The 55,749-nt window shown below is 60.6% G+C and carries 55 protein-coding genes, 1 tRNA gene, 1 pseudogene and 1 riboswitch (1 of these 58 only partly in view); of the genes and pseudogenes, 25 read left to right on the forward strand and 32 right to left on the reverse strand.

What is annotated here, in order from left to right; all coding sequences use genetic code 11:
- Positions 1-1,202 precede the first annotated feature (1,202 nt).
- Positions 1,203-1,559 carry a DUF6124 family protein gene (locus HU762_RS21565; RefSeq protein ID WP_186640460.1) on the forward strand — a complete coding sequence of 119 codons (357 nt, stop codon included), beginning with the start codon at positions 1,203-1,205 and terminating at the stop codon, positions 1,557-1,559.
- A 241-nt stretch (positions 1,560-1,800) separates the two neighbouring features.
- Here HU762_RS21565 and adeC read toward each other — a convergent pair whose 3' ends face one another.
- Genes adeC through HU762_RS21580 form a run of 3 tightly spaced genes read right to left on the reverse strand, consistent with a single transcriptional unit; the run spans position 1,801 to position 7,580 of the window.
- Entirely contained in the window at positions 1,801-3,258 is a 1,458-nt protein-coding gene (gene adeC / locus HU762_RS21570; RefSeq protein ID WP_186640462.1) for an AdeC/AdeK/OprM family multidrug efflux complex outer membrane factor, read from the reverse strand.
- Positions 3,255-6,419, reverse strand: a complete 3,165-nt coding sequence (gene emhB, locus HU762_RS21575) for an efflux RND transporter permease subunit EmhB (RefSeq protein WP_186640464.1) — start codon at positions 6,417-6,419, stop codon at positions 3,255-3,257. Before emhB ends, adeC begins: the two co-directional genes overlap by 4 nt.
- A gap of 3 nt (positions 6,420-6,422) precedes the next feature.
- Positions 6,423-7,580: an efflux RND transporter periplasmic adaptor subunit gene (locus tag HU762_RS21580; RefSeq protein WP_186640466.1), complete on the reverse strand. Its 1,158-nt coding sequence runs from the start codon at positions 7,578-7,580 to the stop codon at positions 6,423-6,425.
- A 265-nt stretch (positions 7,581-7,845) separates the two neighbouring features.
- Here HU762_RS21580 and HU762_RS21585 point away from each other — a divergent pair, with 265 nt between their 5' ends.
- Entirely contained in the window at positions 7,846-8,478 is a 633-nt protein-coding gene (locus HU762_RS21585) for a TetR family transcriptional regulator (protein ID WP_186640468.1), read from the forward strand.
- 199 nt (positions 8,479-8,677) lie between these two features.
- Here HU762_RS21585 and HU762_RS21590 read toward each other — a convergent pair whose 3' ends face one another.
- The 4 genes from HU762_RS21590 to HU762_RS21605 all read right to left on the reverse strand — a co-directional run bounded on the left by HU762_RS21590 (position 8,678) and on the right by HU762_RS21605 (position 12,056).
- A complete protein-coding gene (locus HU762_RS21590; RefSeq protein WP_186640470.1) occupies positions 8,678-9,304 on the reverse strand; it encodes a hypothetical protein in 627 nt (208 codons plus the stop codon).
- Between the two features lie 182 nt (positions 9,305-9,486).
- Positions 9,487-10,536 carry an alkene reductase gene (locus HU762_RS21595; RefSeq protein ID WP_186640472.1) on the reverse strand — a complete coding sequence of 350 codons (1,050 nt, stop codon included), beginning with the start codon at positions 10,534-10,536 and terminating at the stop codon, positions 9,487-9,489.
- A 33-nt stretch (positions 10,537-10,569) separates the two neighbouring features.
- The gene (locus HU762_RS21600) at positions 10,570-11,736 is read right to left on the reverse strand and encodes an MFS transporter (protein WP_186640474.1); all 1,167 of its coding nucleotides are present in this window, start codon (positions 11,734-11,736) and stop codon (positions 10,570-10,572) included.
- 17 nt (positions 11,737-11,753) lie between these two features.
- Complete coding sequence (locus tag HU762_RS21605) at positions 11,754-12,056, reverse strand: metalloregulator ArsR/SmtB family transcription factor (protein WP_014336977.1); 303 nt, start codon at positions 12,054-12,056, stop codon at positions 11,754-11,756.
- A 150-nt stretch (positions 12,057-12,206) separates the two neighbouring features.
- On the opposite strand from HU762_RS21605, the gene HU762_RS21610 reads away from it, so the two are divergent.
- Entirely contained in the window at positions 12,207-12,791 is a 585-nt protein-coding gene (locus HU762_RS21610; protein ID WP_186640476.1) for an ACP phosphodiesterase, read from the forward strand.
- A 5-nt stretch (positions 12,792-12,796) separates the two neighbouring features.
- On the opposite strand, the gene HU762_RS21615 is transcribed toward HU762_RS21610, so the two are convergent.
- A complete protein-coding gene (locus HU762_RS21615) occupies positions 12,797-13,588 on the reverse strand; it encodes a lysophospholipid acyltransferase family protein (protein ID WP_186640478.1) in 792 nt (263 codons plus the stop codon).
- Complete coding sequence (gene olsB, locus HU762_RS21620; RefSeq protein WP_186640480.1) at positions 13,588-14,343, reverse strand: L-ornithine N(alpha)-acyltransferase; 756 nt, start codon at positions 14,341-14,343, stop codon at positions 13,588-13,590. The genes HU762_RS21615 and olsB overlap by 1 nt, the downstream gene beginning before the upstream one ends.
- 155 nt (positions 14,344-14,498) lie before the next feature.
- On the opposite strand from olsB, the gene HU762_RS21625 reads away from it, so the two are divergent.
- The 5 genes from HU762_RS21625 (at position 14,499) to HU762_RS21645 (ending at position 18,711) form a co-directional block, all read left to right on the forward strand.
- Complete coding sequence (locus HU762_RS21625; RefSeq protein ID WP_186640482.1) at positions 14,499-15,371, forward strand: acyl-CoA dehydrogenase; 873 nt, start codon at positions 14,499-14,501, stop codon at positions 15,369-15,371.
- A 92-nt stretch (positions 15,372-15,463) separates the two neighbouring features.
- Positions 15,464-16,558 carry a serine hydrolase gene (locus HU762_RS21630; RefSeq protein ID WP_186640484.1) on the forward strand — a complete coding sequence of 365 codons (1,095 nt, stop codon included), beginning with the start codon at positions 15,464-15,466 and terminating at the stop codon, positions 16,556-16,558.
- Entirely contained in the window at positions 16,555-16,863 is a 309-nt protein-coding gene (locus tag HU762_RS21635; protein ID WP_186640486.1) for an amidase, read from the forward strand. The genes HU762_RS21630 and HU762_RS21635 overlap by 4 nt, the downstream gene beginning before the upstream one ends.
- 98 nt (positions 16,864-16,961) lie before the next feature.
- Positions 16,962-17,552: a YceI family protein gene (locus HU762_RS21640; protein WP_186640488.1), complete on the forward strand. Its 591-nt coding sequence runs from the start codon at positions 16,962-16,964 to the stop codon at positions 17,550-17,552.
- 1 nt (position 17,553) lies between these two features.
- Positions 17,554-18,711: a phosphatidylserine/phosphatidylglycerophosphate/cardiolipin synthase family protein gene (locus tag HU762_RS21645; protein ID WP_186640490.1), complete on the forward strand. Its 1,158-nt coding sequence runs from the start codon at positions 17,554-17,556 to the stop codon at positions 18,709-18,711.
- Positions 18,712-18,774: 63 nt separating this feature from the next.
- On the opposite strand, the gene bglX is transcribed toward HU762_RS21645, so the two are convergent.
- Positions 18,775-21,066 (reverse strand): beta-glucosidase BglX, encoded by a 2,292-nt coding sequence (bglX, locus tag HU762_RS21650; RefSeq protein WP_186640492.1) that lies wholly within the window; start codon positions 21,064-21,066, stop codon positions 18,775-18,777.
- A gap of 261 nt (positions 21,067-21,327) precedes the next feature.
- On the opposite strand from bglX, the gene HU762_RS21655 reads away from it, so the two are divergent.
- The 5 genes from HU762_RS21655 to HU762_RS21675 all read left to right on the forward strand — a co-directional run bounded on the left by HU762_RS21655 (position 21,328) and on the right by HU762_RS21675 (position 25,549).
- Positions 21,328-21,936 carry a LemA family protein gene (locus tag HU762_RS21655; RefSeq protein ID WP_186615082.1) on the forward strand — a complete coding sequence of 203 codons (609 nt, stop codon included), beginning with the start codon at positions 21,328-21,330 and terminating at the stop codon, positions 21,934-21,936.
- Positions 21,937-22,019: 83 nt separating this feature from the next.
- Positions 22,020-22,748, forward strand: coding sequence for a TPM domain-containing protein (locus HU762_RS21660; protein WP_225923591.1), 729 nt, complete (start codon positions 22,020-22,022; stop codon positions 22,746-22,748).
- A gap of 28 nt (positions 22,749-22,776) precedes the next feature.
- Entirely contained in the window at positions 22,777-23,394 is a 618-nt protein-coding gene (locus tag HU762_RS21665; protein WP_186640496.1) for a TPM domain-containing protein, read from the forward strand.
- 231 nt (positions 23,395-23,625) lie between these two features.
- A complete protein-coding gene (locus tag HU762_RS21670) occupies positions 23,626-24,843 on the forward strand; it encodes an SAM-dependent methyltransferase (protein WP_186640498.1) in 1,218 nt (405 codons plus the stop codon).
- Between the two features lie 124 nt (positions 24,844-24,967).
- Positions 24,968-25,549 (forward strand): DJ-1/PfpI family protein, encoded by a 582-nt coding sequence (locus HU762_RS21675; protein WP_186640500.1) that lies wholly within the window; start codon positions 24,968-24,970, stop codon positions 25,547-25,549.
- 41 nt (positions 25,550-25,590) lie between these two features.
- Here HU762_RS21675 and HU762_RS21680 read toward each other — a convergent pair whose 3' ends face one another.
- Positions 25,591-26,610, reverse strand: coding sequence for a DUF4917 family protein (locus tag HU762_RS21680; RefSeq protein ID WP_186640668.1), 1,020 nt, complete (start codon positions 26,608-26,610; stop codon positions 25,591-25,593).
- Positions 26,611-26,751: 141 nt separating this feature from the next.
- Between HU762_RS21680 and yiaY the strand changes: the two genes are divergently transcribed.
- A complete protein-coding gene (gene yiaY, locus HU762_RS21685; protein ID WP_186640502.1) occupies positions 26,752-27,900 on the forward strand; it encodes an L-threonine dehydrogenase in 1,149 nt (382 codons plus the stop codon).
- Here yiaY and HU762_RS21690 read toward each other — a convergent pair.
- Positions 27,897-29,060, reverse strand: a complete 1,164-nt coding sequence (locus HU762_RS21690; RefSeq protein ID WP_186640504.1) for an MFS transporter — start codon at positions 29,058-29,060, stop codon at positions 27,897-27,899. The two genes, yiaY and HU762_RS21690, sit on opposite strands and share 4 nt — an antisense overlap.
- A 12-nt stretch (positions 29,061-29,072) precedes the next feature.
- On the reverse strand, positions 29,073-30,308 hold the full coding sequence (locus tag HU762_RS21695) for an aminotransferase class I/II-fold pyridoxal phosphate-dependent enzyme (RefSeq protein WP_186640506.1): 1,236 nt from the start codon (positions 30,306-30,308) through the stop codon (positions 29,073-29,075).
- A gap of 668 nt (positions 30,309-30,976) precedes the next feature.
- Here HU762_RS21695 and HU762_RS21700 point away from each other — a divergent pair.
- A complete protein-coding gene (locus HU762_RS21700; protein ID WP_186615065.1) occupies positions 30,977-31,480 on the forward strand; it encodes a DUF4142 domain-containing protein in 504 nt (167 codons plus the stop codon).
- A gap of 79 nt (positions 31,481-31,559) precedes the next feature.
- Positions 31,560-32,468, forward strand: a complete 909-nt coding sequence (locus tag HU762_RS21705) for an SDR family oxidoreductase (RefSeq protein WP_186640508.1) — start codon at positions 31,560-31,562, stop codon at positions 32,466-32,468.
- A 48-nt stretch (positions 32,469-32,516) separates the two neighbouring features.
- Here HU762_RS21705 and HU762_RS21710 read toward each other — a convergent pair whose 3' ends face one another.
- On the reverse strand, positions 32,517-32,921 hold the full coding sequence (locus HU762_RS21710) for a low affinity iron permease family protein (RefSeq protein ID WP_186640510.1): 405 nt from the start codon (positions 32,919-32,921) through the stop codon (positions 32,517-32,519).
- 176 nt (positions 32,922-33,097) lie between these two features.
- On the opposite strand from HU762_RS21710, the gene HU762_RS21715 reads away from it, so the two are divergent.
- Positions 33,098-33,244, forward strand: coding sequence for a hypothetical protein (locus HU762_RS21715; RefSeq protein ID WP_186640512.1), 147 nt, complete (start codon positions 33,098-33,100; stop codon positions 33,242-33,244).
- A 68-nt stretch (positions 33,245-33,312) separates the two neighbouring features.
- Here HU762_RS21715 and HU762_RS21720 read toward each other — a convergent pair whose 3' ends face one another.
- From HU762_RS21720 to HU762_RS21740, 5 genes are all read right to left on the reverse strand, one after another.
- Positions 33,313-33,723, reverse strand: a complete 411-nt coding sequence (locus HU762_RS21720) for a type II toxin-antitoxin system HicB family antitoxin (RefSeq protein WP_186640514.1) — start codon at positions 33,721-33,723, stop codon at positions 33,313-33,315.
- Positions 33,724-33,939 (reverse strand): type II toxin-antitoxin system HicA family toxin, encoded by a 216-nt coding sequence (locus tag HU762_RS21725; RefSeq protein ID WP_186640516.1) that lies wholly within the window; start codon positions 33,937-33,939, stop codon positions 33,724-33,726.
- Positions 33,940-34,261: 322 nt separating this feature from the next.
- Positions 34,262-34,621 carry a transcriptional regulator gene (locus HU762_RS21730; protein WP_186615122.1) on the reverse strand — a complete coding sequence of 120 codons (360 nt, stop codon included), beginning with the start codon at positions 34,619-34,621 and terminating at the stop codon, positions 34,262-34,264.
- A complete protein-coding gene (locus HU762_RS21735) occupies positions 34,621-34,923 on the reverse strand; it encodes a type II toxin-antitoxin system HigB family toxin (protein WP_186640518.1) in 303 nt (100 codons plus the stop codon). Before HU762_RS21735 ends, HU762_RS21730 begins: the two co-directional genes overlap by 1 nt.
- A 184-nt stretch (positions 34,924-35,107) precedes the next feature.
- On the reverse strand, positions 35,108-35,737 hold the full coding sequence (locus HU762_RS21740) for a LysE family translocator (protein WP_186640520.1): 630 nt from the start codon (positions 35,735-35,737) through the stop codon (positions 35,108-35,110).
- Positions 35,738-35,880: 143 nt separating this feature from the next.
- Between HU762_RS21740 and HU762_RS21745 the strand changes: the two genes are divergently transcribed.
- The 3 genes from HU762_RS21745 to HU762_RS21755 all read left to right on the forward strand — a co-directional run bounded on the left by HU762_RS21745 (position 35,881) and on the right by HU762_RS21755 (position 38,116).
- The gene (locus tag HU762_RS21745) at positions 35,881-36,357 is read left to right on the forward strand and encodes an Lrp/AsnC family transcriptional regulator (RefSeq protein ID WP_186640521.1); all 477 of its coding nucleotides are present in this window, start codon (positions 35,881-35,883) and stop codon (positions 36,355-36,357) included.
- A gap of 179 nt (positions 36,358-36,536) precedes the next feature.
- The gene (locus HU762_RS21750; protein WP_186640523.1) at positions 36,537-36,833 is read left to right on the forward strand and encodes a helix-turn-helix transcriptional regulator; all 297 of its coding nucleotides are present in this window, start codon (positions 36,537-36,539) and stop codon (positions 36,831-36,833) included.
- Positions 36,833-38,116: a type II toxin-antitoxin system HipA family toxin gene (locus HU762_RS21755; RefSeq protein ID WP_186640525.1), complete on the forward strand. Its 1,284-nt coding sequence runs from the start codon at positions 36,833-36,835 to the stop codon at positions 38,114-38,116. Before HU762_RS21750 ends, HU762_RS21755 begins: the two co-directional genes overlap by 1 nt.
- 105 nt (positions 38,117-38,221) lie before the next feature.
- Here the strand turns inward: HU762_RS21755 and HU762_RS21760 are convergent.
- From HU762_RS21760 to HU762_RS21815, 12 genes and pseudogenes are all read right to left on the reverse strand, one after another.
- Positions 38,222-38,295 (reverse strand) — tRNA-Gly (locus HU762_RS21760).
- A gap of 148 nt (positions 38,296-38,443) precedes the next feature.
- Complete coding sequence (locus HU762_RS21765; RefSeq protein ID WP_186640527.1) at positions 38,444-39,328, reverse strand: alpha/beta hydrolase; 885 nt, start codon at positions 39,326-39,328, stop codon at positions 38,444-38,446.
- 309 nt (positions 39,329-39,637) lie between these two features.
- Positions 39,638-40,330 (reverse strand): 16S rRNA pseudouridine(516) synthase, encoded by a 693-nt coding sequence (locus HU762_RS21770; RefSeq protein WP_186640529.1) that lies wholly within the window; start codon positions 40,328-40,330, stop codon positions 39,638-39,640.
- A 35-nt stretch (positions 40,331-40,365) separates the two neighbouring features.
- Complete coding sequence (locus tag HU762_RS21775; protein ID WP_186640531.1) at positions 40,366-40,584, reverse strand: cysteine-rich CWC family protein; 219 nt, start codon at positions 40,582-40,584, stop codon at positions 40,366-40,368.
- A pseudogene (locus tag HU762_RS21780) lies at positions 40,577-41,194 on the reverse strand (GGDEF domain-containing protein); the annotation flags it as partial. The gene HU762_RS21775 and the pseudogene HU762_RS21780, both read right to left, overlap by 8 nt.
- A 253-nt stretch (positions 41,195-41,447) precedes the next feature.
- Complete coding sequence (atzF, locus tag HU762_RS21785; protein WP_186640535.1) at positions 41,448-43,223, reverse strand: allophanate hydrolase; 1,776 nt, start codon at positions 43,221-43,223, stop codon at positions 41,448-41,450.
- Between the two features lie 22 nt (positions 43,224-43,245).
- Positions 43,246-46,812 (reverse strand): urea carboxylase, encoded by a 3,567-nt coding sequence (gene uca, locus HU762_RS21790; protein ID WP_186640537.1) that lies wholly within the window; start codon positions 46,810-46,812, stop codon positions 43,246-43,248.
- 193 nt (positions 46,813-47,005) lie between these two features.
- Positions 47,006-47,647, reverse strand: coding sequence for an urea amidolyase associated protein UAAP2 (locus HU762_RS21795; RefSeq protein WP_186640538.1), 642 nt, complete (start codon positions 47,645-47,647; stop codon positions 47,006-47,008).
- 10 nt (positions 47,648-47,657) lie between these two features.
- Entirely contained in the window at positions 47,658-48,383 is a 726-nt protein-coding gene (locus tag HU762_RS21800; RefSeq protein WP_186640540.1) for an urea amidolyase associated protein UAAP1, read from the reverse strand.
- 13 nt (positions 48,384-48,396) lie between these two features.
- The gene (locus HU762_RS21805; protein ID WP_186640542.1) at positions 48,397-49,185 is read right to left on the reverse strand and encodes an ABC transporter ATP-binding protein; all 789 of its coding nucleotides are present in this window, start codon (positions 49,183-49,185) and stop codon (positions 48,397-48,399) included.
- The gene (locus tag HU762_RS21810) at positions 49,182-49,997 is read right to left on the reverse strand and encodes an ABC transporter permease (RefSeq protein ID WP_186640544.1); all 816 of its coding nucleotides are present in this window, start codon (positions 49,995-49,997) and stop codon (positions 49,182-49,184) included. Before HU762_RS21810 ends, HU762_RS21805 begins: the two co-directional genes overlap by 4 nt.
- A 15-nt stretch (positions 49,998-50,012) precedes the next feature.
- Positions 50,013-51,080, reverse strand: coding sequence for a putative urea ABC transporter substrate-binding protein (locus tag HU762_RS21815; protein ID WP_186640546.1), 1,068 nt, complete (start codon positions 51,078-51,080; stop codon positions 50,013-50,015).
- Positions 51,081-51,140: 60 nt separating this feature from the next.
- Positions 51,141-51,242: riboswitch (guanidine-I (ykkC/yxkD leader) on the reverse strand.
- Between the two features lie 308 nt (positions 51,243-51,550).
- On the opposite strand from HU762_RS21815, the gene HU762_RS21820 reads away from it, so the two are divergent.
- The 5 genes from HU762_RS21820 to flgE all read left to right on the forward strand — a co-directional run bounded on the left by HU762_RS21820 (position 51,551) and on the right by flgE (position 55,158).
- Entirely contained in the window at positions 51,551-51,952 is a 402-nt protein-coding gene (locus HU762_RS21820; RefSeq protein WP_186640548.1) for a hypothetical protein, read from the forward strand.
- Positions 51,953-52,238: 286 nt separating this feature from the next.
- Positions 52,239-52,646 (forward strand): flagellar basal body rod protein FlgB, encoded by a 408-nt coding sequence (gene flgB / locus HU762_RS21825; RefSeq protein WP_186615027.1) that lies wholly within the window; start codon positions 52,239-52,241, stop codon positions 52,644-52,646.
- 3 nt (positions 52,647-52,649) lie between these two features.
- Positions 52,650-53,093 carry a flagellar basal body rod protein FlgC gene (gene flgC, locus HU762_RS21830; protein ID WP_186615025.1) on the forward strand — a complete coding sequence of 148 codons (444 nt, stop codon included), beginning with the start codon at positions 52,650-52,652 and terminating at the stop codon, positions 53,091-53,093.
- A gap of 15 nt (positions 53,094-53,108) precedes the next feature.
- The gene (gene flgD / locus HU762_RS21835; RefSeq protein ID WP_186640550.1) at positions 53,109-53,831 is read left to right on the forward strand and encodes a flagellar hook assembly protein FlgD; all 723 of its coding nucleotides are present in this window, start codon (positions 53,109-53,111) and stop codon (positions 53,829-53,831) included.
- Between the two features lie 28 nt (positions 53,832-53,859).
- Positions 53,860-55,158, forward strand: a complete 1,299-nt coding sequence (gene flgE / locus HU762_RS21840) for a flagellar hook protein FlgE (protein WP_186640552.1) — start codon at positions 53,860-53,862, stop codon at positions 55,156-55,158.
- Positions 55,159-55,444: 286 nt separating this feature from the next.
- On the opposite strand, the gene HU762_RS21845 is transcribed toward flgE, so the two are convergent.
- Positions 55,445-55,749 carry the end of a ribonucleoside-diphosphate reductase subunit alpha gene (locus HU762_RS21845; protein ID WP_186640554.1) on the reverse strand. The gene runs 2,587 nt beyond the window's last position, so the window shows 305 of its 2,892 coding nt (coding positions 2,588-2,892); its start codon lies off the right edge, out of view; its stop codon occupies positions 55,445-55,447.

Raw genomic sequence — 55,749 nt, forward strand, 5'->3', positions numbered from 1 at the left:
CACTCCGGCATTGCTCCGTGGGCCCGCCGCGAAGGGCCATCCATGGCCCAGCGCGGCTATCCCGGCATCCATGCCGGGATGCCCACTGCGCAATACCTGCGTTCGGCCAGCGTGGTTAACGGGGCGCCGAAATCAACGTCCACCGCGAGGCGGCCTGATAGCCGACCTGTTTCTTGATGGAATCGCGTTTCTCCTGTGAGAGCTTGCCCAGGATAACGATGGGTCAACTGGCATGGATGACGAAAGTACCTTGGTACTTCATTCCCACGGGAAATGCCGCTTTCTAGAGCACACCAAAACTCGTGGCGAGGGAGCTTGCTCCCGCTCGGCTGCGCAGCAGTCGTAAAAAACCACCCTGCGGTTTTCCAGATACACCTTGCTGAATGGTTTTGGGTCTGCTGCGCAGCCCAGCGGGAGCAAGCTCCCTCGCCACGGGGGTATCGTTTTCCTTAAGTGCAGCAGCAACGCTGCGGACTCGTCGCAAGCAGACTCACTCACAGGGGAAACGCGGACTCACCAAGAACCAGGTCGGCTCTAAGGCCGCCTCGTGGCGGACGTTGATCTCGGCGCCCCATTAACCACGCTGGCCGAACGCAGGCATTGCGCAGTGGGCATCCCGGCATGGATGCCGGGATAGCCGCGCTGGGCCATGGATGGCCCTTCGCGGCGGGCCCACGGAGCAATGCCGGAGTGCGGGCACACCGAGCCTAAGCGAGGGGCCGAGTGGTGGGGCAAAAGCGTTTTGCTTACTTTTACGCTTCATAAAAGTGAGTCGCTGTAAGAGCGAAACCGCCAGCAGCCGTGGCCGCAGCAATGGATATGTACTCAGTCAACAACGTCCCGCGAGCTGTCAGGCCGCCATCACGAGCAGGCTCGCACAAGATTTGTAGCCGGTCTGACAGACGCGGCGATTTTTCCGACGATGTTTTAAGGTTGCTGCTCGGAAGCGGTATCTCTAGCTTGTTCGTGTCGCTGCCCATTCAGCGATCGGGACTGCAAGCCCGCCGAATTTGTTAGGCGCCTAGCCGCGCCCCTATAATCCATGGCGCTTTTTGGTGCCATCGTTTTATGGTGGCTGTGTGCGGGAGACCTTCGGGTCTGCCGAGGTTGCCTAACGACTCGGTCTTGCAGACCCGCATACAGCTGCCACCTATCATCTGCAAGTGATGCTGGCGGTTCACATTTTCGTTAGGAGCACCACCATGATCAAAGAAACACCAAATCCCCCAACGCCTGGATCCACCTTCCCCTACAACGACCCCGATCCAGAAAAGCTCCAAGAGGCCGCAGACCGAGCACTCGATTACCACCTGGGCACCACTCCCGACCCCAAACCCAAGACCTCATCCACTCAAGTTTTCACCGTCATCGATACCCTCGACACCGAATGCCTACTCGCAAATCTCAGCGAAACCCTGGCCTCAGCCAGTGCCATGGTCAACGACCTGGCGTTCGATCTGGAAGGCTCTCGGCGACATGTCGCGCTAGGCGTGGTGCAGATGATCGACTTGAGTGAGTTGTTGGCCAATCGAGCGCTGGATCTCGTCGATCCCCGTTAGCTTAATCGGACCGTATTGTGGCGAGGGGATTTATCCCCGTTGGGCTGCGTAGCAGCCCCTCATACGCCCGCCGCCTCGGTTCATCATATTTTCGCATCGAGCCTTTTTGGGGTTGCTGCGCAACCCAGCGGGGATAAATCCCCTCGCCACAGAGTTGTGCGTTGAACTCGGAGACTTATTAATCCTTAAAAACAAAAAGCCCACCTTCCGGTGGGCTTCGTGTTCAGCGTTCAAGCATCCATCAAAACAGCTTCGTCTCTGGCGCTTTCTCCGCGATCGGCTCGTGCTTGCCGGTCTCGGTATTCCAACCGCCGCCCAGTGCCTTGTACAAATTGACCTCGCTGGTCAGCTGCGAAAGGCGGTCAGTGATCAGCGATTGTTGCGCGCTGAACAACTGGCGCTGGGCGTCGAGGAAGGTCAGGTTGCTATCGACACCGATGCGGTAGCGCCGCTCGGCCAGGCGGTAGTAGTCCTGGTTGGCGGCGACGAAGTCGGTCTGCGCCTGCAACTGCTCGTTGTAGGTTTGGCGCGCGGCCAGGCCGTCGGAGACTTCCTGGAATGCCGTCTGAATCGACTTCTCGTAGTTGGCCACGTTGATGTCTTTCTGGATCTTGGCGTAATCCAGGCTTGCCCGCAGGCTGCCGGCGTTGAAGATCGGCAGGTTGATTTGCGGAGCGAAGGTCCAGGTGCCCGAGCCGCCCTTGAACAGGCCGGACAGGTCCGGACTCAGGGTGCCGGCGTTGGCCGTCAGGCTGATGCTCGGGAAGAACGCGGCCCGCGCGGCGCCGATGTTGGCGTTGGCGGCCAGCAGGTTGCGTTCGGCCTGGAGGATGTCCGGGCGACGTTGCAGCAGGTCCGACGGCAACCCGGCCGGCACTTCGCTGAGCAGGTCATCGCTCAGCGGTTGGGTGCGCAGGTTGGCCGGCAGGCCGGTGCCCAGCAGCAGGGTCAGGCTGTTTTCATCCTGGGCCACCTGGCGGGTGTAGCGGGCCAATTGCACCCGGGCGTTTTCCACCGCCGTACGTGCCTGGCTCAAGTCCAGGGCCGAGGCCACGCCGACTTCGGCGCTACGCGAGGTCAGCTTCAGGCTTTGCTCGTAAGTGCCCAGGGTGTCCTGGGTCAGCTTGAGCAGTTCCTTGTCGGCCTGCCAGGTCAGATAGGCGTTGGCGACGTTGGCCACCAAGCTGATCTGCGTGCTGCGGCGGGCTTCTTCGGTGGCGAAGTAGTTTTGCAGCGCTTGCTCGCTCAGGCTGCGGACGCGGCCGAACAAATCCAGCTCATAGGCGCTGATGCCCAGTGTCGCCGAGTAGGAACTGGTGATTGCTGCTTCACCTGTTTGCGAGGCCCGTGCCGGCACCCGCTGACGGTTGCCGGAACCCGTGGCCGAGACCGCCGGGAACAGGTCCGCCCGCTGGATGCGGTATTGTGCGGCGTAGGCATCGATGTTCAGCGCCGCGACACGCAGGTCGCGATTGTTTTCCAGGGCGACCTGGATCAGCTGCTGCAACGCCGGGTCATGGAAGAACTGTTTCCAGCCTTGCTCGGCAGCGGCTTGGCCGGGTGCCTTGGCCGGCTCGTAGGCCGGACCTTGCGGGTACTGGGCCGCGACCGGTGCTTCGGGCCGCTGGTAGTCGGGAATCAGCGAGCAACCGCTGAGCACGACGGCGGCGATGGTCAGGGAAAGTAGCGACTTGCTCATTGGCCAGCCTCTTTAGAAGTTTCAGGAGTGTTGTCCTGGTCGATATTTTTGCGACGACCCATCGACGACACCGTCACGAAGAACAAGGGCACCCAGAAGATTGCCAGGATGGTCGCGGTGAGCATACCGCCAATCACGCCGGTACCGATGGCGTGCTGGCTGCCCGAGCCGGCACCGGTGGAGATCGCCAGCGGGACCACACCAAGGACGAACGCCAGGGACGTCATGATGATCGGTCGCAGACGCATCCTACAGGCTTCGATGGCGGCTTCCGTCAAGGTCTTGCCCTGTTCATGGAGCTCCTTGGCGAATTCCACGATCAGGATGGCGTTTTTCGCCGCCAGCCCGATGGTCGTCAACAAGCCCACCTGGAAGTACACGTCGTTGGACAAACCGCGCAGGCTTGTGGCCAGCAGGGCACCGATGATCCCCAGTGGTACCACGAGCATGACCGCGATCGGAATCGACCAGCTTTCATACAGCGCCGCCAGGCACAGGAACACCATAAGCAGCGACAACGCATACAACGCCGGCGCCTGGGACCCCGACAGGCGTTCCTCGTACGACAGGCCAGTCCAGGAAATACCGACACCGGCCGGCAGTTTCTTGGCGATGGCTTCCACTTCGGCCATGGCTTCACCCGTGGAGTAACCCGGAGCCGGGGCACCGAGGATTTCCATCGCTTCCACGCCGTTGTAACGGGCCAGTTTTGGCGAGCCGTAGATCCATTCACCCTTGGCAAACGCGGTGAACGGCACCATGGTCCCGGCGCTGTTGCGCACGTACCACTTCTTCAGGTCTTCCGGGCTCATGCGGGCGCCCGGCTGGCCTTGTATGTACACCTTCTTCACCCGGCCACGGTCGATGAAGTCGTTCACATAGCTACTGCCCAGGGCAATCGATAGCGTGTTGTTGATGTCCGAGAGGGTAATGCCCAGTGCGCTGGCTTTCTCGTCGTCGATTTCCAGTTGATATTGCGGTTCATCGTTCAAGCCGTTCGGACGCACCTGGGACAGGATCTTGCTTTGCGAAGCCATGCCCAGGAACTGGTTGCGGGCTTCCATCAACTTGTCGTGGCCGATACCGGCGCGGTCCTGCAGGAACACGTCGAAACCGGTAGCGTTACCCAGCTCCAATACCGCCGGCGGGGCGAAGGCGAACACCATGGCGTCGCGGAAGGAGAAGAAGTGCTGCTGCGCGCGCGCGGCGATTTTCGACACGCTGTTGTCGGCGTTCCGCTCGTCCCACGGACGCAGCATGATGAAGGCCATGCCGGAGCTCTGGCCACGACCGGCAAAGTTGAAGCCGGTCACGGTGAACACCGAAGCCACGCCGTCGCCTTCACCGCCATCCTTGCTCGGACGCAGCAGGAACTCACGCATCTTGTCCACCACCACCTGGGTGCGTTCGGCGCTGGAGCCGGCCGGTGTCTGCACCTGGGCGAACAGTACGCCCTGGTCTTCTTCCGGCAGGAACGCCGTCGGGATGCGGGTGAACAGCCAGACCATGCCGACCACGATGATCAGGTAAGCCAGCAGGTACGGCGCCTTGTGCTTGAGCATATTGCCCACGCCGCGCTCGTAGCTGCGGACGCTGCGGTCGAAATTGCGATTGAACCAGCCGAAGAAGCCGCGTTTCGGAGTGCCGTGCTCACCCTTCGGAATGGCCTTGAGCATGGTGGCGCACAGGGCCGGGGTGAAGATCAGGGCAACCAGCACCGACAGGGCCATGGCCGAGACGATGGTGATGGAGAACTGCTTGTAGATCACGCCGGTGGAACCGCTGAAGAATGCCATCGGCAGCAGTACCGCCGAGAGCACCAGGGCAATGCCCACCAAGGCGCCCTGGATCTGGCCCATGGATTTCTTGGTGGCTTCCTTGGGCGACAGGCCTTCTTCACTCATCACCCGTTCGACGTTCTCCACCACGACAATGGCATCGTCCACCAGCAAGCCGATGGCCAGCACCATGCCGAACATGGTCAGGGTGTTGATGCTGAAGCCAAACGCCGCGAGGATCCCAAAGGTACCCAGCAATACCACCGGCACCGTCATCGTAGTGATGATGGTGGCGCGGAAGTTTTGCAGGAAAAGGAACATCACCAGGAATACCAGCACGACCGCTTCGACCAGGGTTTCAACCACACCCTTGATCGATTCGCTCACCACCGGCGTGGTGTCATACGGGAACACCACTTCCATGCCTTGCGGGAAGAACGGCTTGAGATCGTCGATGGTTTTGCGCAGGGCCTTTGCCGTGTCGAGGGCGTTGGCGCCGTTGGCCAGTTTCACCGCCAGGCCGGATGCCGGGGAACCGTTGAACTGGGCGCTGATGCTGTAGTTTTCACCGCCCAGGCCCACATCGGCCACGTCGCCGACGCGCACTTGCGAACCGTCCGGGTTGACCTTGAGCAGGATCGCCTTGAACTGTTCGGCGGTCTGCAGACGGGTCTTGCCGATGATGGTGGCGTTCAGTTGTTGGCCGGGCAGGGCGGGCAAGCCGCCGAGTTGGCCGGATGAAACCTGCACGTTCTGCGCGGCGATGGCGGTTCTCACGTCCACCGGGGTCAGGCTGAAATTGTTCAACTTGGCCGGGTCGAGCCAGATCCGCATCGCGTACTGGGCGCCGAAGACTTGGAAGTCACCGACACCCGCGGTGCGCGAGATCGGGTCCTGCATGTTGGACACGATGTAGTTGGACAGGTCGTCCTTGGACATGCTGCCGTCGCGCGACACCACGCCGATCACCATCAGGAAGTTCTTCACCGCCTTGGTCACGCGGATGCCCTGTTGTTGCACTTCTTGCGGCAGCAGCGGGGTGGCCAGGTTCAGCTTGTTCTGCACCTGGACCTGCGCAGTATCGGAGTTGGTGCCCTGCTCGAAGGTCGCGGTAATGGTCATGCTGCCGTCGGAGTTACTTTCCGACGATACATAACGCAGGTTGTCGATGCCGTTGAGCTGTTGCTCAATGACCTGGACCACGGTGTCCTGCACGGTTTGTGCGGACGCGCCTGGGTAAGTCACCTGGATCGCAATGGCTGGCGGCGCGATGCTCGGGTATTGGTTGATCGGCAACTTGAGGATAGATAGAGCACCGACCAGCATGATCACCAGGGCGATCACCCAGGCGAAAATCGGACGGTCGATAAAGAATTTCGACATGGTTTACTCCCCTTTGCCGCCGGCGGCTTTGTCAGCTGCCTGAGCGGGGGCCGGGTTCTTTGCGCCAACGTTGGTGGCTTCGGTGGCTTTGACTTCCACCCCTGGCCGCACGTACTGCAATCCTTCGGTAATCAAGCGATCGCCGGCCTTGAGGCCGTCTTCGATCAGCCACTGACTGCCCACGGTACGGCTGGCCTTGAGCTGGCGCAGCTCGACCTTGTTGTCCGCACCCACGACCAATGCGGTCGGCATGCCCTTGAGGTCGCGGGTCACGCCTTGCTGCGGCGCGAGGATCGCCGCGCTGTTCACGCCGGCCTGCAGTTGCGCATGAACGAACATGCCTGGCAGCAGCGTGTGGTCAGGGTTTGGGAACACGGCGCGCAAGGTCACCGAACCGGTGGTCTGGTCAACCGACACCTCGGAAAATTCCAGCTTGCCCTCGTGCGGGTACTGGCTGCCGTCTTCCAGGGTCAGCTTGACCATGGCGGCGTTGTCGCCAGCCTTTTGCAGGCGGCCGCTTTCGAGTTCACGGCGCAGTTGCAACAGCTCGACGGAGCTCTGCGTTACGTCGACGTAGATTGGGTCCAACTGCTGGATAGTCGCCAGCGCATCGGCTTGGCCGTTACTGACCAGCGCACCCTCGGTGACCGAGGAGCGACCGATACGACCGGAGATCGGTGCATAGACCTTGGTGTAGCGCACGTTGATCTGGGCCGTCTGCAGATTGGCTTCCGACTCCAGGCGATTGGCCACGGCGGTGTCGTATTCCTGGCGGCTGACGGCCTGTTCGTCCACCAACTGCTTGTAGCGGTCGGAAATCGACTTGGTGGAACGCAGGTTCGCCTCGGCGCTCTTGAGGGTAGCTTCATAGACGGCTGGGTCGATCTGGTACAGCTGTTGGCCGGCCTTGACGTCGGCGCCTTCCTTGAACAGGCGCTTGAGAATGATCCCGTTGACCTGTGGCCGTACTTCCGCGACGCGGAACGCGCTGGTGCGGCCCGGCAGTTCCGAGGTCAAGGTAAAGGGTTGGGTCTTGAGGGTTACAACGCCGACCTGAGGGGGCGGTGCGGCAGGTGCCGCCTCTTCCTTTTTACATCCGCTGAGCAGCGATGCCAGGGCGATGGCAGTAACCAGAGCGGTAACAGCTGGCTTGAATTGCATGGAAATCCTCGGGTCCAGGCGCGTAACGGGCGCGCTCGAAAGTGAAAGATGAAAAAAGAGCGAGATACGCAATTAGTAGGATGCTAAGAAATATACTTACGTACACGGTTGTTTGTAAACAGCCAAATTGCGTACCATCCGAATTTACAAAAGCCTGACAAAGGCTGATGCAGACCGGGGACGCGTTCCGACAGACGCTGCCTCATAGAGTGTCCTGCTGATCCTTACGCATTGCTTACGCATCCTGATTGAGGTGTTTACTGCCATGGTTCGTCGTACCAAAGAGGAGGCCCTGGAGACTCGCAGCCAGATACTCGAGGCGGCTGAAAAAGCGTTTTTCGAACGAGGCGTGGCGCGTACGACGCTGGCCGATATTGCCACGCTCGCCGGTGTGACGCGCGGCGCGATCTACTGGCATTTCAGCAACAAGGCGGACTTGCTCCAGGCCATGCTCGATACCTTGCATGAGCCGCTCGATGAATTGGCCCGCGCCAGTGAAAACGAAGAGGAGCTTGACCCTCTGGGGTGTGTGCGCAAGCTGCTGGTGCGGTTGTTCCAACAGGTGGCCCTGGACCCGAAAACCCGACGCATTAATGAGATCCTGTTCCATAAGTGCGAGTTCACCGATGAAATGTGTGACTTGCGACAGCAGCGACGAGAGGTCAGCCTCGATTGCAATGTGCGAATTGCGCTGTCGTTGCGCAATGCAATGAAACGCGGCCAGCTGCCCCATGACCTGGACCCGGAAAGGGCCGCCGTGGCGATACACGCCTACATCGACGGCATCCTCTACCAATGGCTGTTGGCCCCCGACAGCTTCGCATTGGCGGGCGAGGCCGAGCGCTGGGTGGAAATCGGGCTGGATATGCTGCACCTGAGCCCCAGCCTGCGCAAATGAAACAAAATGGGTAAATGAGTCGGTTTGTGTCAACGCTGCGCGCGAAGGTGCTTTTATAAACCGACGCTGGCGCAGTTAACAGACAATCGACCGCCAATTTTGTAGGAAATTTGTTTCATCCACGAAAGACCATTCGACCAGGCATCCCGAACGAGTAGGCGGGCGCCGCGCCAGCCTGTCCGGCGAGGCGGTTTTTTCTTCAGGTCAACGCAAGTTCCACGGTGAAACGATAAGGTTCGTCACTCTGCGCGTATGTGATGCGCTTCGCGCAGGTGATTGGGGTCGCGCCAGTGGACACGACTGTCGTTGTCCGGAGGGGCGTCAGTGTCGGTGAAAAGACGCCAAAAGACGTAGCGACGCGCAAGCCAACGTCTAAACGGAAACCATGTGTGCTGTCACCGAATCCAATAAAGTGTCGGTAGATATCTTTAGTGCGGCTTCCCAGTTCCCTGATGTAGTTAAAGTCGAGTTTGAACGTCAGGAAACTCCATGGGCGTATCCCAATATAATCTCGCATGTCGGCATTTAAGTTGAGATTGTCTTTGTTCGCTGCAAAGGCATGCTGGGTATAGTTGTTGATCCTTATAACCAGGCGGGTTTGTTTTTGGCGAAGACTTTCTCTTTCCCATATCTCGACCTGGTTGTCTGCTTCATCTTTTTCCCGTGCCTGTTTTGCCAATGCCCGGAGCACCTCCATGTGATCATCCGTGCCAAGGGAGGCGGCGTATTTGCGCAAGATTTCCAGAGGCGCGTAGTTGAAATTTTTGAGTAGCTCATCAAGAGGGCCGGCGTCGGCCTGATGCGCGCTTTTAGTGGAGAGATTCATGTCGAGTTCCGTCTCAATATGGAATGAAATTGTGCGCTGATAAAAATCGTTTGATCTTGCCTGCGGAATAAATATGGTTAATCCAAAGGCTTTTGAATAGCCTGGAAACTTGACCGGATGTTAAATCAAATAAAAAAGCCCTGACGCTTGGCGTCAGGGCTTTTTGTCGTTGCGGCCGCTTATTAAAGCACTGGGTAGTCGATATAACCCACCGGGCCTTTCCCATAGAATGTTTCCGGGTGCGGCTCGTTCAACGGGGCATCAGCTTTCAAGCGCGCCGGCAGGTCCGGGTTGGCAATGAACGGCACACCGAAGGCCACGGCGTCGGCCTTGCCTTCGGCCAGCCAGGCATTGGCGCTCTCTTTGGTAAAGCGTTCGTTGGCGATGTACGGGCCGCCGAATGCTTGCTTGAGTTGTGGGCCGATGCTGTCTTCGCCTTCTTTTTCCCGGGAGCAGATGAAGGCAATGCCACGCTTGCCCAATTCACGAGCCACGTAGCTGAAGGTTTCCAGGCGGTTCTCGTCGCCCATGTCATGGGAGTCGGCACGCGGTGCCAAGTGCACGCCAACCCGGCCCGCGCCCCAGACTTCGATGGCGGCGTCGGTCACTTCCAGCAGCAGGCGCGCACGGTTTTCCAGGGAACCGCCGTAGTTGTCGGTGCGCTGGTTGGTGCTGCTTTGCAGGAACTGGTCGAGCAGATAGCCGTTGGCGCCGTGGATTTCCACACCGTCGAAACCGGCGGCCTTGGCGTTCTCGGCACCTACTCGGTAGGCGTCGACGATGTCGGCGATTTCAGCGGTTTCCAGTGCGCGCGGCGTTGGGTAGTCGGCCAGGGGACGGACCAGGCTCACATGGCCCTTGGGTTGGATCGCGCTAGGCGCTACCGGCAGTTCGCCGTTCAGGTACGAAGGGTGGGAGATCCGACCCACGTGCCACAGTTGCAGGAAGATCTTGCCGCCCGCGCCGTGGACCGCTTTGGTGATGTTGCTCCAGCCACGCACCTGGTCATTGGACCAGATGCCGGGGGTGTCCGGGTAACCCACGCCCATCGGCGTCACCGAAGTGGCTTCGCTGAGGATCAATCCGGCGGAGGCACGCTGCACGTAGTATTCGGCCATCAGCGCGTTGGGCACACGGCCCGCGTCAGCGCGGCAGCGAGTCAGCGGAGCCATGATGATGCGGTTCTTCAACTCGATGTCGCCGAGTTTGATAGGGTCGAAAATTGTCGCCATGAATCAAAACCTCATGAATGAATGGGTAAACAGTCAGTGGGTAGCAGGCGCCAGGTCGGCATTGCCGCCCTGGCGGAAAGTAATCAAGGTCACCAGCAGCGCCAGCACGGCGAGCGCGCCAGCAGCCAGGGGCACGGCGGTCAGGCCCAGGCCATGGGCGATGACGCTGCCGCCGACCCAGGCGCCCAAGGCGTTGCCGATGTTGAAGGCGCCGATGTTCAAGGTGGAAACCAGGTTCGGTGCATCTTTGCCGAAGGTCACCACGTTGACTTGCAGCGCCGGCACCGCGGCGAAGCACGCCGTGGCCCAAAGGAACAGGGTGATTTCAGTCGGGATCAGCGCCACGCTGGTCCAGCTCAGTACGGTGGACACCACGGCCATGGTGATGAAGACACCCATCAAGGTGTTCGCCAGGCTCTTGTCCGCCAGCTTGCCGCCGATGATGTTGCCCAGGGTCAGGCCCAGGCCGATCAGCACCAAGGTCCAGGTCACGCCACGGGGCGATACGCCGGTCACTTCACCCAGCAGCGGCGCGACATAGGTGAACAGGGTGAACACCGAGGCTGAGAACAGCGCGGTCATGCTCAGGGACAGCCACAGACCTGCACCCTTGAGCGCCACCAGCTCCGAACGCATGTCGAGTTTTTCCTCGTCGCGCTTGGCCGGCAGGAAGCGGATCAGGCCGATCAATGCCACGACGCCAATGACGGTCACCGCCCAGAAGGTCGAGCGCCAACCGGCTTCCTGGCCCAGGGCGGTGCCCAACGGTACGCCGAGCACGTTGGCCAGGGTCAGGCCGGTGAACATCAGGGCCACCGCCGAAGCACGCTTGTTAGGCGCTACCAGCCCGGCTGCCACCACCGAACCGATGCCGAAGAACGCACCGTGGCACAGCGCGGTAACGACCCGGGCGAACATCAACACGTTGTAGTCACTGGCGATGGCGCAAAGCAGGTTGCCAACGATGAATATCCCCATCAACACCACCAGCGCGGCCTTGCGCGGCAGTCGCGCAGTGGCCAGGGCCATGAACGGCGCTCCGATGGCCACGCCGAGGGCGTAGCCGGTCACCAGCCAGCCGGCGCCGGGAATCGAGACGCCCAGGTCCGCCGCGACATCGGGCAACAGGCCCATGATGACGAATTCCGTCGTGCCGATGGCGAAGGCGCTCAGCGCCAGGATGATGAGTGAAAGGGGCATGTCGAATCCTTGTCAGGTCAGAGCTCTTGGCTCATTTGCTTGAGGAACTGCTGGATAACGTCCTCGTTGCGTTTGAAGAAGTGCCATTGACCGACCTTCTGGCTGGTAATCAGCCCCGCCCGTTGCAATACCGCCAAGTGCGCAGACACCGTGGATTGCGACAGGCCGCAACGCTGGTCGATCTGCCCGGCGCAAATGCCAAACTCGTGGTTGTGCAACTGTTCGGGGAACTGGACCTTGGGGTCCTTGAGCCAGTTGAGGATGTCTCGCCGTACTGGGTGCGCCAGGGCTTTTATTATTTCGTCGAGGTCGAGGGTCATGGGCTGCTCATTTGAATAACGCTATATCGCGATGAGGCGAACCTTAAATCGTTACTTCGCGATATACCAATATGTATTTGATCTGAATACCAAACAAATCGCTATATCGGGTTATAACGATACAGGCGCAGCGATGCTAAGCTGCCCGCCATGAACTATCTCGCACACCTGCACCTCGGCGGCCCCGGCCGGGAACAACTGCTCGGCAGCCTCTATGGCGATTTCGTCAAAGGGCCCCTGCAAGGGCAATACCCTGCGCAGATCGAAGCGGCGATTGCCCTGCATCGACGCATCGATATGTACACCGATCGCCATCCGCTGGTGGACATCGCCTTATCGCGCTTCTCCACGGTGCGGCGGCGTTATGCCGGGATCGTGCTGGACGTGTTTTTCGATCATTGCCTGGCGCGGGATTGGACGCTGTACGGCGAAGGGCAGTTGGTTGACTTCACTTCCCGGGTCTACCAGGTCCTCGCCGCCGAACCCCAACTGCCAGGACGCTTGGCGCAAATCGCGCCTTTCATGGCAGCGGATGACTGGTTGGGGTCCTATCAGCAATTTCAGGTGCTGGGACAGGTGTTGCGCGGCATCTCGCGACGCTTGTCCCGGCCCGAAGAACTGGCCGGGGCGATGGAGGAGTTGGTCAGGCTTTATGAGCCGTTAAGCGAGGACTTCCGGTTGTTCTACCCGCAGCTTCAGGATTTTGTGCAGAACCACTCGGCAGCGCAAGACTGAAGGGATCAGGCCGCAATCGCAGGCCGCATCGGCACGTGTTGCTTCTCGGGTATCGCGCCAAACAATGCCTTGTGTACCGCCTGCTGCGCCTGGAATGCCAGCGCTGCTCGTTCCTGGCCGTGGCAGGCGATAGGTTCGAGCAAATGGATTTCCACGTCGCCACGATCGTTGGCAAACAGACGCATCAGGTGCGATAGCAGATCGTCATCGCCCACAAACGGTGCCAGCAAGTCGATTTCGCCATCGCGCAGGTAACGGATCGCCACCGGTTGCAAGGCGACGTCGGCGTCGATGGCCGCCGACAACAGGCGCCCATGAAAGGTGCGCAGGGTCCGGCCGTCAGTGGTGGTACCTTCCGGGAACATCAGTAGCGGATGGGCTTGTTCCAGGTGTCGGCTCATCTGCTTGCGGATCAACTGGCTGTCGCCGGAACCACGACGGATGAACAGGCTGCCAGCCTTGGCGGCCAGCCATCCGGCCACCGGCCAGGTGCGCACTTCAGCCTTGGACAAAAACGATAACGGAGCGAGCATGCCCAGCAACGGGATGTCGGTCCATGACACATGGTTGCTGACCCACAGCATCGGCTGTTTCGGCAGATGCCCGTGAACGGTCACGCGAAAGGGCAGGGCATTGCTCAGCCGCGCCATGAAAAACCGCGACCAGCGCTGGCGGCGCACCATCGAATGAGCGAGCCCCAGGCGTTCCAGCAAGCCGAACACGCTGGCCATGGCCAGGCCCAGGGCGACCACCAATAACACTCGCGCGATTCGCGCGTAGATCCGCAGCCGGCTCATCAGACCGCCGCCTTGAAGTGACGGGCATAGCGCGGGCAGAGTTCGTCGCGCTTGAGCAGGATGAACACGTCCGCCACTTGGAAGTCCTCGTCCCAGCACGGCTCGCCGCAGATTTTCGCGCCCAGGCGCATATAGGCCTTGAGCAATGGCGGCATCTCGGCGATGACGTTGGACGGCACGTCCAGGGCCGGCAAGGGTTTTTTCGGCACCGCTTGCAGGTGTTCGGTGCACAGGTAGCGTTCGCGCAGGCGCTGCATGATCGCCTGGGCCTGGATGCCGCCGTCCTGCATCGGAATGCTCGCGCAGCCCATCAAATAGCTGTAGCCGCCTTCGTTGAGGACTTCGGCCAATTCGCCCCAGAGCACCGCGATGGTGCCGCCGTTGCGGTACGCCGGGTCGACGCAGGTGCGGCCGATTTCCAGGATCGGGCCCTTGAGCTGGACCAGCCCGTGGAGGCTGAACTCTTCTTCGCTGTAGAACCGGCCCAGGCTGCTGGCCGCCTGGTGATCGAGCAAGCGGGTAGTCGCCACGAGGCGGCCGGTGTTCAAATCGCGTACGCCGATGTGGGCGCAGTGAACATCATAGTCATCCATGTCCAGACCCATCTCCGCGCCCTTGAGCTTGGCGTTGAATTCGCCGCTGAAGACGTTGAAGCGCAGGGCCTGGGCTTCTTGCAAGGCGTGGGCGCCAATCAGGCGTTCGGCTTGCAGGCGGCGTTCATTGCCGGTGTCGCTGATGCGGGCGATCTGAGTCATAGCGAATCTCCGTGCGGGCTGTGGACCCGTCTTGGGTGGCAGCCAATCGACTTTCTTTATGCAGCCATGTTGTGCAAAGTCAGGCTATGTAGCCCCGGTGTCATCGCCATGAAGCTTTGGTGATGCTTATATGACAGCCCTCCAAGGAGGCCCTTATGCCCTGGCAAACCCTGATCGAACGCGGCGAGCGGCTGGCTGCTTTTCCCGACCTGGCGGACGGTTATTCGACCTTGCTGCAGCGCCTGGGGCCTGTCACGCCGTTCGAGTTGGCCGTGACCGGCGCACGATTGATGGCCACGCCGGGGTTGGCTTTCCTGGTGGGCTATCAAGCGGCGCTGCGGGTGCTCTGGCCGAGCGCTCCGCACAGCCTCGGTGCTTTGTGCGCCACCGAACGGCGCAGCCTGCGCCCGGCGGACATGCAGACCCGTCTCGTCGACTTGCGCTTGAATGGGCGCAAGGATTTCGTCACCGCTGGCGACGCCGCCGAATGGCTATTGATCGCGGCGCGAAGCGAGGCGCCCGGCGCAGCGCCTCGGTTGAGCCTGGCGGTGGTTTATCCCGGCGAGCCCGGCGTGACGCTGGAAACGCTCCCCGCCATTGCCCTGATGCCGGACATCAGCCACGGCCGGGTTTTGCTCGATGGCGCGTTATGCGAGTTGCTGGCGGGAGACGGCTGGGACGCCTACGTCAAACCCTTCCGGACCCTGGAAGACCTTTATGTTCTCAGCGCAATGACCGCGTGGCTGTATGGCGTGGGCCAGGAATGCGCCTGGCCCCAGGTCTTGCAACTGCGTCTGTTGGCGTTATTGGCCGGTTGCGCCGAGGTGAGCCGCCATAACCCGTCCAGCGCCCCCGGGCACGTGCTGCTCGGCGGGTTGTTCGCCCAGTTCGAAGGGCTCGACAGCGAACTCAACGATGCCCTGGCCGCCGGGCCTGCGACGTGGCGCGAGATGTGGGCGCGAGACAAAGGGGTGATGGCGATTGCAGCGGGGGCACGGACCAAGCGGCTGGCCAAGGCGCTGGGATAGGCAGCCGAGCGAAACATCTGCTGCTGGGGAATATCCAAACTGTCATCGAGCCTGATTAGGCTTTGCAGGTTCAACCCCGCGAGCGCCCAAGCATGTCCAAAGGCTGGTTGCTGATCCTGTTGCTGCTGCTCAACCTGAATGCCCACGCCGAAGACTGGCCCGGCGAGCAGTGGCCGACCGCTCCGATGCCCACCGGGCCGGCCATCGAAGCCTTGGAGCACTACGCCTTCGCGCCTCGGGACGATGCGACCCGCCAAGGCATCCGCACCGATGCGCTGCTGGTGATCCACGATGGTCGGCTGGTCTACGAACGCTATGCGGGGGCCACTCGCGCGGACACTGCGCACCTGGCCTGGTCGATCAGCAAAAGCCTGCTGGCGACGGTCTACGGCGTCGCCTATGGCGAAAAGCTGTTTGCCTTGGAGGATCCGGCAGCCAACTACTATCCGCCATTGAACCGGCTGGCGCGCATGACCCTGGCCGACCTGTTCCACTGGGCGTCCGGCCTGGACTGGCAAGAAGACTACGAATACGCGCCGCTCAATTCCTCGGTGGTGGCGATGCTCTACACCCGTGGACGCCACGACATGGCGGCATTTACCGCCGGGCACGACAGCTTCAGCCCGCCCGGGCTGGCGTTCCGTTACTCCAGTGGCGACAGCAACCTGCTGGCGGCGGCGCTGAAAAACATCGTCGGTCCGGCGCGATATGCCGATTATCCGTGGACGGCCTTGTTCGAGCCGCTGGGCATTCGTCACGCGACGTGGGAAACCGACCCCAGCGGCACGTTCGTTGGTTCGTCCTATGCCTATCTCACCGCGCGCGACCTGGCGCGGGTCGGATTGTTGATGCAGCGCGAAGGCCGCTGGGGCGGGCGGCAACTGATTCCCAAGGATTGGATCGCGTTCAACCGCGAGCCTTTCGCGCACTTTCAGGCCGGCCAGGACGAAGCCGTGCCGGGCGGGCACTGGTGGCTCAACCGCGCCGTCGATCCGACGATCCACCCCTGGCCCGATGCGCCGCCGGATACCTTCGCCGCGCTGGGCCATTGGGGCCAGGCGCTGTACGTCATCCCCAGCGCCCGATTGGTGATCGTGCGCTACGGCGATGACCGCGACGGCAGCTATCGCCATAACGAACTGCTCAAGCGCGCCATGGCGGCGTTCGCCGGGACGGTGCAACCATGAGGCGCAGCGTATTGCTGACCTTGCTGTCGGTGCTGCTCATCGCGCTGTTCGGCTGGATGTGGCTGGAGCGGGTGGCGTTGCGGGCCTTTCCCGACATCATCAGCGCCTACACCGCCAAGGAATATTGCTCGTGCCGCTATGTGATGCAGCAACCGGCCGAATATTGCCGGGGCTATGTGAAGCAATCGGTGCCCACCAGCGAATTCCTCGAAACGGCGCAAGCGAAACGCATCACCGTCAGCGGCTTGGGGCGTAGCCACAGTGCACGGTGGATAGGCGAGCGGCAGGGGTGTCGGTTGGAGTAAATCCAGAAACGACTCCTGCTGTTGTCGAAACAGACAGTTTGCAAGCGCCCTCGGCCCGGTTAAGGTTCGCCACAGGTTTATCTGCCCCCCGAGTGTGTATGTTCAAGTGGTTTCTCCCTCACGCTGTCGCGAGCTTGCTGCTGGCCTGCATCGCGCTGCCGGCCCAGGCCGACTGGTACCTGGACGGCGAGTCGTCACGGCTATCGTTTATCAGCAGCAAGAACGGCAACGTCTCCGAGGTCCAGCGGTTTCTCGTGCTTCACGGCCAAGTCCAGCCCAAGGGGCTGGCGCGGTTGGAAGTGGAGCTGGAATCGATCAACAGCGGCATTGCGCTGCGGGACGAGCGCATGCGCGCCGATCTTTTCGAGGTCAAGCAATTTGCCGAAGCCACGGTCACCGCGCAGCTCGACCTGATGCCGATCCAAGACCTGGCCAACGGTGCGCAACTGGAACTGCGCTTGCCGGTGACGGTGGACTTGCATGGCAAGCAGCATGAATACACCGTCGAATTGCTGGCGACGCGCCTGGACGAACGCCGTTTCCAAGTCGTGACCCTGGAGCCGCTCGTGCTCAATGCGGCGGATTTCGGCCTGGCGCCGGGTCTGGAAAAGCTTCGCGGACTGGCCGGGTTGTCGGCCATCAGCCTCTCGGTGCCGGTAAACGCGGTGCTGATTTTTACGGCGCGCTGACGTGAGCGGCCCGGTATTTCCCTGGCGCGAAGGCAACCGTTTCGAGCTGTTGATCGACGGTCCACAGTTCTTCCCACGCATGCTGGTGGAAATCGCCCGTGCCCAAGAGCAAGTCGAGCTGGAATTGTATCTGGTGGAGGCGGGTGCCTGTGCCGAGGCGATGGTCCAAGCCCTTGTCCAGGCCGCCCAACGTGGCGTTCGCGTGCGTTGCCTGTTCGATGACTACGGCAGCCTGGCGTTTACCCTGAGCTTGCGCAATCGCCTGGTCGAGGCCGGGGTCGAGCTGCGTTTCTACAATCGCCTCAGCTGGCGTCGCTGGGTGCGCAACCTTTACCGGGATCATCGCAAGTTGCTCTTGGTCGATCAGCGCCTGGCGGTGGTAGGCGGCACCGGGGTGACCGATGAATTCTGGAATCCCCTGGATGATCGCAGCGACTGGCACGAGGTGATGGTGGAAATCGTCGGCCCGCTGGTGCTCGACTGGCAGTTGCTGTTCGACCGTCAGTGGCTCGCCAACCGCCATCGCCAAGCCTGGAAACCCGCTTCCAATTTCGGCTTGCCGCGTCTGCCCCGCGTTCCGCCGATGGGTGAGGGCATGGGCCGGGTAGCCTATGCCGACGCCCGCCAGCACCGTGACATCTTGCAATCACTTTCCCGGGCGCTGAACAGCGGCCAGAAACGCATCTGGATGGCCACGCCGTATTTCCTGCCGACGTGGAACGTGCGCCGTTCGTTGCGCAAGGCCGCCGCCCGGGGCATCGATGTGCGCCTGCTGCTGACTGGCCCGCGCACCGATCACCCGTCCGTGCGCTACGCCGGACATCGTTATTACCCGCGCCTGCTCAGGGCTGGCGTGAAGATCTACGAATACCAGCCATGCTTCCTGCATCTGAAGATGGTGCTGGTGGACGATTGGGTCAGCATCGGCTCGTGCAACTTTGACCACTGGAACCTGCGCTTCAATCTGGAAGCCAATCTGGAGGCGCTGGATTGCGGACTCAGCAAGGCCGTGGCGGCGAGTTTCGAACGGGACTTCGAACAGAGCCTGCAAGTGAGCCTCGACGCCTGGCAGCGTCGGCCATTGTGGAAGCGCTTCAAGCAGCGACTGTGGGGGCTGGTGGATCGGGTGGTGGTGAATCTGCTGGATCGGCGGGGTTAAGCGTCCGTCGATAAACCTGGGGCGCGAGCGGGCTCGCTCCCCAGGGTCAGCGGCATGGATGAGTCAGAGCAACTCAAAGCTCTGCTGCTTCACGTCCTGGGAGTCCAGGCCGATCTGCACGTTGAACTTGCCCGGCTCGGCGGCGTACTTGAGCTGGGCATTGAAGAACTTCAGGTCGTCTTCGGTGATGGTGAAGTGGATGACCTTCTTTTCGCCGGCCTTGAGCATGACCTTGCGGAAGTTCTTCAGCTCTTTCACCGGACGAATGATCGAGCCGGTCACGTCCTGCAGGTATAACTGCACCACGGTTTCACCGTCACGTTCGCCGGTATTTTCCACGGTGATGCTGGCATCGAGCTTGCCGGTCTTGTTCAGCGTGGTGGACGACAACGCCATGTCCGACAGGCTGAACGTGGTGTAGCTCAAGCCGTAGCCAAACGGATAGAGCGGGCCAGTGGTGTCATCGAAGTACTGCGACGTGTAGTTGCCCGGCTTGCCCGGCGTGAACGGCCGGCCGATGCTGAGGTGGTTGTAGTAGGTCGGAATCTGCCCGACCGAGCGCGGGAAGGTGATCGGCAGCTTGCCCGACGGGTTGTAGTCGCCGAACAGCACGTCAGCGATGGCGTTACCGCCCTCGGTGCCGCTGAACCAGGTTTCCAGGATCGCATCGGCCTGTTGCTTTTCTTCGAGCAACGACAGCGGACGGCCATTCATCAGCACCAATACCAGCGGTTTGCCGGTGGCTTTCAGCGCCTTGATCAGCTCGCGCTGGCTGGCCGGGATGTTCAGTTCGGTGCGGCTCGACGATTCATGGGACATGCCACGGGACTCGCCCACGGCGGCCACGACCACGTCCGCTTCCTTGGCGGCTTTCACCGCTTCATCGATCAACACTTGGGCCGGGCGCGGGTCGTCCACCACTTCTGGCGCGTCGAAATTCAGGAAGTTGAGGTAATCGAGCACCTTCTTGTCGCCGGTGATATTGGCGCCACGGGCATAGATCAGCTTCGACTCGCCGCCCAACGCGCGGGTCATGCCGTCGTACACGGTGACCGATTGCGCAGGCCGGCCAGCGGCTGCCCAACTGCCCATCATGTCGATCGGCGCCTTGGCCAGCGGACCGACCAGGGCGATTTTCGCGGTTTTCTTCAGCGGCAGGGTCTGGTTGCGGTTTTCCAGCAGGACCAGGCTGCGGCGCGCCACGTCACGGGCATCGGCGCGGTGCATGCGGCTGTCGGCGTAGACGTCGGCCGGGTCATCTTCGGCCTTGCCGATGCGCAGGTACGGGTCCTTGAACAGGCCCATGTCGTACTTGGCGGCGAGCACTTCGCGCACGGCGTTGTCGATGTCGCTCTGCTCGATTTCGCCGGCCTTGAGCAGCCCTGGCAGCTCCTTGCCGTAGAGCGAATCGTTCATGCTCATGTCGATGCCGGCCTTGATCGCCAGTTTTGCCGCTTCGCGACCGTCCCGGGCGACGCCGTGCTTGATCAACTCGAAAATCGCGCCGTGATCGCTGACCGCCAGGCCCTTGAAGCCCCATTCCTTGCGCAACAAGTCATTCATCAGCCAGGTATTGGCGGTGGCCGGCACGCCATTGATCGAGTTCAGTGCGACCATTACCCCGCCCGCGCCGGCGTCGATGGCGGCGCGATAGGGCGGCAGGTAGTCCTGGTACATTTTCACCGGGCTCATGTCCACGGTGTTGTAGTCCCGGCCGCCTTCCACCGCGCCATACAGGGCGAAGTGCTTGACGCTGGCCATGATGCTGTCGGCGGCGTTGGCGCCGCTGCCCTGGAACGCCTTGACCATCACCGCGGCAATGCGCGATACCAGGTAAGTGTCCTCGCCAAAGCCTTCAGAGGTCCGGCCCCAACGCGGGTCGCGGGAAATATCGACCATGGGCGCGAAGGTAATGTCCAGGCTGTCAGCCGCCGCTTCCTTGGCCGCGACACGACCGGAGCGGTAGATGGCGTCCATGTCCCAGCTCGAGGCCAGGGCCAGGGGAATCGGGAAAATGGTGCGATGGCCGTGGATCACGTCATAGGCGAAGAACATCGGGATCTTCAGCCGGCTGCGCATGGCCGCGTCCTGCATCGGACGGTTCTCATCACGGGTGATGGAATTGAACGTGCCGCCAATGTTGCCGGCGGCGATTTCCTTGCGGATCATCTCCCGGGGCATTTCCGGGCCGATGCTGATCAGGCGCAGTTGACCGATCTTTTCCTCAAGGGTCATTTGCTTCATCAGGTTGCTGACGAAAGCGTCCTTGTTCTCTATGGGGGCTGGCACGTTGTCGGCTAATACGGATTGACTGGCCAGGGTGACAAACAGGCCCAGCAAACACAGCTTCTTCATGAATAGTTTTCTCGCAAGCCTAAAGGGCGGTGATCAGTACGCGCCGGTCAGCCTAAATGTGAGGAGCGGCTATTGTTGTTCGGGTGTTATCCAGCTAAATGCAGCACACTTTCGAACCTGTGCCGATGAACTTAGTTTCGCACCGCGCATCTTTTAGCCCATACACCTGATTCGATCCAGTGCGGCGGCGATTATGCCCCAGACGCCGGTAAGATAGGTGGCGGTGTTTTTTTAATGCAATGCAAGGGAGAGCTTCACCTGATGAATCCACGACTGAATCACCGCAGCGCGCTGCAGATGCTGGCCCTGATGCTGTTCACCACGCTACTGGCCGGTTGCGGCATCAATAATATTCCGACGCTGGATGAACAGGCGAAGGCGGCTTGGGGCCAGGTGCAGAACCAGTATCAGCGCCGCGCCGACTTGATCCCCAATCTGGTGGCGACCGTCAAGGGCTACGCCCAGCATGAGCAGGAGACCCTGACCGCTGTGGTTGAAGCGCGTGCCAAGGCCACGTCGATCCAGGTCGATGCCAGCACCTTGGACAATCCGGAAAAACTCAAGCAGTTCCAACAGGCCCAGGACCAACTGAGCGGCGCGTTGAGCCGACTGATGGTGGTGGTCGAGCGCTACCCGGACCTGAAGGCCAACCAGAACTTCCTGGCGTTGCAATCGCAACTCGAAGGCACCGAGAACCGTATCGCCGTGGCGCGCCGCGACTTTATCCTGGCGGTGCAGAAGTACAACACCGAAATCCGTACCTTCCCCGGGCGCCTGTGGCACAGCGTGATGTACAGCGACTTGCCGGTTCGCGAGACCTTCGAGGCCACCAGCCCGAACGCTGAAAAAGCGCCTGAGGTGAAGTTTTGATGGAGCAGCTTCAAGTTCCAAGCTGCAAGCTTCAAGCTCAGGCAACGGGTACTGCTTGCAGCTTGAGGCTTGCAGCTCAATGCTTGTTTGCGCTGTTGCTCTGGGTATTTGCAGTCACGGCCCAGGCCGATTTGAAATTCCCGGCGCTGACCGGGCGGGTGGTGGACAGCGCCCAGATGCTCGAACCGTCGGTTCGTACGCAACTCGATGCGCAGCTCAAGGCCCATGAACAGGCCTCTGGCGAACAGCTGGTGGTGGTTACCCTGCCGGATCTGCAAGGCGCGACTATTGAAGATTTCGGCTATCAATTGGGCCGCCATTGGGGCATCGGGCAGAAAGACAAAAACAACGGCGCGCTGCTGATCGTGGCGCGCGATGACCGTAAACTGCGGATCGAAGTGGGCTACGGCCTGGAGGATCGGCTGACCGATGCCCAGAGCTCGGTAATCATCAACCAGGTGATCACCCCGGCGTTCAAGACCGGCAACTTCAACAAGGGCATCAGTGACGGCGTCGCGGCGATGCTCGTGGTCTTGGGCGGCAGCCCGCTGGACGAGCCGGCCCCGGTATACAGCGCGGACGGGCAGGATGAGGGCGACTTCATCGAGCGCCATCCGGGGCTGTTCATCTTTCTGGCGATGCTGTTCATCCTGACCATATTCGTTTGCCAGGTACTCGGTATCCTGCCGAGCGGCGGCGGCTCCGGCGGCGGCTCCCGAAGCAGCGGTGGCGGTTTCGGTGGCGGAGGGGGCGGCGGCTTCAGCGGTGGCGGTGGCAGTTTCGGAGGCGGCGGTTCGTCGGGCGGCTGGTGACAATCATAATGAGCAGGCATTTTTAACCATGGCATTACTGACTGAACACGAACAACGCAAAGTGGCCGAGGCCATCGCCCGGGTCGAGTGCGACACCGATGCCGAACTGGTCACGGTGCTTGCTGCCCGCGCCGACGATTACGCCTACATCCCGCTGCTGTGGGCCAGCTTGCTGGCGCTGGTGGTACCCGGAGTGCTGCATTACCTGACGGGATGGCTGAGCATGCACAGTTTGTTGTGGGTGCAATGGAGCAGCTTCATCGTGTTGTGCCTGCTGTTTCGGATTCCCTTCATCACCACGCGCCTGATCCCGCGCTCCGTGCGCCATTGGCGAGCCTCCAACCTGGCGCGCCGGCAATTTCTCGAGCAGAACCTGCACCACACCGTGGGCGGCACCGGCATGCTGATCTTCGTCTGCGAGGCCGAGCGGTATGTGGAAATCCTGGTGGACGAAGGCATTTCCAAGCGACTCGACAACCAGCACTGGGATGCCATAGTCGCGGCGTTTACCCAGCAGGTTCGCCAGGGGCAGACCTTGGAGGGCTTCGTGACGTGTATCGAAGCCTGCGGCGAGCTGCTCAAGGCGCATGTGCCGGTAACGCATGCGCGCAATGAACTGCCGAATCGGTTGGTGGTGTTGGGCTAACAAAACCTCTGTCGAACACCGTTGTGGCGAGGGGATTTATCCCCGATGGGGGCGCAGCCCCCTTTAGCCGATAACCGGTTACGGCAGCGAGACCTATTACCTGTTTTGGGTCTGCTGCGCAGCCCAACGGGGATAAATCCCCTCGCCACAGGAAATTCCCCGTGCCCTGGCATCCCATCCCCCCTAAAATACCCGCCATTCCCGATTCGCCTGCCCCGAGGCCGCTTTTCCATGTCTGTCACCGCCACGCCAGTCCGCCCCGCGCCGGATCATCACGCCCAGTTCATCGAGCTGCTGCAAACCAGCCTCGAACAGAACGCGTTCATCAAGCTGGTGCTGGCCAAGTACTGCGGTGACGAACCCGATCTGCAGCGGCTGATCATCAAGCAGCTGATGGTCAAGGATCAGCCGTGCCTGTCCTTCGTCTATCGCTACAAGACCCGCGATATCACCAAGAACTTTGCCCTCGCCGAAGGTGTGCAAACCGTTGCCGCACTGCTGCCGGCGTCGTTCAAAAACGCGCATCTGCTGGCGGTTACCGATGAGGCGCAGCTGGAATACAGCAAGAAGGGCAAGAGCTCGCTGTTCAAGAGCAAGCCCCAGCAACTGCGGGAAGTGCCGTCTGCCGGGCACAACCGTGAGAAGAACCGTTTCCTCGACCTGAACCGGCCATTCCTCGCCGACCTGGGCGTGACCAACCACAAGCACGAGCTGATCCCGGCGATGTCGCGCAAGTGGAAACAGATCAACAAGTTCATCGAAGTCTTCAGCCATGCGCTGACGTCTTCGCCACTGGCGCTCGACAAACCGGTACGGGTCTCGGATTTCGGCTCGGGCAAGGGTTACCTGACTTTCGCCATCCACGATTACCTGCGCAACACCTTGCAGGCCGAGGGGCTGGTCACTGGCGTGGAGCTGCGCGAGGACATGGTCAAGCTGTGCAACGAAGCTGCCGCGCGGCTCGAGCACCCAGGTCTGGACTTCCAACACGGTGACGTGCGCAGCGTGGCGCCGCGTGCGGTGGACGTGATGATCGCCCTGCATGCCTGCGACATTGCCACCGATTATGCGATCCACATGGGCATCCGCTCGGGCGCCTCGATCATCATGTGCTCGCCGTGCTGTCACAAGCAGATCCGCCTACAAATCCAGAGCCCGGCGCTGCTCAAGCCGATGCTGCAATATGGCCTGCATCTGGGGCAGCAGGCCGAAATGGTTACCGACAGCCTGCGGGCGCTGTTCCTGGAAGCCTGTGGCTACGAGACCAAGGTGTTCGAGTTCATTTCCCTGGACCACACCAACAAAAACAAGATGATCCTCGCGGTCAAACGCGCCGAACCGGTAGACGCTACCGAGCTTTTGGCCAAGATCCAGGAACTGAAGGCGTTCTATCACATCACCGAGCATTGCCTCGAAACGCTGCTGCGGGCTGACGGTTACCTCGTCTGAATCCGCACTGCGCCGTTCCTTGAAGTGCAGCCCGTCAGTTAGTGACGGGGCAGCGCTCGCTCGCCGATACCGCGGGCTACCTTTAATGCGTTCACTTCTCACGCATTTCAAAGGAGCCCATTCCATGGCGGCCAAGAAAATCCTCATGCTGGTTGGCGACTATGTCGAAGATTATGAAGTCATGGTGCCATTCCAGGCCTTGCAGATGATCGGCCACACGGTGCACGCCGTGTGTCCAGACAAAACGTCAGGGCAGACCGTGCGCACGGCGATTCATGACTTTGAAGGTGACCAGACCTACAGCGAGAAACCTGGCCATCAGTTCGCCCTCAATCAAGACTTTGCCAACGTCCAGGCGGCCGACTACGACGCACTGCTGGTACCTGGCGGACGCGCGCCGGAATACCTGCGACTGAATGAAACGGTCCTGCAACTGGTCCGCGATTTCGACTTCGCGGGCAAGCCGATTGCCGCGGTCTGCCACGGTGCGCAATTGCTGGCGGCGGCGGGCATCCTGGAGGGGCGCGAATGCAGTGCGTATCCAGCGTGTGCTCCGGAAGTACGCTTGGCGGGTGGGACGTTTGTCGATATTCCGGTGACCGAAGCGCATGTCCAGGGCAACCTTGCCACGGCACCGGCGTGGCCGGCGCACCCGAACTGGCTGGCAGGCTTCCTGACTCTGTTGGGCACGGCGATTACCCTGTAGGGCCAGCGCCACGTGCCGGACGGGGAGCCCGGATTGCGAATCTAGACCTCCACCGGCACCGTCAACTTCGGATCGCCCAGCGGATGGCTCTTGGCGTCGAAGAAGCGCAACTCGGTGTCCAGTCCCTCGAATACTTTGGCGTAATGGCGCTTCTGATGTTGGATAAACGCCTGGCTGCGCGGGTAGATCGAGATCGCCACGGTCCTCGGCGCTGCAAGGCGCAAGGCATGGGCGATATGACTGTCCTGTTCGCCCAAGGCATGGCCAAACAGACACAGGTTGTCGCGGTGGTGGAGCAGCTGTTCGTAGCAGAACGACAGATAGTCACTGCTGCGGATGGTCTTGAGTTTGTCCTGGCTCGGCCCCTCGTTGACGAACAGCGGTACGTCGTCGAGAGTCTTGAGCGTGTTGTTGATGGCGAAACTGCCCAGCAGCGTGCCTTCGGTGGAGATGAGCTTGCGCGCCGTGCCGTCCTGGTTACGCACCAGGTGCAGGCCGCCGTGCAGATACAGCAGGCGAGGTTTGTCGGAGTTGGCCTGGCTCAGGTCGAAGCTATGGTCCGCACCGAGGAACAGGTCGGTGACAGTTTCGGGTGAATGCTGGATCGCCCAATAGCTCAGCAGGTCGTAGTTGGTGGTGAACACGGTGCGGTAGCGGCCCAGTTCCTGGTTGAGGCTCGCCAGGGTCGAGGGCTGCACCAGCCGCCACGGGATGTGCACGGTGTGGACGGTGTTGATCAGCGCTTCCTTGATCGCGTAGTAGCGGTTACGCGGTGCGGCGGAGCTGACGGCCAGGGCCTTGTTGACCCGGCTGGTGGTTTTCAAGGCGCCGAGCACCTGTTCGAAACTGCGCGTCTGCATCGCGTCGAACACGCTGAGTTCCGACGGGCTCAAGGGTTTCTCCTCGACGGTGCGGGCGTTCTCGAACAACGAGTCATAGCCGAAATCGTCCCACACGGCGCGGCTGGCGCCATTGCCCACCAGCAAGCCACTGAAGGCGGTGTTGGTGCGCAACGTCTGCCAATCTTCGAGCCGGGCGTCGTATTCCTGGAAATCGGTCATCACTAAAGTCATCTCAACACGTGGCAAAGGCAGGACGTGACTTTATCACGACCCAGTCTTGAGCCAGATCAAGATACGTTGTGACCAGTCGGTCAATGCTGTACGCCCCTGCCGATCCGGCCTCTATCAGGAGCGTGTCCCATGAGCAGCACTTTTTTCATTCCCGCCGTGAACATCATGGGCCTGGGTTGCCTCGACGAAGCGATGATCGCTATCCGCAACTACGGGTTTCGCAAGGCCCTGATCGTCACCGACGCGGGACTGGCGAAGGCCGGGGTCGCCAGCAAAGTGGCCCAGCTGCTGGCGCTACAAGACGTCGATTCGGTGGTTTTCGACGGTGCCAAGCCCAATCCGAGCATCGCTAATGTCGAATTGGGGTTGGGCTTGCTGAAAGAGAGCCAGTGCGACTTTGTCGTGTCGCTGGGCGGTGGTTCTCCCCATGATTGCGCCAAGGGCATCGCGCTGTGCGCAACCAATGGCGGCCAGATCCACGACTATGAAGGGGTCGACCGTTCGAGCAAGCCGCAACTGCCGCTGATCGCCATCAACACCACGGCAGGCACCGCCAGCGAGATGACCCGTTTCTGCATCATCACCGACGAAACCCGTCATGTGAAAATGGCGATTGTCGACCGCAACGTCACGCCGCTGATGTCGGTCAACGACCCGGCGCTGATGGTGGCGATGCCCAAGGGCCTGACCGCCGCCACTGGCATGGATGCATTGACCCACGCGATCGAGGCCTATGTCTCGACCGCCGCCACGCCGATTACCGATGCCTGCGCCCTGAAAGCCATTACCCTCATCAGCAACAACCTGCGCCTGGCCGTGCGCGATGGTAACGATCTGGCGGCGCGGGAGAACATGGCCTACGCGCAGTTCCTGGCGGGCATGGCGTTCAACAACGCCTCACTGGGTTTCGTGCATGCCATGGCGCATCAACTGGGCGGTTTCTACGACTTGCCTCATGGTGTATGCAACGCGGTGCTGTTGCCTCATGTGCAGAGTTTCAACGCCATGGTATGCGCCACCCGGCTGACCGACGTGGCTGTTGCCATGGGGGCCGATGCGCACGGTTCCAGCCCGGAAGAAGGCGCGCAGGTCGCCATCGCCGCGATCCGCAGCCTGGCCTTGGACGTGGAGATCCCCGCAGGCCTGCGCGAGTTGGGCGTGCGTCTCAACGACGTGCCAGTCCTGGCGGCCAACGCCATGAAAGACGCATGCGGGCTTACCAATCCACGGGCGGCGGACCAGCGGCAGATCGAAGAAATTTTCCGCAGCGCATTCTAGGCGGTCCGCGGTGGCGTGAACCTGGTACAGAGCATTGCCGCCGCCGCCAATAACGTGCATAGCACCGCCAGTGGCCAGGCCTGTTGACTCAATAACAGGCTGGCCATGGCGCCGATCAAGGAGGCCATCAGTTGGTGCAGGAAACCGCTCAACGCCATCGCATAAGCGCCGGCGATTGGCGATCCCTCGTTCGCCAAAGACAGGCTGATGGGGTAGTTCAACGACTGGCCGAACACCGCGAAGCAGTAAGGCAGCCAGAACAGCAGGGCGACGCTGCTCAGTGAAACACTGCCCGCCAGCATGGTTATGCTGCCACCCAAAACCAGGGCGATGCCCCAGCCCATCAGCCGCCGCTGGCCCGTGCGCAATACAAACGCATTCACCGCAAGCGCGCCCAACAAATACGCCGCACTGATCGGCCAACCCAACAGACCGTATTCTATCGCTGACCAGTGAAAGCTTTCCTGCAGGATCAGGGGCGCAGCCGTGTTGAAAGCGATGATCACGCCATAGCCCAATCCTCCTGCCAGCGCTGGCAACAGGAATCCGCGATGGCGCAGTATCCGCCCGTACACCCACCACGCCGATTGCCCGTTGCTTGCCTCGGTCAGGACCGGGAAGCGGGCCCTGGACACTGCCGCTGCCATGGCGAGGCTGGCCGCGCCCAATCCCAGGAAGATCGCCTCCCATCCGAACGCCGCCTGGATCAGCGAGCCCAGGTACTGGCCGATGCCGAGGGCCACCACGAAGGCGATCGATATCCAGGACAGGGCCTTGGCCAGCAGATCGCCACTGAAACTGTCGCGTATCAGCACTCGCGCCATGACGGAAATGCCGCTGGCGCCGATACCCTGGATCAACCTGAGCGTCAGGAACGCCTCTATGGACGTGCCCAACGGCAAGGCCAGGTTGCCCAGGCCGTAAAGCGCCAAGGCTGCCAGCAGGACAGGCTTGCGCCCGAGCCGCTGGCTCAGGCTGCCCCATAACAGCATTGGTAACGCCATGCCAATCAGGTACACCGGCAAACCCCACGACACCCGCGCCGCGTCGGCTCCCAGGTCTTGGGCGATATCAGGCAGGGCCGGCAAGTAGATGCTCATGCCCAGTTGGGCCAGGAAGACGGTGGCGCAGGTGACGATCAGGGTTGTGCTGTTCTTCATCAGGGGCTCGTTTCAAGGGCGAATGTCACGCCCATGGGCCAGCAGCCGGTCAATGACCCGCTCGCAGAACGAACGAATCACGTCCGCCTCCATGTCGGCACGCAGGGTGATGCGGATTGCGGCCTTGTCTTGCGGTACCACGGGGAAAAAAACCGCTGAAGTGAAATACCCCAGGTCGGCCAGTTCGACCGCCAGGCGGGTGGCCACGGCCGCCTCGCCGCAGTTCACCAGGCGGATTGCCATGGGGCTGGCGTACTGTTCGGTTCGGATGAGGCTGTCGAAGAAGCGGATATTAGCCTGCAAACGCTCCTGCAAGGTCTGGAATTCGCGGCTGCGATGCAAACGGATCGAGGCCATGCCGGCGCCGATCGCCGCCGAATTCAGGCTTTGCGACCAGTTGCTGGGGCCGCCGTAACGCTGCACCAGCGTCTTGTGCCGTTCATTGCCGAACATGGCCAGCCCGCCGCTGGCGCCGAATGACTTGGCCAGCGAGGCGACGATCAAGGTGCGCTCATCCACCGTGTGCACCCGCGAGCGCATCAGGCCGATGCCGGATTTCCCTACAGTGGACAGCGCGTGGGAATCGTCCACATAAAGAAACAGGTCATAGCGTTGCTTGAGGTATAGCAAGCTGTCCAGGTCCGCCATGCCGCCCATGCTGTAGGCGCTGTCGGCCACGTAGGCTACGTTGCCCTGGCGTTTGCACACGTCTTCGAGAAAATCCATGTCGTTGTGCGGGCAGGTGAGGACTTGGGTTTCGTCGGCGCACGCGGCCTTGATGTGGTTCATCGAGTAATGGGCCTGCTTGTCGAACACCATCACCGGCGGACGGTTGCCCGTCAGCGCGCCGCTGGCCAGCAGCGGCAGGATCCCCGCGCTCGCCGCGCTGCAGGACAGCGCACTGAGGCAACTGGCGCCAAACAATTCCGACAGTTGGTTTTCGTATTGGTCCAGGATCGCCAGCCGGCAGCGATTTCTCGAATTGGCGATGCGCAGGGTCCCGGTTTCCCACAGCATGGTCATGGCGCCATCCAGCAGGGCAGGGTGGTAATCCAGGCCCAGGTAGGACGTCGTGCCAAAGTGTTGCAGGGTGCGGCCGTATTGGTCGACGAGAACATTGGGCGTCTTGACCTCGACATTCAGCCCTGTGACTTTTGCGGTTTCGGCGCGTTGCCAATCCTGATCTGCCAGGGAAACGATTTTGCGATAGTTGCTGAAGTGATGAGTCGGTTGCGAAGTCTGGTTCATGGGTTATTACATTCCTTGGTTAAGCATGCTGTCCGTAGGGGCGTTTCATCATCTGTGTGTTTCCAGACTTTACAGATTGGCGGGTGGGGCTTTGAATCGGCCGTTTCCGGTGTGTTTGAGTGTTACCGGAGACTTCTATGTAGGACCTTGCCTAAGGGCTTGGACGGGGAATCCATTTACAGCGTCGGAGCTGCGTCTTGACCCCCGTATCTGTTGGGCTTGCTTGTTCCGGTGCACGGGCAACCCACTGCTTAACGAATCTTGAATATCTTCAGCGTCGCTTCCGATGTGATGCGACCAGGTGCAGCTCGGGCATCTGATTCACGCCACCGTTCGTCGTGGCGCCAGTGTTTTTCCCAAACCTTGAGTCTTTGATCGTTTCGAATGAAATACGGGGTAAGCATGCCCCTTTACTCATGAATACGGAGGGCTGGACCATGCGAGGGTCGAGCAACATTTATCCGGGAAACATCGCTCACGATCGAACGAAGGTGTCTGAAACGGGTCGCAAAAGTGGGAGAACCACCATCATGAGCGTCGACAGGCACCCGGCGAAAGGCGAAATTGGCCGCCATCCGGGTCGGACGTCTCGCTGAATATCCACCGGTGGTTCTGATTCAGCGGCGGGCAAATTCCGTCGAAATTTCTTATCAGAGGAGCGCGCGACCATGAGCCGGATGGCCACCTTTTTACGCACCACCAGCGTTGTCGTGCTGATGGGCCTGGGTGCCAGCAGCGCCTGGGCCCAATCGCCAGCCGAATTCATCAACGACGCATCCGCCAAAGGCATGGCTGACATCGAAGCCAGCCGCGAGGCGCATTCGAAAGCCGAATCACGTGAGGTCAAGGATTACACCATCATGGTGATCAACGACCGCACCACCGCGAATCAACACCTGGCGAAAATCGCCAAGAAACTCGATTTGCCTGTTGCCCCAAGAGAAGAGGTGGCTGACAAGGCCAAGGCCCTCATGCCAAAAGTCGCCGAGGGCGAGTCGTTCGAAGCGGCTTATGCCGCCAGTCAGGTCAAGGCCACTGAGGAAGCCATCGAGCAGATCCAGCAGCAGGCCCAGACCACCGAAGTGCCGGAAATCAAGGCATTCGCTGACGAAACCCTGCCCAAGTTACAGACCCATCTCGAAATGGCCAGGGCGCTGCAGGCCAGCCGCTGATCCGCTGCACCTGCTTTTACGTACCGGACCGGGGCGCCCGCGTCCCGGCTTGTTTTGCCCGCAGAAAAGGAGACCCTCGATGTCTACACGCCGAGAACCCAACCAATACGCGATGCAGAATCCACTGACCCAATACCCTCGTCCGGAGTTTCCCGACCAGCCGCAGTCGCCGCCGGGCATCGACCAGGACATGGAGCCGAAACCCGATCATGGCGAAAAAACCTATCAAGGCTTCGGTCGCCTGGAAGGTCGCAAGGCGCTGATCACGGGAGGCGACTCGGGTATTGGTCGCGCAGCGGCTATCGCCTATGCCCGTGAAGGCGCCGATGTAGCGATCAATTATTTGCCTAGCGAAGAGCGCGACGCGCAGCAAGTCATCGAGCTCATCAAGGCTGAAGGCCGCAAGGCCATCGCGATTCCTGGCGATCTCAAGGACGAAGCGTTCTGCGTGCAACTGGTAAAAATGGCGCAACAGCAACTTGATGGACTGGATATCCTGGTGAACGTCGCCGGCAAGCAGGAGGCGCAAAAAGACATCGCCGACATCACCACCGCGCAATTCGACGACACCATGAAGACCAACATCTATGCGATGTTCTGGATCTGCAAGGCTGCGGTGCCGCTGATGCCAGCCGGGGCGACTATTATCAATACCGCGTCGATCCAATCCTACGATCCGTCCGCGACGCTGCTGGATTACGCCACCACCAAGGCGGCTATCGTTGCATTCACCAAGGCGCTGGCCGGACAAGTCATCAGCAAGGGGATTCGGGTCAACGCCGTCGCACCGGGCCCGATCTGGACCGTGTTGCAACCCAGCGGCGGACAACCTCGCGAGAAGATTCCTACGTTTGGCTCCCAAGTACCGATGAAACGTCCGGGACAGCCTGCGGAGTGCGCGCCGCTCTACGTACTGCTCGCCTCGCAGGAATCGAGTTATATCACCGGGGAAGTGTTCGGCGTTACGGGTGGTAACCCGTTGCCCTGATCATTTGACCAACCGTTGCATGGGCGAGCTGCGCCCATGCAATGCCGGTCAGCACTGGTTCAGATCAACCTTGTTTTTTTCTTCCAGCCCTTCGAGGTGCTTGGCCTCACCCTCTCCCATGGACTGATAGTGCTTTCTGAGTGCCTCTAGCTGCTTGAGATCCAGCGATTCGAGCCCAAGCATGGCGTTTTGTGCGCTTTTGCTGGCGCGCAGCAATTCGTCGACTTTCAAATGCAGGATATCGGTATCGCGGTTTTGCGTGTTCTGGATGAGGAACACCATCAGGAAGGTGATGATCGTGGTCGAGGTATTGATGATCAATTGCCAAGTGTCGTTGAAACCGAAGAACGGTCCGCTGGCAGCCCAGAGCGCCAATAACACGATGGCTCCCAGAAAGGTCTTGGGACTCCCCGCCCAGAGGGACAGTTTTTGAGCAATTTTTGCGAACGTCATTGCCGTGTTCCTTATTGGATGCACCTGTCTGGTGTGACAGCAACGAGGCGGCGAAAATTCTACTTACATTTCAATCTGAAACGTCTGTCGGTATTCATCATCCAGGACCAACACTGTCGCAACCATCTGCTTCATCCAAGGGTCACTCTTTAAAGCCTTAATCTACGGAGTACGCCATGAATATCACTCGCACCTTTTGCCTCGCCTGCTGCCTGTTCGCCCTGCAAGGCTGTTTCGACAACTCCAACAACGAGACCAAGGACAACACCGACGGTACCAAGTCGTCGGTGCAGATGCAGGAGTCCAAGTCGGAAAACAAGTAGATGGCATAGCCCAAGCTTGGCTATGGAAGACCTGGGGGCGCAAGCTTGCCCCCAGGTTGTGGCTGTTCTCACCGGCCCTGCTGCAACACCTTCAGCGCTGCCGAAGCAAGGAAGCCGGAGCGGCTCTTCTCTTCAGGATGGTGCAACACATATTCATCAATACGATTGAGCAGGTAGCCGGGCAACGTAATGTTGAGCTTCTGTGCCTTGCCCAGGTATTTGGTCACATCGATATCCACCAGCGCCCATGTACATCCGGCATATTTCGGGTCGGCCGCGTGCAGCGTGACCGTATTGGCCGGCGGAATGGGCGAGCCATCCTCGGCGAGAATTTCGAAGTGCCCCTCGATGGCCTCGCGCGCCATGGCCATGGCCTCATCGAGATCGTCGCCAGCGGAAAAACAACCGGGAATATCCGGCACTTCGACACCCCAGGCGTGGTGCTCATCGCCCAAGGAAATCGCAATCGGGTAAAGCATTCAATCGTCCTCCGGAAAAGCTTGGCAACTGGTTTCCTGAAGCAGGGCCTGTTGCAAAATACTGATGGCCGTTTTCTTGAGCAGGTCTTTCTTTGGATGAGGAACCGTGACCAGTCCCGGTTTGGTTGGGTGCTTGAAATGATGGTGACTGCCTCGAATCCGCACCAGGTACCAACCATCCGCAACAATTTGGCCTATCAAGAATCGGCTGTTCACAACACCTCCGTGTGGTGCGCTTGGTGGGTACTATACCCACCTCATAATAATGATCAACACTATAACCACCGCAGGGCGAGGATCGGGCCCAGTGGTATGTCGTAACCAAGTCTAGAAGGCGCGCCGGACAAGGCGGCGGGGGGGCGGATCGGGTTTATTTCCGGATGTGAGGTCGCGTGACGCGTGGCGAGGGAGATCTGGGGTTGCTGTGGACTGAATGAGAGAAGGACATAAAAAAGAAGGACATAAAAAACCGGTCACGTTGGACCGGTTCTTTTAATCTGCAGTGCTGCTACGGAGCCGTCGTGGAGTCTGCATAAGTTTATGCAACGTCTGCCAACAGACTCTCGTAAGGAATCCGCAGTCCGTCATGCAGGCGTTTAATCATCGCCAGACTTAGCTTGCGTTTGCGGTTCAGAACTTCAGACACACGTCCGCTTGAACCAAGGTACGGTTCCAAGTCGCGCGGAGTCAGCCCTTGTTGATCCATCCTGAATTTAATCGCTTCAATTGGATCAGAGGGGGGCATCGGGTAGTGCTCGTCCTCGTATTTTTCGATCAACAAGGCAAGGATTTCTAGCTCATCGCCGTTAGCCGAACCGACTTCTGCCCCCCAAAGCTGTTCGATGCGCGTAAAAGCTGCATTCAAATCATCTTGGTTGCGAATGGGTTTGATGTTCATCATACGGTCTCCGCATTGATTTGGTCGTATTGGGCATGGGTGCCGACGAATCTTACAAAACCAAGCTGGCGCTGATAGTCGACTGCGAGAATTACTCGGTATTTATTGCCGCCAATGTTGAATACAACCCTGGCTGCTTTGAGGATACTGGCCGTTTTCAGTTCAGCCTTAATCTCTTGAGGCGTCCGATAGGTCGCTTTTTCCATGTGTCGATACCATTCAACCAGTGGCGTCTGGGAATCCGCGTAAGCCGGATTGCTTTCCCAGAACTCCCGTAAGGTTCCTCTCGCGATAATTCGCACCTACGTCCTCCCGTTTTGGGAGGAGTCTAGTCTGACTGGGCTGACGATGCAATTGGGTTTAGCTGAAGAGGCAATAAAACTGCTCGGCCCCTAGCACCCCATGCTAGTGCGCTAACCGGAAGCTAGGCAGATCCATTACGGCCGTTGGGGCTATAGCCAGTTTTGATGGCGAAGCAGCCGTCTTCTACGACTGCTGCACAAACGTCAGCCGCACCGCAAACCCAATCAGCAGGCCACCAAACAACCACTGCTGCACCCGCTGCGCCGTAGGCGATCGTTGAAGCCAGCGCCCGAGCGCTACTCCAGCGAGGGCATAGAGCACGTCGAACAACAAACCGACGCAGACCAATATCACCCCCAACGTTGCAAACTGCGCCAACACCGGCCCGTCCTGTGGGTCGATGAACTGCGGCAGCAACACTGAGCAAAACAGCAGCGCCTTGGGATTGAGCAGGTTGGTCAGCAGGCCGCGCTGTATCGCTTGGTGCCACTGTCGCCTTCCGAACTCAGCGTCAGAGCCTTCAAAGCTTGGCAACAACGTGGTCCGCAAACACTGAAACCCGATCCAGGCCAGATAAGCAGCCCCGGCCAGGCGCACCACATCAAACGTCCAGGGTGCCGTCTTGAACAGCACCGAGAGTCCCATCGCCGCCAGCGCGACATGACATGCCCGGGCAATCCCCAAGCCTACCGCCGTCGCCAGCGCCGCAGCCTTGCCCTGACGGGCACCGGTTTGCAGCACCAGGATCATGTCCGGCCCGGGCAGTAGATACGCCACCGTCAACGCCATGACAAACAACCAGAGCCCTGTCATCCCAAACCCCTCATTCGATGAATTAGTGGTGCCAGTCTATGGCCGAAGGGCAGGGCAGGTGGTTGCGTAGTCAGCTTCTAATGCTTAATAAATTGGCATAACCTGCCAAGCATTCGAACAATTCAATCGGAAGATGCCAATACATGAAACTAGACGCCTTCGACCGCAAAATCCTCGCCGCACTGCAACGGGACGGCCGGCTGAGCAACGTGCAACTGGCAGAAGAAATAGGCCTGTCTCCCTCGCCGTGCCTGCGTCGCGTGCGGATGCTTGAGGAAGCCGGAGTGATTCGCGGCTACCAGGCCATCCTCGATCGTGATGAAGTTGGCCTCGGGATGACGATCTTCGTCGGCGTCAAGGTCGAGCGGCACAATGACGAACGAGCCGAGGCGTTTCGCCAGGCGGTAACGGCTTTGCCTGAGGTGATCTCGGCGTTCCTGGTATCAGGCGAGTCGGATTTTTTGCTGCAAGTGGTGGTGCCGGACCTGCGGGCCTATGACCGTTTTGTCACTGGGCATCTGCTGAAACTGCCGGGGATCAGGGATATCCGCAGCAATTTTGCGATTAACACTGTGAAAGCGCCGGTGCCGTTGCCGTTGGGGCATTTGGCTGGAGGGTGAAGCACGATATGAAAAGCCCCGACGCCGATGGCTGGGGGCTTTTTTTGATCCGTTCACGGATTACTGGTGGAATCCTCGTATAACGGTAGTTTTACCAAGAGATCATAAACGACCCCAATAGGGTATTATTTCCTTATAACTGGTCGAATATAGCCATTTTGAAAAGTTAGAGGGTAATCATGTCGTTTATGCATTTGCTCCATTCGCCAGCAGAAATCGCCAGGAATGTCGGAGAGAACGCGAAGATACTCCGCCTTTCAAAAAACCTCTCCCGCAAGACGCTCGCCGAGAAGTCGGGGGTGTCGGAGTCCACCATCAAGCGATTTGAGACGACGGGTGTGGTGACCTTGGAGGCTCTGGTCCTCATGGCCACAGCGCTTGATGAGCTGGCTTGCGTGACCAGACTCTTCAAGCCTGAGCATCCGAATTCAGTGGATGAACTCAAGAATGCCAAACGTAAGCGAGGGATGAGGTGATGACGAAGGCGTTCAAACGCACCGAAGCGCTAACCGTCTTGAAAAGTGGCGTCAAGGTCGGGGAACTCTTGAAAGCCGAAGGGAAGGGGATTTACTTCGCTTACGATCAGGGGTGGCTCGCCACTGGCTACAATCTTTCGCCGCTTACGATGACTTGGGACGAAAAACCACAGCTGGCCAAAGACGCTAGCCTCTTCGAAGGGCTCCATGGGCCGTTCGCTGATTCCCTGCCAGATGGCTGGGGCATGCTGCTGATGGACCGATACTTCAACAGCACCTTCGGTGACGGCACTCACCTCACCGTCACCGCCCTGGATCGCCTTGCCTACATGGACGACCGAAGCATGGGAGCTTTTGAGTATCAGCCCACGGCTGAAAAAACAGTGCTGATTGGCCCTGTTGATCTCTGCCAGCTGTACGAGGCCTCTATCGAGGTTCAAGAGGGCGAGACCCAAGCGGTGCTCACCAAACTGCGGCTCGCCGGTGGCTCACCGGGTGGTGCTCGTCCAAAGGCGATTGTGGCTCTCTCCGCAGATTGCGCTAACGCAACCTCGGCCTTCGGTGCTCTGCCAGAGGGCTATGCACACTGGATCGTCAAGTTCAGAGCGCTGTACGAGCCGGTGGAGACCGGGGGCATCGAGTTCGCCTATGCAGAGATGGCCAGGGCAGCCGGAGTCACCATGGCTGAGTCGACTCTCTTGGATATGCAGATGCCTGACGGTCAGGTTGAGCATTTTTTCGCGACCAGGCGTTTCGACCGAGAGGGCGAACGCAAGATACACATGATGACCGTAGCGGCACTGATGTATGCGAATTACCGCGCTCTGTCATCCATCGATTATCCCAATCTGCTGAAGCTCACCCAGATGCTGACCAAAAGCTCTGTCGAAGTAGAAAAGATGGCCAGGTTAATGATCTTCAACGCTCTGTCACACAACCATGACGACCACGCAAAGAACTTTGCTTTCCTTTGCCACGATCCCGCAAAGCAGGGAGATAAGGAGACCTGGACGCTTTCCCCCGCTTACGACGTTACGTTCGCAAACGCTATGGGTGAACACACGACTGACTTTGGTGGCCGCACTCCCGGCAAACCGACGAGGAAGAGAATCATGGAGATCTGCAGGGACTACAAATATCTCAAGGCCGAGGCGTACATCGAGCAGACCCTCGCCGCGTTATCAGACTGGAAGGATGTGTTCACTCGTTTGAAGATTCCACATAAAGCAGGGGAGCCAATCTTCAATGTCCTGGCGAAGCTGCACCAGGACTTTGAGAGGTAGTGCGAACCTGCTTTGGTCATACCCCAGACCAAAAAAAACCGGCCACCAAGAGCCGGTTTTTTTCATCCTCCGTCAAAACCACACGACGCAGGATCAGAATTCGATTGGAGCGGGTGAAGGGAATCGAACCCTCGTTATCAGCTTGGGAAGCTGGAGTAATGCCATTATACGACACCCGCTCAGAGCGGCTGACTTTGTACCAGATGTCGCCTGGGATTTGAAGTTTTTCTTTCCGGACGGTGAGGTCATCCGTCTACGCAAGCCTCCAACCAGAGCGGTCTTTCGCAAGCGAGCCCCATGCTTGAGGCCCGCTCGCGAGGACTTTTTTCAGATGGCCAGCGCATGGTAATCCTGTACGTAGCTGTAGCGCGGTCGGCTTTCATGGTGGGTCGGTTTCAAGAAGCTCAGCAAGGCGTCGCGACTGTCGCGGCAGGCGGCCTTGTGTTCCATGTCCAGGAAATGCCCGGTGGCTTGCAGCGTGGTGAAGGTGCTGTGCTGGACATGGTTGCCGAAGAGCCTGGCGTCGGTGGCCGAGGTGTACTCGTCCCATTCGCCGTTCAGGAACAGTACCGGCACGTCGATTTGTTTCGCCGCGTTGACGTAGCACTGCTGGTCGCTGTGGAGCACGTCATTGATGTGAAAGTGCATCTGCCCGTATTCATGCTCGGCCAGGTTGCTGACGTGGCGATAGTTGAAGCGCTTGAACAGCGGCGGCAGGTGCTTGCCAATGGTGCTGTTGACCAAGTGCCCCACACGGTGGCCGTCCAGGCTGCCCAGGTAGTCCACGCCGCGTTCGAGGTAGTCGCGCATCGGCGCGTTGAGCACCGGTGAGAACGAGCTGATCACGGCCTTTTCGATGCGGCGCGGGCGTTGGGCCAGTGCGGTGAGTGCCGCGGCGCCGCCCCACGAGAATGACAATACGTGCTCGGCAGCGAAGTGGTCGATCAGCTCCAGCAGGATCTGTCCTTCGATTTCCTTCGTCAGCATTTGCTCGTGGAGGTTGTGGGGCTTGGATTTGCCCGCGTAGGGCTGGTCGTACAGCACGACGTTGAATTGCGGATAGAGGTTTTTGGCGGTCTGTGCAAACGACGCGGTGGTAGCCATCGAGCCGTTGACCAGGATGATGGTCTTTTGTGCGGCGTCTGCGCGATAGAACTCCGTGTAAACCCGATACTGACCCTGTATATCCAGCACAGCGATTTCTGGCCTCATGTCATAAGACTCCTGGCAAGCGGGTATGCGCGCAATGAGATTGCACGGGCAATGTGACAGGTAGGCATACGCCTGGAAGATAAGGCCCATGTCGATCCAGGAAAGCCGGTCGACGGGTATTGTTATGGCGGGCAGTTTGCCGGTGGATATGGCGGAACCTGAGGGTTCCAGCCGGCAAAAAGTTTCTTAGAGGTATGAGGTGACCAGTCGGTCACATTTCGGCCGACGGTTTGATTCAAGCAGGGGGTCGACCGTTGCGCAAGTGCTCTTTGAAAAATGTTCGACACTTCTGCCCAGCGGTCATCGGGCTCAGATCAGGCGGATTTCATCTGGGCTCAGGGCGCGGTATCGGCCCGGTTCCAGATCGAGGTCCAGCACCAGCGGCCCCATGCGCTCGCGGTGCAGGCGCAACACCTTGTTATTGAAGTGCCCGAACATGCGCTTGACCTGGTGATAGCGTCCTTCAACGATGCTCAATCGCGCCGAAGTCGGCCCGAGCAACGTCAGCTCCGCCGGTTGGGTGGTGAGGTCTTCGAAAGCGAAGTACAGGCCTTGGGCGAACGTGGCGGCGTATTCGGCGGTAATGGTCTGTTCGGTCTCGACGTAGTAGACCTTGGGCAGCTTGGTCTGCGGCTGGGTCAGGCGCCGCGACCAGCTGCCGTCGTTGGTGATCAACATCAGTCCGGTGCTGTTGAAATCCAGGCGGCCGGCAATGTGCAGGTCGTCCTTGTCCGGTTCGTCGAGCAAGTCGAGCACGGTGCGATGCTGCGGGTCGCGCGTGGCACTGACGCAGCCTTGCGGTTTGTGCAGCATGAAGTACCGGGCCATTCGGCCTGCCTGCAACACCTCACCGTCTACTTCGACGTGGCTGAATTCGCGCACCTGCGCGTGTGGATCGTTGACGGTCTGGCCATCGATCCGCACTCGACGTTCCACCAATAGCAGTCGGACCTGTTGGCGATTGAAACGCGGCAGATTACTGAGGAAACGGTCAACGCGCATGGGCAGTTCGGGCAAGGAGGCGGAGGGCGGGCATCTTACGTGATCGGTTGGGGCTTGGCGCGCAACTGGTCGTCCACTCGCGCGCATTGCGGGCAAAGGCAGGATTTATCGCGCAATTGCGCCGGCAGGGCCTCGAGCACAGCCGGGTCGATACTCACGCCATAGCACCAGCAGGCGCGGTCGGCGGTTTTCGGGTTGGCCAGGGTGCAGTCGTTGGCGGCGCCGCAGGCGGGGCAGAGGTCAGGTTTATTCATAACTCGAATGAGGCATTTCCACGCAGGTTCTGTTGCTGCCGGTGTGTCGGGCGCGTTGCAGCGCATGATCGGCCCGGGACAGCAGGCTGTGCAAGGTGTCTTCGTCCTGCAAGGTGGTCAGGCCGATGCTGATAGTGACGCGCAATTGTTTCCCGCTGCAAAAGTAGCGCTGTTGCTCAATGCGCTGGCGAATTTTCTCGGCGATCTTCAGACCGTTCTGTCCATCGGTGTCCTTGAGCAGCAAGGCGAAAGCGTCGGCGCTCCAGCGGCACACAATGTCTGAATGCCGCACGTTATCGGTCAAGTCGCGAGCGAATCCGCCCAACAACTGATCGCTGGCGATGTGGCCATGGGTGGAATCCAGTTGCTTGAAATTGTCCACTTCCAGCAGCAGCGCGCTCAACGGCTTGGGTTCGCGTTGGGCTTCGTGCAGGGCCTGTACCGCCAGCAAGTCGAAGCCCCGGCGGTTGGGCAGTTCGGTGAGGCCGTCAAGAATGGCTTGGGCATCGATCCGACGTTGATAGCTGACCACCAGCCGATAAAGCAGCGCCAGTACGGCCACCGTCACCAGCAGGCCGATCAATAGATTGAGGTACAAAGCCTTGAGAATAGTGTCCCGCAGCAAGGTGCTGGCGGCGTAATACCCCAGCAGCGAGGTCGCCAGGAAGCCGGCACTCAACAAAATAGCCAGTACCAGCATTGGCGAGCGCGGGGAATACAACGGCGAACGAAGCGACATGGCGATTCCCTTGGATTGACCCGATGGAATCAGTTTAGTGGCCTTGTGGGAAAAGGTGCCTGGATTTGTAGTTCGTGAAGCTGTGGCGAGGGAGCAAGCCCCTCGCCACCGGGGGGCTGCGCGATTACAGGCTACGCAGGTAACTCCGCCATCCGCCCAAATGACTGATGTCCTGTGCGCCGTCCAGGCCATAGGGTTCGCAGATGAACCCGCTTTCCCAGCGACCGTCGGCCAGTTGAACCTTGCCTAGCCCCAGTGGCGCGGGGATGCCGGTCAAGAACGAGCCCAACTCATGGCTCGGCAGTTCCCAGACCTCCACTTCAATCGCGACGCCGCCATCGCTGACCCGCAGCATGCCCGGGCGCAATGGTGGTCCACCGGCCAACGCATAGAGGCGATAGTCCGATGAGCTGTGGGTGGCTTCGACCAAACGCGCGCCGCGTTGCTTGAGCTGCCAGTTCAATGCCAGCCCATCCAGATGTGCGCCGCACACCACCAGGCGGGCCCGGTCGTGGCGCGCCAGGTTGGCAGGGGCTGGCAGGTCCGGGTCGTGCTGGCGTTGCAAGGCATCGGCGACGCCCAGCAGGTATTGATCGGTGAAGGCGCGGCCGAACAGCGTCACGCCCCAGGGCAGACCGTTGGCCATGAACGCACTGGGAACGGCGACGGCGGCGTAGTCCAGCAGGTTCATGAAGTTGGTGTAATAACCCAGTTCCGAATTGCGCAGGACCGGCTCGGCGGCCAGTTCGGCGAGGGTCACCGGACGCCCGATGGTCGGCGTCAGCACACAATCAAGCGCGTCCATAACACGGTCGCATTGCGCTTTGAGTGCCTGCAAACGGTACTGGGCGCGGAAGGTTTGTACGCCATTCACCGTAGGCGCTTTCGCCAATACAGCGCGGATTACCGGCAATACCGCGTCAGGTTCGCGCTCCATCAATTCCCCGGCAACGCTGTAGCGCTCTGCTACCCACGGCCCTTCATACAGCAGGCGAGCGGCCTCCAGGAAGGGCGACAAGTCCAGCTCGACCGCCTCGCCGCCGATGCGTTCGAGTCGCTCGATGGCGTCGCTGAACAACTTTGGGCCTTCGTCGCAGCCGAAAAATTCGAGGTCTTGTCGACGAGGCACGCCAAAGCGAAAGCGTCGTGGCGCACCGAACGCCGAGCCGTCGTTCCACTGTGGGTTGCTGCGACTGTATTCATCGCGTGCGTCGAGGCGGGCGGTCAGCGCCAACAGTTGGCTGGCTTCGCGTGCCGTGGCGGTGAATGTCGTCACGCAGTCCAACGTACGGCAAGCCGGCACCACGCCAGCGGTGGAGATCAGGCCTTTGGTGGCTTTCAAACCTACCAGATTGTTCAGCGCCGCCGGCACCCGGCCTGACCCCGCGGTATCGGTGCCCAAGGCAAAGCTCGCCACGCCGAGGGCCACCGCCAGCGGCGAGCCGGCACTCGAACCGCCCGACGGATAACCGGGCAATACGCTGTTGCGGCAAGCGCCGTAGGGCGTGCGGGTACCGTTGAGGCCGGTGGCGAACTGGTCGAGGTTGGTCTTGCCCAGGGGGATCGCGCCCAGCGCCAGGAGCTGCTCGACAATGGTCGCCGAACGTTGCGGCACGTAGGCGAATGCCGGGCACGCGGCGGTCGTCGGAATGCCGGCCAGGTCGATGTTGTCCTTGATGGCGAACGGCACGCCATACAGCGGCAGGCTTTCCAGGTCGCGGCTTTCCAGACCGGCCAGGTAAGGCTCCAGTTCTTCAAGCGACAGCAAATGAATAAACACGTGATAGTCGGGGTTGAGGGCAGCGGCTTTTTCCCGCAGCGCCTGCAGCAATCGGCGCGGCGTCAGTTCACCGCTGCGGTAAATGCTGCGCAGGTCGTCCAGGCGAAGAGAGAGGTTCATGGCGTTGATTCCTTGATTGAGTTCAGTCACGTTCCAGCACCACCACGCGTTGCCCGGCGCGCACCGCCGAACCTGGCTGGACGCGTACCTCGCGCACCACCCCGGCCACAGGCGCGAGCAGCGGGATTTCCATTTTCATCGACTCCAGAATCACCAGTACGTCCCCGGCGGCGACGTGCGTCCCCGCCTCCACCTGGACCTGCCAGAGATTGCCGGCGATGTGGCTGTCGACGCTCAATTGCCGCGCGCTCAGCGGCGAATCTTCGCTCGGCGCGATGGCCGGTTCTTCACTGTCGAAGTGCGCCTGGCCGCTGGCGATCCAGCGCTCGCGCTCGGCATTGAAGGCGCCTTGTTGCTGCTGGCGGAACGCGGCGATGCTGTCCGCTTCCGCTGCCAGGAAGCGCTGATAATCAGCGAGGTTGAGCTGGCTGTGTTCGATGTTCAGGTCGAAGCGGCCCAGGGGGAAATCACGGCGGATGCGCAACAATTCATCGGCACTGACCGGGTAAAAACGGATCTGGTCGAAGAATCGCAACAGCCAGGGTTTGCCGTCGAACGCGGCGACGTCCCGATAACGGTTCCACATCTGCAGGGTGCGCCCGACAAACTGATAACCGCCTGGGCCTTCCATGCCGTACACGCACATATAGGCACCGCCGATGCCCACCGAGTTCTCGGCGGTCCAGGTGCGGGCCGGGTTGTATTTGGTGGTCACCAGCCGATGCCGAGGGTCCAGCGGCGTGGCAACTGGCGCGCCGAGGTAGACATCACCCAGGCCCATCACCAGGTAACTGGCGTCGAACACCGTGCGCTGCACTTCGTCGAGGTTGGGCAGGTCGTTGATGCGACGGATGAACTCCAGGTTGCTGGGGCACCAGGGGGCGTCCTTGCGCACCGTGGTCATGTATTTTTCGATGGCCAGCTGGCAGGCCGGATCGTCCCAGGACAGCGGCAGATGGACGATGCGTGACGGCACTTGCAGGTCTTGCGCGGCACACACCGCATCCCATTCGCCAGCGACGATCGCCAGCAACTCGGCCAGGGGCAATTGCTCGGGTTGGTAGTGCACTTGCAGCGAGCGAATGCCCGGCGTCAGGTCGATCACGCCGTGCAGCTGTTTTTGCTCCAGCGCCTGCATCAGGGCGTGGGCTCGAAAGCGCAGCACCAGGTCCAGCTCGGGGGCGCCGATTTCCAGCAGCAGGTGGGTGTCGCCCGAGAGGCGAGCGACCAGTCGGGTGTCGTCCTGGCCGATGTTCAGCACGACAGGCGAGATCAGTGTTTGGGTATCCACAGAACCTGTGGGTCGCGTGGCCAGTGATCGTGCGGTCGATAAATCCACCGGCACAAAGCGCACCTTGTCCCCGGCCTTGAGTTGCCCCAGTTGCCAGAGATCTGCTTCGATCACCGTCACCGGGCAGACGAATCCGCCCAGGCTCGGGCCGTCGGGGCCAAGGATGACGGGCATGTCGCCGGTAAAATCCACCGCGCCGATGGCGTAGGGATTGTCATGGATGTTGGAAGGATGCAACCCCGCTTCGCCGCCGTCGGCACGCACCCATTCAGGCTTGGGGCCGATCAGTCGCACGCCGGTGCGGCTGGAGTTGAAATGCACTTCCCAGTGCGTGTCGAAAAAGGTCTGCATGTAGCGCTCGGTGAAATATTCCGGCGCGCCATGGGGGCCATAAATCACCCGAATCTGCCGCACGTCAGGCAGCGCCAGGGTCGGTTGGTGCTGGTCCGGCAGTACCGCGTGCGGATCCAGCGCTGCCAGGTGCAACACGTCACCGGTGCACAGCGCCCGCCCGCCGTGGCCGCCGAACTGGCCGAGGGTGAAGGTGCTTTTGCTGCCCAGGTAATCCGGCACTTGCACGCCGCCCTGCAGGCACAGGTAACTGCGCGCGCCGGCGCCGGATATCGTGCCGATGGAGAGGGTGGCACCGGCCTTGATCGACAGCGGCGTGTTCATTGGAACGGTATCGCCATCGAGGCTCAGCGCAATCGGCGCGCCGGTCACGGCCACTCGAGCGTCGCAGTTGAAGCGCAGCAGCGGCCCGCTCATGGTGATTTCCAGCGCCGCGGCGCCTTCATCGTTGCCCAGCAGGCGATTGCCTTGGCGCAGCGAGCGGCTGTCCATCGGCCCCGACGGGGGAACGCCCACCGCCCAATAACCGAGGCGGCCGGGGTAGTCCTGCACACTGGTCTGGGTGCCGGGGCTGAGCACCTCGACGGTGTTGGCGCGATAGACCAGCGCTTCCAGACACCGCGTCCATGGCTGGCCGCTGGCGAAGGGCGCATCGAGCAGGATCTGTTGCAAATAGACGCGGTTGGTTTCCACGCCATACAACAAGCTTTGATCCAGCGCCTGGTGCAAGCCCAGGCGGGCTTGCTCGCGGGTCGGCGCCCAACGGATGACCTTGGCGATCATCGGATCAAAGTACGGTGGGATCTGGCATCCGGCCTCGACCCAAGTGTCGATGCGCAAATGCTTGCCGTCGGCTTCGGGAAATTGCACGGCGGTCAGCAAGCCTGGGCTCGGCTGGAAATCCCGGCCCGGATCCTCGGCGTATACGCGCGCTTGAATCGCATGGCCCTCGGCTTTCAAACCCTGGCTCAGCTCATTCAGCGGCGGCAGGTCACCGGCGGCCAGTTGCACCATCCAGCGCACCAGGTCGATGCCCCATACTTGTTCGGTGACGCCGTGCTCCACTTGCAGGCGAGTGTTCACCTCCAGGAAATAAAAGCGCCCGGCGTCGCTGTCGAACACGAATTCCACGGTGCCGGCGCTGCGGTAGTTCACAGCCTGGGCCAGTTTGATCGCCGCCGCGCAGAGCGCATCGGCCATGCCCTCGGGCAGGTTCGGTGCCGGGGTCTCTTCAATGACTTTCTGGTTGCGCCGTTGCACCGAGCAATCGCGCACGCCGAGCGCGATCACTTGGCCCTGGCCGTCGCCGAACACCTGCACCTCCAAGTGCCGCGCGCGTTCGATGTATTTCTCGATGAACACGCCGGCATCGCTGAAGTTGTTCTGTCCGAGGCGCTTGACCGCCTCAAACGACTCACTCAATTCGGCGGCGCTGCGACACACGCGCATGCCGATGCCGCCACCGCCTGCCGTGCTCTTAAGCATCACCGGGTAGCCGACCCGAGTGCCGGCCAGCAGCGCATCGTCGAGGCTGTCGAGTAGTTCGGTGCCTTCGAGCAGCGGCACGCCGTGTTGCCGGGCCAGGTCACGTGCGGTGTGCTTGAGACCGAACACCCGCAGCTGCTCTGGCGTTGGGCCGATGAAGGCAATGTCGGCGGCCTCGCAGGCCTCGGCGAAAGCGGCGTTTTCCGAGAGAAAACCATAGCCGGGATGAATCGCCGTCGCGCCGCTGCTTTTGGCAATCGCCAAGAGCTTGTCCACCGCCAAGTAGGTGCCAGCCGCCGCGCCTTCGCCCAGGCAGTGCGCTTGATCGGCTTGCAGAATGTGCAGGCTGGCGGCATCGGCCTGGGAATACACCGCGACACCTTCGACCTTCAGCTCGCGCAAAGTCCGCAGGATGCGGCAGGCGATGGCGCCACGGTTGGCAATGAGGATTTTTTCGAACATGGCATGACCCCTCAGGCATGCGTGCTGCCTGAACTGGGAGGCGGGCCGTCCCGCAGTTTTCGATGGCCGTCGAGGTCGTCCCCGGCGGCGAAGCTTTCAAACACCTGCCCGATAGGGATCAAGTGTTACTTGATGCACTGCCCCGATCGGCTCTGGCACAGCGCGTACAGCCAGCGTCGCAGGCGGATGAGTTTCAGTTCCATATCAGCAGCTCCGCAGGAGTGGGGTTGTAGGCGTTGCACGGGTTATTCAGTTGCGGGCAATTGGAGATCAACACGATCACGTCCATTTCGGCCCGCAGGTCGACGTATTTGCCCGGGGCCGAGATCCCGTCTTCGAACGTCAGGCCACCGTCGACGGTGACCGGCACGTTCATGAAGAAATTGATGTTCGGCCCGATGTCGCCCTTGCCCAACCGGCCATCATGGGCGCAGGCCCGCAGGTAGTTGTCGCGGCAGCTGTGCATGTGGCGTTTTTCCAGGGCGTAGCGCACGGTGTTGCTTTCCTGGGCGCAGGCGCCGCCTAGGGTGTCGTGGCGACCGCAGGTGTCTTCGACGATGGTCAGCATCGGCCGACCGAGGTTGGAATACAGTACGCTGCCGGTGCTCAGGTAAACGCTGTTCTGCCGACGCAGGGTGTGCTGCACGTCATAGCGTTCCTTGGGATTGGCCAGGCTGTAGAACAGCGTATCGACTGCCTGGTTGCCCTCCAGGTCGAGGATGCGCAGGGTCTGGCCCGCCTTGACCTCCGTCAGCCAAGGTTCCCCGGCGGGGATCGTGGCGCGGTAGACGGCGGTGTCGGGTTGCTTGTGGGCGGTGGCGATGGCAAGTGACATGGGACGATCCTCAGGCGAACAGGCGATCGGTATTGATGAAGCCGCGCTGGTTTTCCGGGCGCGAATGACGGCAGTGTTCGGCGACGCTGGGGTTGGCGTTCATCCAACTGAGCTTGAGCGGCTGCGGCGCGTATTGCGGGTTCGGGTCCATCGGGTGTTGCAGCGCCGTCAGTACCACCAGCGTGTCCATCGGTGCGTACAGCTCGATGTAGTCGCCGGCCTTGGAATTGCCTTCGACGAAGTGAAAATATCCAGCCTCGTCGACATTCACCCGGCTGAACAGGTTGAGGGTCATCAGCAGGTCGGACAGGCCCAGCCCCCATTTGCCCAGTTCCACCAGCAAGTTGTCGGTGCCGTTGCGAAAGAAGCCGTTGCGCAGTTCCTGATAGCGGCCCTGACCGTATTTTTCAGCGACCTCCTCAGCGCAGAGCACGCCGCCGAGGCTGTCGCTCCAGCCGCAGGTGTCAGCGGTGATCGCCGCCAGCACCCGGCCCATGTCCGAATACAGGCAATGGCCGGCGGTGAGCTTGGCGGTGTGTTGGCATTTCAGGCTGTCCGGCAGGTTCAGGCGTTCGGTTTTCTCGTTGGCATTGAGCATCGTCAGGCTCACATTGGCGCCGCCGCGCAGATCGGTCAGGCGCAGCAACTGGCCGCGCTTGAGCACGAACGAACGGTGACCGCCACCGGGCAGCAATTCTTCGGCGAAGGGCGCAAACAGCTGGATCGAATCGGTCATGGAAAAACTCCTTTCAAGCGATACGCAACGTGCCAGCCAGTTCGGCGGGCAGGGCGTCGACGGCGGCACGGGCGGTGCGGCGGTCGCTGTTCAATGGGATGTCGTAGGTGATGCGTGCGCCATAGGCGCCAGGGGCGTGTGGATCGACGCGAACCTTGTCGAACACCAGCAGGCGCGTGCCAAGGCTGAAACCTTCGGACAGGTCGTGAGTGACCATGAACACCGTCAGCCGGGTTTCGCGCCACAGCGCCAGCAGCAGCTCATGCATGTCTTTGCGGATGCCGGGGTCGAGGGCGCCGAAGGGTTCATCGAGCAACAGGACGCGGGGCTTCATGATCAGTGCCTGGGCAATCGCCAGGCGCTGTTGCATGCCGCCGGAAAGCTGCGCGGGGTATTTTTCCGACGCATGGCCCAGGCCGACTTTGTCCAGCAGTTGTGCGGCCTCTTCGCGAGCCTGGCGTTTGGCGCTGCCGAACAGACGCCCCAGCAGCGGCGAGCGCGGCAGCTCCAGGCCCAGGGCGACGTTGTCCAGCACCGTCAGGTGCGGGAACACCGAGTAGCGCTGGAACACCACGCCCCGGCTGGCATCCGGTTCGCCGGCCAAGGGGTTGCCATCCAGCAGGATCTGTCCGCGACTGGCGCGTTCCTGGCCTAGCAGTAGCCGCAGGAAAGTCGACTTGCCGCAACCCGACGCGCCCACCAGCGTGCAGAACTCGCCCTCGGCGACGCTCAGGTTCAATCGTTCGAGCACCACTTGGTCGGCATACTGCTGCCAGACGTTGTTGACTTGGATGAAACTCATGCCTTCGCCCCCTCGTACCAGGGGAACGCTTGGCGGGTGAGGCGCTTGAGGCCCCAGTCCATCAGCCAGGCGAGCAGAGTGATCCAGGCCACGTAAGGCAAGATCACATCCATCGCCAAGTACCGACGCACGAGGAAAATCCGATAGCCCAGCCCATCGGTGGAGGCGATGGCTTCGGCGGCGATCAGAAACAGCCAGGCCGAACCCAGCATCAGCCGCAAGGAGATCAACAGGCGCGGCAGCAATTGCGGCAGCACCACGCGCAGCATCAGGGTCCAGGTTGAAGCCCCGAGGGTCTGCGCCTTGATCAGCAGTTCCAGCGGAATCTCCCGGGCGCGCTGTTCCAGGTCGCGCGCCAGGCACGGCGTGATGCCAATCACGATCAGCATCACTTTCGACAACTCCCCCAAGCCGAAGACGATGAAGAGAATCGGCAGGATGGCCAGTGGCGGCACCATCGAAAGCACGGTGAGCAAAGGCGACAGCGGTGCGCCGAACAGTGGCAGGGTACCGGCGGCGATGCCCAGGCACAGCCCGGCGGCGGCGCTGATGCCCAGGCCAATCGCCAATCGGCGCAGGCTGGAAGCGGTGTCCTGCCAAAGCAGGTAATCACCGCTGCGGGCATCGGCGGTGAAAGCTAGTCGTTTGACCGCATCGCTCATTTGCACGGCGCTGGGCAGCAGCTTGTCGTTGGGGTTGTCCGTCAACCGTTCGGCCGAGCCCATGAAGTAGGCGAACAACACCAGCGCGAATGGCAGGATCACCAACAGCAAGCGGCTGGGACGATCCGGGTGGCGGTTGATCAGGCGCATGCCAGGTCCTCCGTTCTACAGCTTGCCGTCGGTGGCCAGCTGTACATAGGTGGGATCGAAGCGCAGCTTCAGGTTGGCCTTGTCGCCACGGGTCACGCCATTGGCGAACGCCATGCCGACCGCGTCCGCATTCTTGGCGCCTTCACCCAGCAAACCGTGCTGGAACGAAAATTCGGCCACCTTGCCCATGGTGGCGGGCAGTTGTTCGCTGGTGGCGAAGGTGAGCGCTTCCTTGGGCGTGGCGAACAACTTGGTGGTGTCCAGTTGCGCCTGGAAACCTTTGAGGTCAGTGCCCGATGCCTTGGCCATGTGTTCCAGTGCGGCCTTGGCGGCTGCGTTCTTGGCGTTCATCAGCGCGACCACTTCAAACCAGGCACCGGTCAGTGCCTTGCCCAAGGCCGGGTTGTCCTGAAGGGTCTGGGTGTTGACCACCATCATGTCCATGATCTCGCCGGGGATCTGACTGGAGTTGAACACCTCGCTGACGCCGGGCTGGGCCTTGATGTCCGACAGCATGGGGTTCCAGGTGGTGACAGCCTTGACCTCATCGGTGTTGAAGGCTGCGGAGATATCGGCATCGGAGGTGTTGACGACTTTCAGGTCTTTCTCGGTGAGGCCCACCGAATCCAGGGCGCGGGCCAGCAGGTAATGGGACACCGACAGTTCCACCAGATTGACGTCCATGCCCTTGAGGTCGGCGACTTTCTTGCTTTCGCCCTTGAGGACGACGCCGTCGTTGCCATTGGAGAAATCACTGATGATCAGCGCGGTGCTGTCCACTCCGCCAGCGGCGGGAATGGTCAGGGCGTCCATGTTGGTCATGGTGCAGCCGTCGAACTGACCGGCGGTGTATTGGTTGATGGATTCAACGTAGTCGTTGAGCTGCACGACATCGATCTTGATGCCGTATTTTTTCGCCCATTTATCGACGATGCCTTGGCTACCGGCGTATTCCCAGGGCATCCAGCCGGCGTAAATGGTCCAGCAGACGCTGAAGTGGTCTTTCTGGGCTGCGACGGACGAGAAGCTCATGAGGGCCGAGAGCGCGGCGAGGAGCAGGGCGGACAGACGAAGCTTGAACATGGTGGTTCTCCAGTTGATCAAGGGCGGACAGGAGCAACGCGGCACCGCGAACGGTGGCTTGTCTCCCGGGCTTTTGTCCCGCCGTGTAACCTCAACTGGAGGTCGCCAACTCTCGGACCAGCCACTCGCCAGAGGCGAGCCGGAACCCTAGTCAGCCATTGCAAATTGTGGTGCCGCGAACCTGTGATGACTCCTGCACGAGATTCGTTAAAGCGAGAGCCGTGCCAAGTCCGTGCAATGGCCGAGCTAGAGCGGTTTGGCTATTTTTGGTGCGGGCCAGAGGGTTGGTTCATGCGTTGTTGTGGTGCCATTCGCGCACCGGAATAAAGCAAAAGGCTACATGTTTCGAGTTATTGCCGCGTCGCACCAGATTCCGATTTCACTGTCAGATTAATCGTCAGTCATCTCAATAGATGACTGCCGCCCGTCAGCGTCGCTGACGTGGCCCATTCGCGGTCCAGGAGGCCGCCATGTATCGACGACTGCTGTTCATTGCGTTTCTCGGTTTATCTCTTTCAGCCTGCGTGCCTTACGAGGGAGGAGGTTCGAACTATTACCGTTCCGAGGTCTACACCTCGCCAGCGCCGGTCTATTACGGTGGCGGGAGTTATTATTCGGCCCCACGTGGCTACTACGCGCCACGGTACTATCAGCCGGCACCACGTTATTACTCGGCACCGCGTTATTACCAGCATGGGCCTCGTTATTACTCGCCCCCGCGAGCAGCGTACCGACCTTATCCACACCGGGGCGGCTGGGATGGCCGTGATCGGGGCGGCTGGAACGACGATCGCGGTGGTCGAGGCGGTCGTGATCGCGGACGCGATCACCGGGGACGCGGCGGTCATGATGGGCGGGGCGGCCATCGCTGACAGAATGGCAGCATAAAGCGGCGCATTGAGCGCCGCTTTTTTTATACGTGCGCTTTTTATATGTGCCCAGGTACCACTCCCTCTATTGCCGCTCGCCCGTTTGTTCGAAGACTACTGGCTAAAAGCGGCAGAAAAGCGGCAGCCAGCGGAAGCCGATTGCCGCTTTTCTGGCATTGCCGTCGTGCCGATATCCCGCAAAGCCCCGGTTTACGGGGCTTTCTGCACATGGCACGACGCTTGCTAAAGCCATCGTAAGTACATTTCTGGTCACCCAAAGGTTTCCGACATGAGCATCAGCTTCGATAAAGCGCTCGGTATCCACGAACAGGCCCTGAGCTTCCGCGCCCAGCGTGCCGAAGTCCTGGCCAACAACATCGCCAACGCCGACACCCCGAACTACAAGGCGCGTGACCTGGACTTCTCCAAGGTGCTCGCCGAGCAGAACGAAAAGACCAAGAACGGCCACTTCGCCTTGAACATGACCAACAACCGTCATATCGAAGCCGAAGGCCTGGGCAGTGGCGACGAATCGCTGATGTACCGCACGCCGATGCAGCCGTCGATCGACCAGAACACCGTGGACGCTCAACTGGAACAGTCCAACTACGCGGAAAACTCCGTGAACTTCCAGGCCAGCTTCACCCTGCTCAACAGTAAATTCAAAGGGCTGGTATCAGCCCTGCGTGGAGAGTAAGCCATGTCGATCGCGAGCGTATTCAACATCGCCGGCAGTGCCATGAGTGCCCAGACCACTCGCCTGAACACCGTCGCCAGTAACATCGCCAACGCCGAGACTGTTTCGTCGAGCATCGACCAGACCTACCGCGCCCGTCACCCGGTCTTCGCCACCATGTTCCAGGGCGGCCAGTCTGGCGGCAGCGACTCGCTGTTCCAGGACCAGGACGCAGCCGGGCAGGGCGTACAGGTGCTTGGCGTGGTCGAAGACCAGAGCAACCTCGACGCTCGTTATGAACCAAACCATCCGGCCGCGGACGCCAAGGGTTATGTCTATTACCCGAACGTCAACGTCGTCGAAGAAATGGCCGACATGATTTCCGCCAGTCGTTCGTTCCAGACCAACGTCGAAATGATGAACACCGCCAAAACCATGATGCAGAAGGTCCTGACCCTCGGTCAGTGATAAGGGGCGATTCACATGAGCGTCACCAACACCACCAGCGGTTTGAGCCTCAACGAGATTCTGGCCAACTCCTCGGTCAAGACCAACACCACGACCGATGGCCTGGGTGCGGCGACCACCGCTGCCGCCGGCAAGAAAGAGCTGGGCAAGGATGCGTTCCTGCAACTGCTCGTGACCCAGCTGAAAAACCAGAACCCGCTGGAGCCTCAGGACAACGGTGAGTTCGTTGCCCAGCTGGCTCAATTCAGCAGCCTGGAAGGCATCACCACCCTCAACCAAACCGTGAGCGGCATCGCCGGCAACTACAACTCGTCCCAGGCCTTGCAGGCTTCGTCGCTGGTCGGTCGCTCGGTCATCGCGCCCGGTGACAAGGCCGTGGTCGATACCTCCAAGAGCCTCAACGGCACGGTGGTGGTACCGGCATCGGTGTCCTCCGTCGCCGTCAAGATCGTGGACAAGGACGGCAAGACCGTCCGCACCATCGACCTGGGCAGCCAGAACGCCGGCAACTCGGCGTTCATCTGGGATGGCAAGAACGATGCGGGCGCGACCGTCGAGTCGGGCACGTACACCTTCGCGGCATCGACCACCATCGATGGCAAGGCCACGTCGCTGATCACCAACCTGCCGGCCACGGTCAGCAGCGTAACGATCAGCCAGACGGGCGGTGAGCTGATGCTCAACCTGGCCGGGCTGGGCAGCATTGCCCTGTCCAAAGTACAAACTATTGGTATGTAGAGCCGACTAACCGGCAAAAGGAGTCAACATGTCTTTTAACATCGGCCTTAGCGGTCTCTATGCTGCCAACAAACAGCTGGACGTGACCGGCAACAACATCGCCAACGTGGCGACCACCGGTTTCAAATCGTCCCGTGCGGAATTCGAAGATGTCTACTCGGCCACCAAGCTGGGTTCGGGCTCCAAGACCGTCGGCAACGGCGTGCGCCTGGCCAACGTTTCCCAACAGTTCGGCCAGGGTGACGTGAACAACACCGGCAACGTGTTGGACATGGGTATCCAGGGCCAGGGCTTTTTTGTCCTGAGCAACGACGGCTCGCTGAGCTACACCCGTGCCGGTACCTTCAAGACCGACAAGGAAGGCTACGTCACCAACAGCGATGGCACTGCACGCTTGCAGGGTTATGGCGTGGATGCCAACGGCAAGATCCAGAACGGTATCCTGACCGACCTGCGCATCGACACCTCGAACCTGCCGCCGAGCGCCACCAGCCTGGTTTCGTCGACGATCAACCTGAACTCCACGGCGACGCCGATCACCGCCGCGTTCAATCCGACCGACACGGCCACGTTCACCAAGCAGTTCACTACCCCGGTCTATGATAGCCAGGGTAACCAGCACTCCATGGACCAGTACATGGTCAAGACGGGCTCCAACACCTGGAACGTCTATACCTTGATCGACGGCCGCAACCTCAACGGTAGCTTGCCAACCACGACCGGTGCGACCGCGCCTGTTCCGTCGACCATGAACTTCGATGCGAACGGCAAGTTGACCACGGTCACCACTCCGCCAGCGACGGTCAATAGCGATCTGGTATTGACTGGTTGGGTTCCTGGCACCGTGACCAACGGGACATGGACCGCCAACGGCGCCGCGAGTGCACCGACCATCACGATCTCCATGGGCACCACCACCCAGTTCAACGCCGACACCGCACGTTCGATCCCGGCCCAGAACGGCTACGCCACTGGCCAGATCACTAACCTGACCATCGACGGCAGCGGTGTATTGCTGGCCAACTTCAGCAACAACCAGACCAAGCCGATCGGCCAGCTCGCGCTCGCCAGCTTCACCAACGAGCAAGGCCTGCAGCCGGTAGGCGGCACCAGCTGGAAGGAAACATTCGCTTCGGGTATCCCGGGCTACGATGCTCCGCAAACCGGCACCTTGGGCTCGATCGTCTCCAACTCCCTGGAAGAGTCCAACGTCAACCTGACCAACGAACTGGTCGAGCTGATCAAGGCACAAAGCAACTACCAGGCGAACGCCAAGACCATCTCCACCCAGAGCACCATCATGCAGACCATCATTCAGATGGCTTGATAACGCTGGTTGCTTGAAGGCTGCATGAAGAGCCCCTCGCAAGAGGGGCTTTTTTGTGAGCGGCTATTCGATCGTTCCCATGCTCTGCGTGGGAATGCCGCCACGGACGCTCCGCGTTCCGTCTCTGAAGGGGGACGCAGAGCGTCACGGGATGCATTCCCACGCAGAGCGTAGGAACGATCAAGTCCAGGCTCTGGCTTTCTCCAGGCAAAAGAAAACCCCCGATAAACCAGCGGTCTATCGGAGGCTTCTTCAGCAGGCGCCTTGCAGCGCCTACCCGCTCAGCTTATTGGCAAGCTTCGCAATCCGGCTCGTCGATGGCGCAGGCCTTTGGCACTGGCGCAGGTCCGGCTGGAGCAGCCAGGACCGAATCGTCACCGTGGTTGCCGCCGCTGGAAACCGCGTTCAGCTTGCCGGTGTTGATGGTCGACTTCTCGGTGCTGGTGGCGGCCAGGGCACGGAGGTAGTAAGTGGTTTTCAGACCACGGTACCAGGCCATGCGGTAGGTCACGTCGAGCTTCTTGCCCGAGGCGCCGGCAATGTACAGGTTCAGCGACTGGGCCTGGTCGATCCACTTCTGGCGACGGCTGG

Origin of the sequence: Pseudomonas sp. SWRI92, assembly GCF_014268685.1 — a bacterium.
In the GTDB taxonomy this organism is placed as follows: domain Bacteria; phylum Pseudomonadota; class Gammaproteobacteria; order Pseudomonadales; family Pseudomonadaceae; genus Aquipseudomonas; species Aquipseudomonas marvdashtae.

Excerpts from the sequence above, each read along its gene's own strand:
- HU762_RS21565 (WP_186640460.1), top strand. The coding sequence starts at position 1,203 with ATGATCAAAGAAACACCAAATCCCCCAACGCCTGGATCCACCTTCCCC.
- adeC (WP_186640462.1), bottom strand. The coding sequence starts at position 3,258 with ATGAGCAAGTCGCTACTTTCCCTGACCATCGCCGCCGTCGTGCTCAGC.
- emhB (WP_186640464.1), bottom strand. The coding sequence starts at position 6,419 with ATGTCGAAATTCTTTATCGACCGTCCGATTTTCGCCTGGGTGATCGCC.
- HU762_RS21580 (WP_186640466.1), bottom strand. The coding sequence starts at position 7,580 with ATGCAATTCAAGCCAGCTGTTACCGCTCTGGTTACTGCCATCGCCCTG.
- HU762_RS21585 (WP_186640468.1), top strand. The coding sequence starts at position 7,846 with ATGGTTCGTCGTACCAAAGAGGAGGCCCTGGAGACTCGCAGCCAGATA.
- HU762_RS21590 (WP_186640470.1), bottom strand. The coding sequence starts at position 9,304 with ATGAATCTCTCCACTAAAAGCGCGCATCAGGCCGACGCCGGCCCTCTT.
- HU762_RS21595 (WP_186640472.1), bottom strand. The coding sequence starts at position 10,536 with ATGGCGACAATTTTCGACCCTATCAAACTCGGCGACATCGAGTTGAAG.
- HU762_RS21600 (WP_186640474.1), bottom strand. The coding sequence starts at position 11,736 with ATGCCCCTTTCACTCATCATCCTGGCGCTGAGCGCCTTCGCCATCGGC.
- HU762_RS21605 (WP_014336977.1), bottom strand. The coding sequence starts at position 12,056 with ATGACCCTCGACCTCGACGAAATAATAAAAGCCCTGGCGCACCCAGTA.
- HU762_RS21610 (WP_186640476.1), top strand. The coding sequence starts at position 12,207 with ATGAACTATCTCGCACACCTGCACCTCGGCGGCCCCGGCCGGGAACAA.
- HU762_RS21615 (WP_186640478.1), bottom strand. The coding sequence starts at position 13,588 with ATGAGCCGGCTGCGGATCTACGCGCGAATCGCGCGAGTGTTATTGGTG.
- olsB (WP_186640480.1), bottom strand. The coding sequence starts at position 14,343 with ATGACTCAGATCGCCCGCATCAGCGACACCGGCAATGAACGCCGCCTG.
- HU762_RS21625 (WP_186640482.1), top strand. The coding sequence starts at position 14,499 with ATGCCCTGGCAAACCCTGATCGAACGCGGCGAGCGGCTGGCTGCTTTT.
- HU762_RS21630 (WP_186640484.1), top strand. The coding sequence starts at position 15,464 with ATGTCCAAAGGCTGGTTGCTGATCCTGTTGCTGCTGCTCAACCTGAAT.
- HU762_RS21635 (WP_186640486.1), top strand. The coding sequence starts at position 16,555 with ATGAGGCGCAGCGTATTGCTGACCTTGCTGTCGGTGCTGCTCATCGCG.
- HU762_RS21640 (WP_186640488.1), top strand. The coding sequence starts at position 16,962 with ATGTTCAAGTGGTTTCTCCCTCACGCTGTCGCGAGCTTGCTGCTGGCC.
- bglX (WP_186640492.1), bottom strand. The coding sequence starts at position 21,066 with ATGAAGAAGCTGTGTTTGCTGGGCCTGTTTGTCACCCTGGCCAGTCAA.
- HU762_RS21655 (WP_186615082.1), top strand. The coding sequence starts at position 21,328 with ATGAATCCACGACTGAATCACCGCAGCGCGCTGCAGATGCTGGCCCTG.
- HU762_RS21665 (WP_186640496.1), top strand. The coding sequence starts at position 22,777 with ATGGCATTACTGACTGAACACGAACAACGCAAAGTGGCCGAGGCCATC.
- HU762_RS21670 (WP_186640498.1), top strand. The coding sequence starts at position 23,626 with ATGTCTGTCACCGCCACGCCAGTCCGCCCCGCGCCGGATCATCACGCC.
- HU762_RS21675 (WP_186640500.1), top strand. The coding sequence starts at position 24,968 with ATGGCGGCCAAGAAAATCCTCATGCTGGTTGGCGACTATGTCGAAGAT.
- HU762_RS21680 (WP_186640668.1), bottom strand. The coding sequence starts at position 26,610 with ATGACCGATTTCCAGGAATACGACGCCCGGCTCGAAGATTGGCAGACG.
- yiaY (WP_186640502.1), top strand. The coding sequence starts at position 26,752 with ATGAGCAGCACTTTTTTCATTCCCGCCGTGAACATCATGGGCCTGGGT.
- HU762_RS21690 (WP_186640504.1), bottom strand. The coding sequence starts at position 29,060 with ATGAAGAACAGCACAACCCTGATCGTCACCTGCGCCACCGTCTTCCTG.
- HU762_RS21695 (WP_186640506.1), bottom strand. The coding sequence starts at position 30,308 with ATGAACCAGACTTCGCAACCGACTCATCACTTCAGCAACTATCGCAAA.
- HU762_RS21700 (WP_186615065.1), top strand. The coding sequence starts at position 30,977 with ATGAGCCGGATGGCCACCTTTTTACGCACCACCAGCGTTGTCGTGCTG.
- HU762_RS21705 (WP_186640508.1), top strand. The coding sequence starts at position 31,560 with ATGTCTACACGCCGAGAACCCAACCAATACGCGATGCAGAATCCACTG.
- HU762_RS21710 (WP_186640510.1), bottom strand. The coding sequence starts at position 32,921 with ATGACGTTCGCAAAAATTGCTCAAAAACTGTCCCTCTGGGCGGGGAGT.
- HU762_RS21715 (WP_186640512.1), top strand. The coding sequence starts at position 33,098 with ATGAATATCACTCGCACCTTTTGCCTCGCCTGCTGCCTGTTCGCCCTG.
- HU762_RS21720 (WP_186640514.1), bottom strand. The coding sequence starts at position 33,723 with ATGCTTTACCCGATTGCGATTTCCTTGGGCGATGAGCACCACGCCTGG.
- HU762_RS21730 (WP_186615122.1), bottom strand. The coding sequence starts at position 34,621 with ATGAACATCAAACCCATTCGCAACCAAGATGATTTGAATGCAGCTTTT.
- HU762_RS21740 (WP_186640520.1), bottom strand. The coding sequence starts at position 35,737 with ATGACAGGGCTCTGGTTGTTTGTCATGGCGTTGACGGTGGCGTATCTA.
- HU762_RS21745 (WP_186640521.1), top strand. The coding sequence starts at position 35,881 with ATGAAACTAGACGCCTTCGACCGCAAAATCCTCGCCGCACTGCAACGG.
- HU762_RS21750 (WP_186640523.1), top strand. The coding sequence starts at position 36,537 with ATGTCGTTTATGCATTTGCTCCATTCGCCAGCAGAAATCGCCAGGAAT.
- HU762_RS21755 (WP_186640525.1), top strand. The coding sequence starts at position 36,833 with ATGACGAAGGCGTTCAAACGCACCGAAGCGCTAACCGTCTTGAAAAGT.
- HU762_RS21765 (WP_186640527.1), bottom strand. The coding sequence starts at position 39,328 with ATGAGGCCAGAAATCGCTGTGCTGGATATACAGGGTCAGTATCGGGTT.
- HU762_RS21770 (WP_186640529.1), bottom strand. The coding sequence starts at position 40,330 with ATGCGCGTTGACCGTTTCCTCAGTAATCTGCCGCGTTTCAATCGCCAA.
- HU762_RS21775 (WP_186640531.1), bottom strand. The coding sequence starts at position 40,584 with ATGAATAAACCTGACCTCTGCCCCGCCTGCGGCGCCGCCAACGACTGC.
- atzF (WP_186640535.1), bottom strand. The coding sequence starts at position 43,223 with ATGAACCTCTCTCTTCGCCTGGACGACCTGCGCAGCATTTACCGCAGC.
- uca (WP_186640537.1), bottom strand. The coding sequence starts at position 46,812 with ATGTTCGAAAAAATCCTCATTGCCAACCGTGGCGCCATCGCCTGCCGC.
- HU762_RS21795 (WP_186640538.1), bottom strand. The coding sequence starts at position 47,647 with ATGTCACTTGCCATCGCCACCGCCCACAAGCAACCCGACACCGCCGTC.
- HU762_RS21800 (WP_186640540.1), bottom strand. The coding sequence starts at position 48,383 with ATGACCGATTCGATCCAGCTGTTTGCGCCCTTCGCCGAAGAATTGCTG.
- HU762_RS21805 (WP_186640542.1), bottom strand. The coding sequence starts at position 49,185 with ATGAGTTTCATCCAAGTCAACAACGTCTGGCAGCAGTATGCCGACCAA.
- HU762_RS21810 (WP_186640544.1), bottom strand. The coding sequence starts at position 49,997 with ATGCGCCTGATCAACCGCCACCCGGATCGTCCCAGCCGCTTGCTGTTG.
- HU762_RS21815 (WP_186640546.1), bottom strand. The coding sequence starts at position 51,080 with ATGTTCAAGCTTCGTCTGTCCGCCCTGCTCCTCGCCGCGCTCTCGGCC.
- HU762_RS21820 (WP_186640548.1), top strand. The coding sequence starts at position 51,551 with ATGTATCGACGACTGCTGTTCATTGCGTTTCTCGGTTTATCTCTTTCA.
- flgB (WP_186615027.1), top strand. The coding sequence starts at position 52,239 with ATGAGCATCAGCTTCGATAAAGCGCTCGGTATCCACGAACAGGCCCTG.
- flgC (WP_186615025.1), top strand. The coding sequence starts at position 52,650 with ATGTCGATCGCGAGCGTATTCAACATCGCCGGCAGTGCCATGAGTGCC.
- flgD (WP_186640550.1), top strand. The coding sequence starts at position 53,109 with ATGAGCGTCACCAACACCACCAGCGGTTTGAGCCTCAACGAGATTCTG.
- flgE (WP_186640552.1), top strand. The coding sequence starts at position 53,860 with ATGTCTTTTAACATCGGCCTTAGCGGTCTCTATGCTGCCAACAAACAG.